The organism is Novosphingobium sp. MD-1 (genome assembly GCF_001014975.1).
Lineage (GTDB): Bacteria > Pseudomonadota > Alphaproteobacteria > Sphingomonadales > Sphingomonadaceae > Novosphingobium.
Genome location: NZ_BBXA01000030.1, coordinates 417,906 through 475,448, shown reverse-complemented (window position 1 = coordinate 475,448; position 57,543 = coordinate 417,906). Strand labels below are relative to the sequence as shown.

Genomic DNA, 57,543 nt, shown 5'->3' with positions numbered 1-57,543 from the left:
CTAATGACAGGACTTCTGGGTGCGATCGCCAAGAGTGAGCCGGAACAAGCAGACGACAACGCTGGTCAGCCACTGTTCGCCCCGGGAGCCGACTATTGCCGCTACCCGGTGTCCAATGCTTACTACGGCGTGTACCGGCGCACGGACCTGGACGGTTCCTACGTCATTGCCCTTGATGATGCCGGAATCACCATACAGGTGGCGCCATCTCTCGCGGCCCTGATGGACAAGCGCAAACCGCAATTCGATCTCCAGGTGTCTACCCTTGAGGACGACTACAGCTTTGTTCCCTTCCTTTCCCTGCCCACCCCCGAGCAGGCGATACAAGCGATCAGAAGCGACCAGCCCATTTCAAGCTCGGACCGTTCCGGCAATCTCACGCTCATGAAGCCGTGACATACCAATCGGCGCGGCAATCACGTTTTCGGCGGCCCGAGCCGTTCCATCGGCACTTCCGCGAACATGCGCTGAACCGCCGGGCGCTGGTTGATCTGCTCGATCCAGCGGACCATGTGCGGCGTGTCGCTGGTGTTGACCAGTTCGGCAAATCCCTTCTGCATGCCGTTGGCGATGGCGAAGTTGCAGATGTCCGCCAGCGTGTACATGCCCCCCGCCAGCCATTCGTTGTCGGCCAGATGATCGTCCAGCCGCCGCACCGAAACAGCGATCTTGCGCATTTCCTCGTCGAGCAGGTCCTGCGGGAAGCCTTCGCGCGCGCGGCGCCATTTGACCTGTTGTTCGGGGACCGGAATCTTCTTCAGATGTTCCTCGAACTCGGCATCGGACAGGCGCTGCGCCATATGGCTGACGCCGCGATGCCAGCCGATCGTGGACACGCACCAGCAGAAGTATTCGTCCACCCACTTGGTCCAGACGCGCATCTCCGCCTTGCCGAAGCTGTCGGCGGGCCGCAGCGCGACCTCGGTCGGATATGCGTCTTCCAGATATTCGCAGATCACCGTGGATTCGGTGACGATCCGGCCCTCGTCCACCAGCGCCGGCACCTGCCCGCGCGGGTTGATCGCCTTGAACCAGTCCGAATGGTGCTCGAACGTAGCCGGGTTCAGACGGTGGCCTTCGAACGGCAGGCCCTTTTCGTAAAGCGTCAGCAGGGGCTTGAGCGAATTGGCGCCAGGGCCGAAACTGTAGAGCTTGAGCATGGGTGCGGTTGTCCTCTCCTTATCGACGCACCCTACAAATTGTATGTAACACTAACAATACCCGGTACACAAAAAGCCGGATGGAGAAATGACCATGAGCTACACCGGACGGTGCGCCTGCGGCGCGGTCACGCTCGAAATCGCCGGAGAACCGGTGGCCACACGCCAGTGCTGGTGCCGCCAGTGCCAGCGGCTTGCCGCCGGCGGCCCCACGCACAACGCCATCTTCAAGGGCGATGACGTGACCGTATCGGGCACGCTCGCCTCGTCCGCCTGGCAGGCGGCCAGCGGCAACACGCTGACCTTCTCGTTCTGCCCGTCCTGCGGCACGCAGGTCTATGGGCAAAGCTCGGCGCGGATGCACCTGAAGACGGTGCGCTTCGGCGCGCTCGACGAGCCGCACGGCCTGCGCCCGGACATGGTGATCTGGACGGACGACGCCCCCGACTGGGCGCAGATCGATCCCGCGCTGGAGCAATGGCCGCAGCAACCGCCGGCTCCGGCCGCCGCCCCCAATCCTCCCACCAAGGCCTGACACCATGTTCTTCAACTTTGTCGACGAACTGCGCGCGGCCGGGATTCCGGCCAGCTTCAAGGAGCACCTCGTGCTGCTGGAAGCGCTGGAAAAGGACGTGATCGAGCAGACGCCCGAAGCGTTCTACTACCTTTCTCGCGCCACGTTCGTGAAGGACGAGGGTCTGCTCGACCGGTTCGACCAGGTCTTCAACAAGGTCTTCAAGGGGCTGCTGACCGATTATGGCCAGCGCCCGGTCGACATTCCCGAAGACTGGCTGAAGGCCGTGGCCGAGAAGTTCCTCTCGCCCGAGGAGATGGAGAAGATCAAATCCCTCGGTTCGTGGGAAGATATCATGGACACGCTGAAGAAGCGGCTGGAGGAACAGGAGAAACGCCACCAGGGCGGCAACAAGTGGATCGGCACCGGCGGCACCAGCCCCTTCGGCAATTCGGGCTACAACCCCGAAGGCGTGCGCATCGGCGGCGAATCCAAGCACAAGCGCGCGCTGAAGGTCTGGGAAAAGCGCGAGTTCCAGAATCTGGACAGCACCCGGGAGCTGGGCACGCGCAACATCAAGGTGGCGTTGCGCCGGCTGCGCCGCTTCGCGCGCGAGGGCAATGCCGACGAACTGGACCTCGAGGGCACGATCGAAGGCACCGCCAAGCAGGGCTGGCTCGACATCCGCATGCGCCCGGAAAAGCGCAATGCGGTGAAGCTGCTGCTGTTCCTGGACGTGGGCGGATCGATGGACCCGTTCATCAAGCTGGTAGAGGAACTGTTCAGCGCGGCCACCGCCGAGTTCAAGAACATGGAGTTCTTCTATTTCCACAACTGCCTGTACGAAGGGGTGTGGAAGGACAACAAGCGCCGGTGGTCGGAACGGACGCAGACCTGGGATATCCTCCACAAGTACGGCCACGACTACAAGGTGATCTTCGTCGGCGACGCGGCGATGAGCCCCTACGAGATCAGCCACCCCGGCGGATCGGTCGAGCACTTCAACGAGGAAGCCGGCGCGGTGTGGATGCACCGCATGGCGCAGACCTATCCGGCAACGGTGTGGCTGAACCCCGTGCCCGAAAAGCAGTGGAACTATTCGCAATCCACCAAGATGCTGCGTGATCTGGTGGGCGGCTCGATGTTTGCGCTGACACTGGCGGGGCTGGACGACGCGATGCGCGAACTGACGCGCAAAAAGCATTGAGGCGGGACCCTAAGCGCGGCGCTTGGGGTCAGTCGCCATCAATACAGGAAATAGTGGCGGCGTTCCTCGATCCACCGGGTTTCGTCGGGCGATGCCAGATCGTCGAGGTCACCCGGGCGCGAGCGGGGATCGTCCACCCATTCGCGCAGCGAAGGCCCGCCGTTGATCACGTCGATCGCCAGCTTGTCATAGACGTACTCGTACGGAAATTCGCGCCAGAGCGGGTATTCCGGCTGTAGCCGGCGGATGGCCTTGAACGCCAACGCCTGCAACCGCCAGGGGCGGAAGCGATAGTGATGATAGAAGCCTCTTTCGGCGTGGATCATCAAGCCATTGCACAACGTCTTTTCATGCTTGTGGAACGTCGGCTCGAACCAGCATTCGCGCAAGGCGCAGCCTTCCAGCCATTCGGGCGCCAGCCGCTCCATTTCCGACAGCACCGCGCGGGCGTTGAGATCGGGCGCGCCGAACAGCACTTCGAGCGGGCGGGTCGTGCCGCGCCCTTCCGACAGCGTGGTGCCTTCGAGCATCACCGTGCCGGCATAGGCGCGCGCCATGTTGAGATTGGGCGCATTCGGGCTGGGGTTCACCCACACGCGGCTGTCCGGCCAGCCAAAGCCGGGCGCGGCCTCGTGCTGCCAGCCTTCCATCTTGATCACGCGGTATTCGACATCCAGCCGGAACTCGTCGATGAACCAGCGCCCCATCTCGCCCAGCGTCAGCCCGTGCCGCATCGGCATGGCCCCGGCGCCGACGAAGCTTTCCCATCCCGGCTGCAGCACCGTTCCTTCAACCGGGCGCCCCACGGGATTGGGCCGGTCCAGCACCCACACTTCCTTGCCCTGCTTCGCCGCCGCGCCCAGCATGTAAAGCAGCGTGGTGACGAAGGTGTAGATGCGGCACCCCAGATCCTGCAGATCGAACAGGAACACGTCGGCGCTGTCCATCATCTCCGGCGTCGGCCGGCGTACTTCGCCATAGAGGCTGAAAACGGGAATGCCGCAATTGGGATCGAGAAAGTCCTCGGTCTCCACCATGTTGTCCTGCTTGTCCCCCTTCAGGCCGTGCTGCGGGCCGAAGGCGGACGTCAGCCGGATGCCGGGGCAGGCCATCAGGGCGTCCAGCGAATGCTCGAGATTCTCGGTCAGGGATGCAGGATGCGCGACAAGGGCGACGCGCTTTCCTTCCAGCGGTGCGCGCAGGTCGGGGTCGGCGAGGAGGCGATCGATACCAAATTTCATGCGGCCCCCGGTGCCGCAACCGACAGCGCGAAGCAAGCGGGATGGTGAAAGTCCGCCTTGCCGGGGGCATGCGCCAGTGCCCAATAGGAGGTCCGCCCCCCGTCCTCGACGATCACGGCGGTAAGCGCGGCCTGCCAGGGGCAAGGTGGCAGGCCCGCCACCGGAATCGCGGCATCGAAGATCATCGTGCGTCCGCCCAAGCGCAGGGTGCAGGAGGGATCGCGCGGCATCGGCCGGGCAACCATGCCGCTGCGATAGCCGGAAAGGTCATAGGCCGCCCACCGTTCGGACGGCGACAGGTTCAGTTCGATATAGGAGTCCTCGCCCGGGGTGCGGAAGAACACCTCGAAGCAGGTAGCCTGCCACAAGCCGTCTGCCCGCCCCTTGCCCGCGAACGGCGGCACGATTACTCGCTCGCTGCCGTCGATCCGCCAGCGCACCTGCAACCAGTTCGCGTCATGCCCGATGATCCGCGCCTCGATCCGGCTGACCGCGACCGGCGGGTGATCGGGGTGCGGCACAAGCTCGAACGTTCCCAAGCGCATTTCTCCGTGCTAGGCGCGCGCTCCTGACAAGAGGCCACCATGACCGCATACAAGTCCACCCTGCTCCGCCTGCTCGACGAGCGTGGCTACATCCACCAGCTTACCGATGCCGCCGCGCTCGATGCGCTGGCGCAGAAGCAGGTCATCCCGGGCTATATCGGCTTCGATCCCACCGCGCCATCGCTGCACGTGGGCAGCATGGTCCAGATCATGTTGCTCCGCCGCTTGCAGCAGGCCGGCCACAAGCCCATCGTGCTGATGGGCGGCGGCACCGGCAAGATCGGCGATCCCAGCTTCAAGGACGAAGCGCGCAAGCTGCTGACGACGGACACGATCGCGGCGAACGTCGCCTCGATCAAGACCGTGTTCGAACGCTTCCTGACCTTCGGCGACGGGCCGAGCGACGCGATCATGGTCGACAACGCGGACTGGCTCGACAAGCTGGAATACATTCCCTTCCTGCGCGAGGTGGGCCAGCATTTCTCGGTCAACCGGATGCTGAGTTTCGATTCGGTGAAGCAGCGGCTGGACCGCGAACAGTCGCTGTCGTTCCTCGAATTCAACTACATGATCCTTCAGGCCTACGATTTCCGCGAACTGTCGCAGCGGCATGCCTGCCGGTTGCAGATGGGCGGATCGGACCAGTGGGGCAACATCGTCAACGGCATCGAACTGACCCGCCGCATGGACGGGGTGGAAGTTTTCGGCGTCACCACGCCACTGCTGACCACGGCCGACGGTTCCAAGATGGGCAAGACGGCGGCGGGGGCCGTGTGGCTGAACGAGGACGCGCTGCCCGCGTGGGACTTCTGGCAATACTGGCGCAACAGCGATGACCGCGATGTCGGCCGGTTCCTGCGCCTGTTCACCGACCTGCCGCTTGACGAGATCGCCCGGCTCGAAGCGCTGGAAGGCAGCGAGATCAACGCCGCCAAGGTGGTCCTCGCCAACGAGATCACCCGGCTGGTCCGTGGCGAGGAAGCGGCCCGCGCCGCCGAAGCCACGGCTGCCGCCACGTTCGCGGGCGGTGGGATCGGCCAGGACCTGCCCACGCTCGCCTGCGCCGATGACGCGATCAGCCTGATCGATGCGCTGGTCGGTATCGGTTTTGCGGTGAGCCGTGGCGAGGCAAAACGCCTTATCGCCGGCGGTGGCGCCCGGATTGACGGCGAATCCGTATCAGACGAAGGCTTCCAGATCGTGCTGGCGGGCCAGGAACGGCGGATTTCCGCGGGAAAGAAGAAGCACGGCATCATCCGCCCGGCCTGATCCCTTTACCGCAAACTTTTGAAGCAGGCGGAAAAAGTCCGAAGCAGGTTTAGGGAATATTTGGCATTTCGCAGCTACAGCATCGGCTCCACTTTCCCACGACGAGGAGGAACGATGCCTGGCGGAGCCCAGCTTTCAGTCACCGACCTGCGCCGTGCCACGCGACAGCCGGTGAATCTGCCGGTCATCGGTGAGCATCGTCGCATGGGCGATGTGATGCTGCACATCGTCAACATCTCGTCCAACGGGTTCATGGCTCAGGGAGTCACGGATCTTGGCCGGGGTGAACGTGTGACCGTGCGTCTGCCGCAGATCGGCCGCATCGAAGCCTTTATCGTGTGGATCAAGGATGATCGCACCGGATTCCAGTTCGAACGCATCATCCGGCCCGAAGATTTCCTGAAAATGATCAAGAGCCTGCAGCCCAACCCGCGTCTGCGCGGCAAAGGCTGATTCCGGGCTGATTCCGGCTCAAGGCGGACAACCGCCCTTGTTGCCACGTTCGTCGATTCAGGGTTGATATATTATATCATTTCATTACGAACGCCCGGAATTCAAACCCCGGGGTGATTCCTTGCAACGTCAATTCCTGTCCTCTTCCGCCCTCGCGCTTCTTCTTGCCGCATCGCCGGCCCTTGCCGCTCCGCTTGCACAGACGCCCCCCGCCCCTCCGGCCGATGGCACGGACGGGCACGTGGACAGCGCCCACCCCACCGGCACGCCCGACGACGCCGGCCACGCGCCGATCGTGGTGACAGGCCGCCTGATCTCCGGTGATCGGGACGTGATCGTTGCGCCGGTCGTGCTGACCGGCGAAGACCTTGCCCGCAATACGCAGCCGCAGATCGGCGCGATGCTCGCCCGGTTGCCCGGCGTTTCCACCAGCGGTTTCGCGCCCGGCGCATCGCGCCCGGTGCTGCGCGGATTCGACGGTCCGCGCGTGCAGGTGCTGACCGATGGCCTGGGCTCGCTCGATGCGTCGTCCGTCTCGGCCGACCACGGCGTCGCGCTGGATACGCTCAACATCGACCGGATCGATGTACTCCACGGGCCGGAAGTGCTGCTCTATGCCGCCGATCCGGCCGGCGGGGCGGTCAACGCGATCGACAAGCGCATTCCGCGCCGCTTGCCCGACAAGCCCGTCGAACTGACCGCGCAGGGGAGCTACGGCACCGCGGCAAACTCGGTCAACGTCGGCGGAGCGATGGACGTTGCCCTGGCGCCGCGCTTCGTCGCGCATCTGGACGCCTCGTACAACCACGCGGATAACCTGCGCATCGGCGGCAACGTGCTTTCGCCGCAGTTGCGCGCCGACACGCTGGCCTCGGCGGCGGAACTGGCAAGCGACGGTGACGCCGAAGGCGCAGCTTCGCTGACCCAGCAGGCGAATGCGCGCGGGCGGCTGGCGAACAGCTTCGCGCGGGGTTCCACGCTGGGCGCCGGCGTTGCGTTCATCGACGCCGGGGGCAGCCTGGGCATCTCCGTCTCGCGCCTGACCAGCGATTATGGCATCCCGCCCCGCCCCGAAGCGGGCAGCGGTGATCCGGTGTCGATCTCGCTGCGCCAGACCCGCTACGACATACGCGGCAGCCTCAATCTGGACGGATTCTTCAACAAGCTCGAATTCCGGGGAGCCTATGGCGATTATACCCATGCCGAGATCGAAGGTGGCGTGGCGGGCACGCGCTTCTTCAACAAGAGCATCGAGACGCGTCTGGAACTGGTGCAGGCGCGGCATGGCGGCTGGCGGGGCGAAACCGGCATCCAGTATGGCAGCCGCGACTTGCGCGTGGTGGGCGACGAACGCCTGATCCCGGACAACCTGACCAACCGCTTTGCCGTGTTCACGCGGCAGCAGCTTTCGGTGGGCACCTTCGACCTCGAGGCCAGCGGCCGCTACGAACACACCTCGGTCAAGGCGCGCCCGAATGGGATCACACGCGATTTCAACCAGCTTGCCGCAGGGCTGGGGCTGGCCTGGCATCCCGTGGAAAGCCTTACCATCAGCCTGTCCGGCAGCCATGGCGAACGCGCGCCAAGCGCCGAGGAACTGTTCATCGACGGCATCCATGATGCCACGCAGTCCTACGAAAGCGGCAATCCGGCCTTTCGCAAGGAACGCAGCAATACCGTGGAGGCGGGCGTGCGCTACCATGCCGATCGCTTTGCGGGCGCGGTCACGGCCTATGCCACCGATTTCAAGGACTTCATCGCCCCTGTTCCCACCGGGGCAGATGTGGAAGGCTTTCCCGTCTATCAGTTCATCCAGGGTGACGCGAAGTTCCGTGGCGTGGAAGCCGAAGGCTCGGTCAAGGCGCTGGACTGGGGCGACCGTTCGGTTTCGCTCGACGGCGGCGTCGACTACGTCCACGCGCAGCTGACCGGCATCGGCCCTGCCCCGCGCATCCCGCCGCTGCGCGTGCGCGGCGGCGCGGAATACAACAGCGACCGGTTCAGCCTGCGTGGCGAGGTGATCCACAACGCCGCGCAAAGCCGCGTGGCCGCCAACGAAAACCCGACATCCGCCTTCACGCTCGTTAACGCCAGCGCCACCTGGCGGCCGATGGGCAAGGATGGCGCGCTTTCGCTGATCCTGTCGGGCGACAACCTGCTCAACGTGGAAGGCCGGCTGGCGACCTCGGAAACGCGCGATTTCGTGCCGATCGCGGGGCGCGACGTACGCGTGACCGTGTCATTGAGAATTTAACCGCTTACGAGATTTGCTTGCTTGGCAAGAGGAAGTCTCGCTGCCATTCCAGCCGCGTGACTTCCTCTCCCGAGACTCCCCGTTCGCCGATCGCCATTCCGGATTACAGGCGCTTCTGGCTGGCGCGCCTGTGTTCGGTCATCGCGACGTCCGGCATGGTCGTGGTGCTGGGCTATCAGCTCTATGACGTGGCGCGCGCGCAATACGGCATGAGCATCGGCCATGCCGCGTTTCAGCTTGGCATTCTCGGCCTCGTCCAGTTCCTGCCGGTGTTTCTGCTGACGCCTGTCGCGGGTGTTCTGGCGGACCGGTTCGATCGGCGCAACGTGGCCGCGCTGGCCAGCCTGATCGACCTGCTGGTCGCTGGTTCGCTCGCACTGACGACGCAATTGGACCTCCTTTCGCTACCCCTGCTGTTCACGCTGGGCGCGCTGCATGGCACCGCGCGCGTGTTCATCGCCCCGGCGATGGCATCGATCGCGCCGAACATCGTTCCGGCCGACCTCATGCCCAAGGCAATCGCGATCAACGCGCTGGCCATGCAGATCGGATCCGTCACCGGCCCCGCGCTGGGCGGCATCCTTTTCTCGCTGGCGCCAACCGCGCCGTACTGGACCTCCGTTGCCCTGCTGCTGATCGGCGCGTTCTCGCTTTTCCGCATCCGCCCGCTGCCCCCGCCGCCAGGCAATCGCGACCGGCACCCGCTGCGCCAGATTCTGGAGGGACTGACCTATGTGTGGAACGAGCGGTTCCTGCTTGGCTGTGTGACGCTTGATCTGTTCGCGGTCCTGCTGGGCGGCGCGACCGCGCTACTTCCAGTGTTCGCCCGCGACATCCTGTTCGTGGACGGCCATCCGGTTGGCGCGGACGGGCTGGGCCTGATGCGCGCCGCGCCGGCCTTCGGCGCCGCCGCCGTCGCGATCCTGCTGTCGAAATACCCGATTCGGCACAACGTGGGCGTGAAGATGCTTTGGGGCGTCGTCGCCTATGGCCTGGCTACCGCCGCGTTCGGCCTGTCGCGCAATTTCTACCTGTCGCTGACCCTGCTTGCCTGCCTTGGCATGGGCGACATGATCTCGGTGTTCATCCGCAACACGCTGGTCCAACTCAACACACCCGATGAAGTGCGCGGCCGCGTTTCGGCGATATCGGGCCTTGCGATCTCCGCGTCCAACGAGCTGGGCGAGATGCAGTCGGGCATTGCCGCCGCGCTGCTCGGGGCCACCGGCGCGGTGGTGTTCGGCGGCGCGGGCGCGATCGCGATCACCGCGCTGTGGGCCGTGCTGTTCCCGGAACTCAAAAACGCGCGGACCTTTGCGCCACAGTATCGTAGATATGAAACTCCCCCTCCGACGGCACAGGCCGAGGCGGACCATGTCAAGGAAGGAACCTGAACCATGAAAGCCGACAGCGTTCTCGCCACCATCGGCAATACGCCGCACATTCGCCTTTCGCGCCTGTTCCCGGACCACGAGGTATGGGTCAAGGCCGAGCGCACCAATCCGGGCGGATCGATCAAGGACCGCATCGCGCTGGCCATGATCGAGGATGCGGAGCAGCGCGGCGAACTGAAGCCGGGCGGCACGATCATCGAGCCGACATCGGGCAACACCGGTATCGGCCTGGCGCTGGTGGCAGCAGTGAAGGGCTACAAGCTCGTGCTCGTCATGCCCGAATCGATGTCGATCGAACGCCGGCGGCTGATGCTCGCCTATGGCGCGACATTCGACCTTACCCCGCGCGAAAAGGGCATGAAGGGCGCGATCGAACGCGCGAACCAGCTGCTTGCCGAAACGCCGGGCGCATGGATTCCGCAGCAGTTCGAAAATCCGGCCAACGTCGCCGTCCACGCCCGCACCACCGCGCAGGAAATCCTGAAGGACTTCGCCGATACGCCGATCGACGTGCTGATCACCGGCGTGGGCACCGGCGGCCACCTGACGGGTTCGGCCGAGGAACTGAAGAAGACCTGGCCCGCGCTGAAGGCCTATGCCGTCGAGCCGGCGCTCTCGCCGGTCATTTCCGGCGGACAGCCGGCGCCTCATCCGATCCAGGGGATCGGCGCGGGCTTCATCCCCGGCAACCTCCACACCCAGTCGATTGACGGCGCGATCCAGGTCGATGCCGGCGACGCCAAGGAATGGGCGCGCCGTTCGGCCAGCGTCGAAGGCCTGCTCGTGGGTATCAGCTCGGGCGCGACGCTTGCCGCCATCGCGCAGAAGCTGCCGGACCTTCCCGCCGGCAGCCGCGTGCTGGGCTTCAACTACGATACCGGCGAACGCTATCTTTCCGTTCCCGATTTCCTGCCGGAGTAAGACGATGGCGCTGGAGGAAGTCCGCTACCATCACGATGATACCGTGCTCACCGGCTGGCTTGCCCGGCCGGCGGGGCCGGCGCGCGGAGCGATCGTGCTCTTTCCCACGATCATGAACGTGAACGCACCGATGGAGCGGCGCGCGCAGATGCTGGCGGATGCCGGCTACGTGGCGCTGATCGCGGACTTCTACGGCCAGCCCGTGGCTGACTTCGCCGCTTCGCACGCCCTGGCGGAAACCTTGCGCGCCGATGTGCGGCATTATCGCGACCGCATCGCCGCGGCGGTGGCCACGCTGCGCGCGCACGAGGCGGCCGCCGATCTGCCGGTCGGCGCGATCGGTTTCTGCATGGGCGGGCAGGCCGCGCTCGAACTGGCGCGCGACGGGGCAGACCTGGACGTCGTCGTCAGTTTCCACGGCGTCCTGGCGACCGGGCGCCCGGCTCAACCTGGTGACACGATCCGCCCCCGCATCCTGATCTGCCACGGCGACAAGGACCCGCTGGTGCCGCGACCGCAGGTTTTGGCGTTCTGGGAGGAAATGGACGGCGCCCATGCCGACTGGCACTTTCATGCCTACGCCCACGCCAAGCACGGCTTCACCGATCCGGACAGTGACGCGCGTGGAATCCCGGCCATCGGCTATGATGCCAGCGCGGACAGGCAGAGCTGGGCGGCAATGCTCTCGCTGCTATCCGAAGTCTGGGGCGAACGGACCGGCTGAACTCCGGCGCGGCCGATCGTGGCATCAGGTCGTAAACTCATAATCAGCAGGATCGAGGCGTCCAAATGGCGAACATATCGGGCCGAAATGCGCGCCGCGAAGGCTGGTTGCCTTTGCAAGCGCCTTTCGGTTCGAGATGGAAGCCATTTGGACGTCCCGCCGGGATTTGACCAAAATGGCCCAGCGCAGCGTCGGAGCGGCTTGAAATATCGACATATTCCTTCACCCCTCCTCCTTGCGCCGGGCCATTTTTCTTCAAACCTCGAGCCTGCTGATTATGAGTTTACGACCTAGCACACAGGCCAGCCCCCGCCCCTTCACCACCTCCGCCACTACGGCCGCCTCATCCGCGGCCGCGATGTGTCGTGGGCGTCGATTCTTTTTAATGCGAATGAGTTGCATTACTTAGTCGAGATTGATAACGCGCCCCTCGATCATCGCGAGCCAAACGGGGGACAAGTACGGTGTCGATCAGGGCCAAGGCAGGTTTCAAAGTTTCCGTTCTCGCTTTGGCAGGAGGGACGCTATCGCTGCCGCAAACGGCGTCCGCGGAAACCGGTGGTGAACCCGACGACACCCAGATCGTTGTTACGGCCGCGCGCACGATCCTTCCGCCCAATGCCCTGCCCCTCACCGTGGAGGTGATCGACAAGGCTTCTCTGGAACAGCAGATAGCCATATCCGGTTCGGTCACCGATGCTGTCGCCACGCTGATCCCGTCGTTCTCGCCCACGCGGCAGAAGCTCTCCGGGGCGGGCGAAACGCTGCGCGGACGTTCGCCGCTCTATGCCATCAACGGCATTCCCCAATCCACGCCGCTGCGCGACGGCAGCCGCGACGGCTTCACCATCGACGGCTTCTTCGTCGACCGGGTGGAAGTAATCTACGGCTCGAACGCGCTGCAGGGCATCGGCGGCACCGGCGGAATCGTCAACCAGGTAACCGTCGGCGCACCCCAGGCCGATGGGCTGGGCGGCCGGGTGCTGGTGCAGGGAACCAGCGGCGACGGCTTCGAAAGCGATGGCTTCGGCGGCAAGGTCGCGGGGTTGCTGCAATACAAGGCGGGACGTTTCGACGCGACAGTGGGCGCCACCTACGACAAGCGCGGCGTGTTCTATGACGGAAAGGGACGCCGCACCGGCATCAACCTGACGCAAGGCGAAACGCAGGATTCGCGCACGCTCTCGCTGTTCGGGCGGTTTGGCTACGCCTTGTCCTCGACCGGGCGGATCGACCTGATCGCCAGCCGCTACGAACTGAAGGGCGATGGCGACTACGTGGCCGTGCAGGGCAACCGCGCCGCCGGCCTGCCGACCAGCGCCACGCCCGGCACACCCCCCGGCAAGCCTGCCGCCAACCGCACGGAAAGCGTGGCGCTGTCGATCACCGACACGGCGTTGTGGGGCGGCAACTTCGTCAGCCAGGTGTTCTTCAACCGCAGCCGCGACACCTTCGGCGGAGAGCCCACGCCGCAGGCTACATTCCAGGACGCGCTGATCGCGCCGGTCGGCACCCTGTTCGACCAGTCGCAGAACCGGTCGCGCAAGATCGGCGGCAAAATCAGCTACGAACGGCCGGTGCCCGGCTTCGAGGCGTTGACCGCGATCGTCGGTTTCGATGCCCTGTGGGACAAGACCGAACAGCGCCTGATCGCCACCAACCGCGTCTGGGTGCCGCCAACCGATTTCCGCAGCTTCGCACCGTTCGGCCAGCTCAACCTGAAGCTGCTGGATGGCAAGCTGCGATTTGCGGGGGGCGTCCGCTACGAGGATGTGCGGATCACCATCGACGATTTCACCACGCTCGCCACCTCCAACCGCACGTTCGTGAAAGGCGGCAGCCCGCGCTTTTCCGATGCCTTGCTCAACGGCGGCGTGATCATCGAACCCTGGCCCGGCATCCGCGCCTATGCGAGTTATGCCGAAGGCTTCACCGTCCCCGATGTCGGCCGGGTTACCCGCGCCATCAACAAGCCGGGGATCGCGATCGACACCTATCTTAACATCAGGCCGATCGTGTCCAACAACCGGGAGATCGGGATCGAGGTAAAGCGCGGCCCGCTGGATGGCAGCGTCACCTACTTCTGGTCGACCAGCAAGGAGGGCCAGCTTCTCGTCCAGCGGCCGGACGGGATCTTCGACGTGCAGCGCCAGCGCGTCGAGATCCAGGGGCTGGAGCTGAATCTCGGCGTGCAGATGCCGATCGACGGACTGAAGCTGTCGCTGGGTTACGCGCACCTGATCGGCCGGTCGGACACCAACAACGACGGCAAGGTCGACAGCGATCTGGATGGCGCCAACATCTCGCCCGACCGCCTGAACCTGGCCGCCAGCTACGTGCGCGGCCCGATCAGCGCGCGGGTGCAGACCCAGGTCTATTTCGCCCGCACCTTCAAGGGCCTTGCGCGCGATCCCCGCAACGATTTCGGCGGCTACACCCTGACCGACGCGAGCCTGCGCTATCAGACCGCGATCGGCGGATGGACGCTGAGCGTGCAGAACCTGTTCGACAAGCAGTATATCGACTACGCCAGCGATACCACGCGCCCGACCGACAACTTCTTTTACTTCGCGGGACGCGGCCGTGCCTTCACGCTGGGCTGGGACTACCGGTTCTGACGCGATGAAGTGGCTCGATCTGCTCCACCGCTGGACCGGTGGCCTGCTCGGCCTGGTGCTGGCCGTGCTGGGCCTGTCGGGCGCGATCCTGGTCCACAAGGAGGACTGGATCGCCCTGCCCCACGCCGGCGATGCGCTGGTGAGCGATCCCGCCCGGATCGCGCTGGCAACCGGACGGCTGCTGCCGGCCCCGCGCGGCGGAGAAGCGCTGATCTACGCCAGCGAACGGTTCGGGCTGATACAGTTGCGCGGTCGCGGCGATGCCGGCGCCTATGCCGATCAATCGGGGCACATTGTTACCCGCTGGGACAGCCAGTGGCAGCGGCCCGAACTCTGGCTGTTCGACCTGCACCACCACTTGTTCTCCGGGGACGCCGGGGAAACCGTAATCGGCATCACGGGGCTGGCCGGCGTTTTCTTCGTCGTCTCGGGCACGATCCTGTGGTGGCGGACACGCCGGACGTTTCGCTGGCGGCTGCTGCCTTCGCGCCTGTCGCGCGCCGCCATCCTGTGGCATCACCGCGATCTGGGCATCGTGATCGCGCCATTGCTGCTGCTGGCAACGCTGACGGGAACGATGATGGTGTTCCGGCCCGTCGCCGGACTGGTGCTCTGGCCCTTCTCCCCGCCCTCCGCGATCGAGGCTTCCCTGAAGCCGCCCAAACTCGCCAGCGGCCCTCTCGCCGCGCGGCCGGACTGGCACGCAATGATCGAACAGGCGCAAGCGCGGTTTCCCGACGCGCGCCTGCGCATCCTTTCCCTGCCCCGCAAGCCCGGCGATCCCATCGCGATCCGCATGAAACGGGCGGACGAATGGCTGCCCAACGGCCGGTCAATGGTATGGTTCGACGCCGCGACGGGCCGTATGCTGGGCTCGCGCGATGCGCTGGACCTGCCCGCCGGCGCACGGATGTTCAACCAGGTGTATCCGCTCCACGCCGCCAAGGTCGGCGGCCTTGCCTACCGGCTGGTCATGACCCTCGTGGGACTCGGCCTGGCGCTGCTGGGCAGCCTGGCGGTGTGGACGTTCTGGTTCCGGAGACGGGTGCGCTAGGCATCCATGCGCAGCGGCACGCCGGTCAGCCCCTGCAAGGCATCGAGCGTGAGCCCGTCGATCATCTCCACGACCGAGGCCCCTTCCGGCCCCACATCGAACACGGCATGGTCGGTATAGATGCGCGATACGCAGGCGAGGCCGGTGAGCGGATAGCTGCACGCCTCGACCAGCTTGCTCTGCCCCTCGCGCGTCAGCAGGTCCATCATCACGAACGTGCGCTTGGCGCCGATGGCGAGATCCATCGCCCCGCCCACCGCCGGAATCGCTCCCGGCGCGCCGGTGTGCCAGTTGGCGAGATCGCCATGCACCGAGACCTGGAACGCGCCCAGCACGCAGATGTCGATATGTCCGCCGCGCATCATCGCGAAGCTGTCGGCATGGTGGAAGAACGCGCCGCCCGCCAGCAGCGTGACCGGCTGCTTGCCCGCGTTGATCAGTTCCGGGTCCTCGTCCCCGGCCGCAGGCGCCGGCCCCATGCCGAGCAACCCGTTCTCGCTCTGGAGCACCACCTCCCGGTCGACCGGCAGGAAATCGGCCACGCGGGTCGGCAGGCCGATGCCAAGATTGACGTAGGCCCCTTCGGGGATGTCGCGGGCCACCCTTGCGGCCATCGCATCGCGGTCGAGACGCTTCATGCTTGCTTCCTTCCGTTCAAGCCGCGCGCGCGACAGAGGCCCCAAGCGCAACGACGCGCTGGACGAAGATCCCCGGCGTCACCACCGTTTCCGGGTCCAGCGATCCCAGCGGCACGATCTCGTCGACCTGGACGATCGCGGTACGCGCCGCCATCGCCATGATCGGGCCGAAGTTGCGCGCGGTCTTGCGATAGACGAGGTTGCCCCAGCGATCGGCGCGGTGCGCCTTGATCAGCGCGAAATCGGCGTGGATCGGATATTCCAGCACATAATCGCGCCCGTCTATCCGGCGCGTTTCCTTGCCTTCGGCCAGCAGCGTGCCATAGCCGGTGGGCGTGAAGATCGCGCCCAGCCCGGCCCCGGCCGCCTGGATCCGCGCGGCAAGGTTGCCTTGCGGCACCAGTTCCAGCTCGATTTCCCCGGCGCGGTAACGCGCGTCGAAATGATGCGAATCCGACTGGCGCGGGAACGAGCAGATGATCTTGCGCACGCGCCCGGCCTTGATCAGCGCGGCCACCCCGGTCTCGCCATTGCCGGCGTTGTTGTTGATGATGGTAAGGTCGCCCACGCCACGATCGATCAGCGCTTCGATCAGTTCGTCCGGCATGCCGGCTGTACCGAAGCCGCCGATCATCACCGACGCGCCATCGCCGATATCGGCCACTGCCGCGCGCACCGAAGCCACCGACTTGTCGATCACCGCCATTCTCCCGCAGCGCGCGTGCACCGGCACGGCATGGGCCGCACTTCGTGCCCAGTGATGGCTTGAGTCAACCGATAAACGGTATATTGTACGATTATCGTTTACAAATCGGGAGCAGCCGCGTGGAAACGCCGCAGGAGAACGATCCGGATTTCATGATGTCGCTGGCGCGTGGACTCGCGGTGCTGCGCTGCTTCGCTGACGAACAGCGACCGATGACCATCGCCCAGGCGAGTCGCCTGACCGGGCTGAGCCGCCCGGCGGTTCGGCGCTGCCTGCACACGCTGGTCCGCCTGGGTTATGCCGCGCGCGACGAAAGCCGCTACACGCTCCGCCCCAAGGCGCTGGCTCTGGGCTATGCCTTTCTATCGTCCAACACGCTGGCCCAGCGCGCGCAGCCCCTGCTCGACCGGTTGCGCGACGACATCCACGAATCCTGTTCGCTGGGCGTGCTGGAGGAAGGCGAAGTCTATTACGTCGCCCGCGCCGAAGCGAGCCGCATCATGTCGATCTCGCTGCGCGTGGGCAGCCGTTTGCCGCTCTATGCCACCTCGATGGGCCGCGTCCTGCTCTCCGCCCTGCCCCGCGCGGAACAGGAGGCCTATCTGCGCACGTCCGCGATCGCCCCATTGACCGGCCGCACCCAAACCGATCCGGCCACGCTGCTGGAGATTTTCCGCAACGTCGCGGAACAGGAATATGCCATCGTCGATCAGGAACTGGAGCCGGGGCTGCGCTCGATCGCGGTTCCGGTGCACAACCGTTCGGGCGTCACCATCGCCGCGCTCAACATCGGCACCCAGGCCGCGCGCGTTTCCATGGCCGATCTGCGCGCACGCCTGCTGCCCGCCCTGCGCCGCGTCGCCCGGGACATTGGCGCGAGCTAGGCGAAGCATCCGAAATACGAACCGGCGGGAACGGAAACTTGGCGGAGAGGGTGGGATTCGAGATTGTTGCCTTTTGCATTGAATTATCATCTTTTTTCTATTTAATAATCCATTTACGCCCCCAGATTTGCCCCCAAATTTTTTGGATGCCAGCGGATGAGTATGAACCGTCTGGCGGTGTGCTAACCTGCAATTCTCGTCGTCCATTCGTGACAAATTCAAGGGCCCATAATTGGTTCACGGCTCGGCTGGAGCGTCGCCCAAATCGCCTCTAGGCTCAGGATCTGTAATTGCAGAGCTTGGCGGTGCCGATCCCTTGAGGGTTTCATGGATCTGTCCGCACTGGCCCGGCCGAAGCCTGGTCGTGCTATATCGGGTCTCACGGAGGCGAACGTTGCATTGACTCGAAGCGGGCTTTGCAGCCCATCTGACTACCTTCGCAGATCGTTCGTCCCTGCGTTCCCTCTCGGGACACCGCCCTCGGATCAGCTTTGACGCTTCACCGCTGGCAAACAGGTTCTACCCTACCTCACGCCTGGAACAAAGTGCCATCGCGCAGCATGGCATGCATGATGACCGCGAGCCGACGGGCGAGTGCGACACGGGCTTTCTTCAAGCCGCGACGCTTGGCGATCTTCATGGCCCAAGTTTTCAGGGCGAAGGTCTCACGGCTCCGAGTGAGGATCGAGTTGGCAGCTTCGTAGAGCAGCTTGCGCACGGTCCCATCCCCTTGCTTGGTGATCCGGCCTGTCCAATCGAGCTCGCCCGACTGATGGCGTCGAGGCACGAGACCAAAATAGGCGCCGGCATCGCGTGATTGTCGGAAGCGTCCTGCTTCATCCACTGCAGCGGCGAAGGCGGCTGAGGTCTGAACGCCGACGCCCGGTATGGTCATCAGGATTTCGCAGGCCTGTGACTGGCTGGTGATGATGCGCAGTCGCCGGTCCATTTCCTTGATCTGCTCGACCAACTCCGCGCGCACCGCCAGCAAGGATGTGATTGCATCGCCAAGGCCCGGGATGTGTGCCGCCTGCATGATCCTCTCGAGGAATGCCTTCCCTTGCCCAGCCCCGGGGCGATAGCCGAACGTGGCGCAAAGACCGCGGATCATGTTGTCGAGCCGGACACGCGCTTCCACCAGATGGCTTCGCGCGGTGATCACGCTGCGCACCCCATGCGCTGCCGGAGATTTGACGTGCACCTCCTTGTAGAAGCCGGTGCGTGCCAACTGTGCGAGCCCGGCGGCATCGTGCGGATCGGTCTTGTTCGCCTTCATTGCCTTGAGGCTCTGGTGCGCCTGGCGAGCATCAATGCACACCACTGCAACGCCCAGTTCGCGCAGGCCCAAGCAGATTGCCGGCGACATTCGCCCCGTCTCAAGCACCGCCCGCTCGATTGGACAGTATCGTTCGAGCATCGCGGCCAAAGCCTCCGGAGTGCTCTCGACCTTCTCCGACACGAGCTTCCGACCATTTTCGCCAACGATACAGACCTGCGTGCTTTCCATCGACAGGTCCAGTCCGGCATAATGCTACATGGCTGCTTCCTTCCTTCAGGATTCGACAACCAGAAGTGTGCGCCTCAACCGAGGTCCGAGGGAAGCAGCCGCAATTACACGATGACTTGCTGATCGTAGCCAGGAGAGTACGGTGGCCGCCAGTGCGAGAGCGGAGAAGTAGACGTTTGGGCAGCGGTCGTAGCGCGTTGCCACGCGGCGCCAGTCCTTCAGGCGGCCGAACATGATCTCGATGCGGTTACGCCGTTTGTTCAGCCTCTTGTCGTATTCGAGGGGCAGAAATCGGGATTTTCGCCCCGGAATGCAAGGTTTGATGGCAGCCCCAGCGCATCTCCGAACCAGTCCGCGTCATAGCCACGGCCGGCGAGCATCCACTTGGCCTTGGGCAAATCGTCGAGCGAGGCCGCTGCACCGGCGTAATCGCTGTGCTGGCCGGCCGTGATGAAGAAGCTGAAAGGGCGGCCCTTGGCATCAGTCACGGGATGCAACTTGGTGTTCAGGCCGCCCTTGGTCCGTCCGATCAGACGCCTGAGATCCCCTTTCTACCCCAAGGCTGGACGCCGTGCGGTGGGCCTTGAGATAGGTCGCGTCGATCATGACGGTCTGCGGCTCGGCCCTCTGGGCGGACAGGCCTTCCATCATCCGAGTGAACACGCCCATTTCGCCCCACCGCTTCCAGCGGTTATACAATGTCTTGTGCGGCCCGTATTCTCTGGGTGCATCCCGCCAGCGCAGTCCGGTCCGGTTGACTATGATGATCCCGCCCAGCACCCGTTGGTCGTCGGACCGTGACTTGCCGTGGCTCTTGAGAAAACACGGCAACAGACGCGCCATTTTCTCGTCCGTCAGCCAATATAGGTCACTCGTGCTCAGTCTCCTCGCGGAGCCTGAATCATATCGTTGCCTGCCGATCGATGGGTCCTGAGCCTAGAGCGTGATCTTTGTCGCCAGCTTTACCCCATTCAGGGAAAAACCTGGAATCGACGTTCCCAGCCCGTCGTCAGTACTTTCGCACATTGTTGAGCGTAATTATCGGTGGCCCCAGAGTCCGTATACTATCTCCACTGCCGAGCTACACCGTCCTATTCAAGCGGGGGGACGATTGGACTTTTCGCCATGTGTAGGACTACGAATGAGTTGACAGCCTCGATAACCGGTGCCTTTCCGGTGAGATTGTCTATGAAATCACGCAACTCATTCATGTCTCGCAAGCAAAGCGAGGCATAGTAATCCATTTTTCCGCTGATTTCAGCTGCTTCGAGCACACGATTATCTTCTCTCAACAGCATCTCGAGGTGCCTAAAATCATCGGTCGAGTGACGTGCCAGACGCATCTCGATCATTACCCGGATGCTTGGCCTGATCAGGGCTAGTGCGATCTCGGTCCGGTATCCTGTAATTACGCCAAGCTTTTCCAGTCGCTTATGCCGTGCCAAGCAGGCAGAGGGCGAAAGCCCAACCAGGCCCGCAAGGCGGCTATTCGTGATTCGGGCATCATTTCTGAGCGCTTCGAGGATGCGTCGGTCGACCGCATCGATTGTCACTGGTTGCATCATCTCGCCAAATATTCTGCGGTCGCGTCCGATCAATCACGCTACACATGCGGCGAATATTCTGCAACATCCGCCGAATGGTATGGGATCTACAAACTTCGAACTGGCATGTAAGACCCGCCAGGCTAGACGACCTCGATGGCCTGCTCATGCTCGCTGAGAGTGCGGACGAAGGCATGACCAACCTGCCTCCGAACCGAAAAGCTCTTGGCGAACGCATAGAGCGTTCCATCGACGCATTCGATCGCGACATCGCACAACCAGAAAATGAACTGTATCTGCTGGTATTGGATGATGGCACAGGCAGCATTGCAGGCACCGCCTGCCTATTCAGCAAGGTGGGCCAGACTTGGCCCTTCTACACCTATCGCCTCACGCAGATCGTCCACCACAGCAGGGAGCTCGGGCAGCGCTATTGCGAGGACATGCTGCATTTGAGCAATGACTTCGGGGGAGCCACCGAAGTGGGCGGCCTGTTCCTGCACTCCGCCTGCAGGGCAAATGGCACCGGCCGTCTGCTTGCCCGCAGCCGCTACATGCTGATAGGCCAGTTCCCTAACCGGTTCAGCTGTCGCATCATGGCTGAGCTGCGCGGCTGGGTCGCACCGAACGGCTCAACTCCCTTCTGGGATAGCGTGGGGCGCAACTTCTTCCACATGCCCCTCGCCGAGGCTGACCGATATGGCGGCATTAACGGCAACCAATTCATTGCTGACCTCATGCCGAAGTACCCCATCTACGTCTCGATGCTTCCGCAACCCGTGCGCCCGCTCATCGGCAAGGTCCATGAATCGAGCGCACCCGCCCTTAAGCTGCTGATGAACGAAGGCTTCAGGCTGACAGAACACGTCGACATCTTCGATGCAGGTCCGGTTGTGGAATGCCGCGCGTCGGACTTGAAGGCGATAGCGGATCGGGAATGCGGGGTCGTCGCGTCTCTCGGCAATCAGCCGAAAGGACGGCCAGCCCTAATGTCAAAGGGTAGCGGAAGGGACTTTCGTTGCTGGGTTGATCACACGAGCAGCGATCCTGCTGGTCTTACACGCCAGGGGGAGCGGTTTGCCGAGGTTGGGGAAGAGGTAGCCCATGTCGAATTCTGAACTTCTATCGTTCGATCCTTGTACCGGCGAGCTTGTCTGGCAAGGTCCGATCGGACGGACAGATGCGACCGTAAGAATGGCGCGAGATGCGTTGCGCGGCTGGGCTCAGACCACTTTCGCTGAGCGTGTACGCGTAGCCGAGGCTTTCCGTGAGGTCGTGCTGCGAAATGGGGCCAAACTAGCGACAGTCATCTCGCGGGAGACCGGAAAACCATACTGGGAAGCAGAATCGGAGGTCGCAAGCGTCGCAGCCAAGGTCGAGATTTCGGTCGAAGCATACATCACGCGAACGGGAGATCGTGAGGGGCAGGTTCAAGGTGTCCAGCAGGCGGTGCGCCACAAACCACATGGGGTCCTCGCCGTACTCGGGCCGTATAACTTTCCTGCCCACTTGCCTAACGGCCACATCGTCCCCGCCCTGTTGGCTGGAAACACCATCGTCTTCAAGCCCTCCGAGTTTACCCCGGCGACGGGTGAATTGCTGGCCGACTTCTGGTGCGAGGCAGGCCTGCCCGATAAAGTGCTGCAGGTCGTCCAGGGAAATTCGGAAACGGGTCGGGACCTCGCCTCTCACCCAGACATTGACGGACTCCTGTTCACTGGTTCGGCGACCACCGGTGCGGCGCTCGCCAGGCAGTTTGCCGAAACACCGCACAAAATTCTGGCCTTGGAAATGGGCGGTAATAACCCTCTGATAGTCTGGGACGCGGACGATCTGTCTGCAGCGGCCAGCATTGTCATTCAGTCGGCGTTCTTGTCAGCGGGACAACGATGCACCTGCGCTCGGCGGCTGATCGTAAGACAGGCGCAGGCAGATGCTTTGGTAGACCGCCTGGTCGAACTCACTCGGCAAATGAGGATTGGGGCGCCGTTCGATGATCCGGAGCCTTTCATGGGGCCGGTGATTGACAACGCTGCTGCTGACCGCCTGCTGGCGGCTGCGCGCGGCCTTTCCGCGCGATCGTCAAAAACCATCGTGCCTCTTCAACGGCTGGTCGAGGATAAGCCTTTCCTCACACCTGCGATTGTTGATGTGACCGGAACAAAAGTCGTGGACGAGGAGTATTTCGGCCCCCTGTTGCAGATCCTGCGTGTGACGGATTTCGACGCTGCGATGGCGGTAGCCAATGATACTAGGTTCGGCCTCGCTGCGAGCCTCGTCGGCGGCGATGAAGCGCTCTATCGGCGATTCTGGCAGAATAGCAGGGCAGGCGTGGTAAACTGGAACCGCCCGACCAACGGAGCTGCCTCCAGCGCACCGTTCGGCGGAATCGGCGCCTCGGGGAATCACCGTCCCAGTGCCTTCTATGCAGCGGACTATGTCGCCTGGCCGGTCGCCAGCCTCGAGACGTCGGACCTTGTTCCGATCGAAATGAAGGGACTCAATCGCCCATGAGGGGGTTTTTCGAGATCAACTTCGATGGGCTGATTGGTCCATCCCACAACTACGGCGGCCTCAGCTTCGGCAATCTTGCCAGCCACCAAAACTCAGGGTTGGTTTCCTTTCCTCGTCAGGCCGCCTTGCAAGGCCTAAACAAGATGCGCAGGCTCATGGATCTTGGCTTGCATCAGGGGTTTCTGCCTCCTCAGAGGCGTCCCGACACCTGGTTCCTCCGTCGGCTAGGCTTCAAGGGAACTGACGAAAAAGTTTGCGCAGCGGCGTGGGCAGAGGATCCAGCCTTGCTGGCCAATGCCATGTCCGCTTCCGCCATGTGGACGGCCAATGCCGCGACTGTCTCGCCCGCACCGGACACCTCCGATGGCCGTTGCCACCTGACCGTGGCGAATCTCGCGACGATGCCGCACCGTTCGATGGAGTGGCGAGAAACCTTGGACACGCTGCGCCACATCTTTGTCGATCAGCGCCATTTCGCAGTTCACGAGCCCATCCCAGCCTGCTTCGGCGACGAAGGGGCAGCCAATCACATGCGGATGGCGCCGCAGCACGGGGCCCCAGGGATTGAGATCCTCGTCTTTGGTGAACGCAAGGCTCATGGCTTTCCGGCAAGGCAGGACCGCCGTGCATCTCAGGCAATCGCGCGCCTTCACGGGCTCGATAGCCGGCGGACTTTGCTGGCCCGCCAGAGTGCATTGGCAATCGAGGCTGGGGCCTTCCACAATGACGTAGTGGCTGTAGCAAATGAACATGTGCTTCTCGCACATGAACAGGCCTTCGAGGACAAGGAGAGCGTCTACGCGTTCATCCAGGAGAACATTCCTGGCTGCGTAATCATAGAGGTGCCAGCTGATCAGGTGTCGCTGGGGGACGCTGTCGGTTCCTATCTGTTTAACTCGCAATTGGTCACTTTGCCCGCAGGGGGAATGGCGCTCATTGTCCCGACCGAAACCCAGGAATGCGATTCGGTGCGACGATGGCTCCGTCGCTTTGTGTCTGGCGGAGGACCGGTCGAAAAACTGGAAGTGATCGATGTACGCGAGTCGATGCGAAACGGCGGAGGGCCTGCTTGTTTGCGGCTGCGCGTGCAAACGGAGGCAGTGGGATTGGCGGCGATCGACTCTCGATTCCTGCTTGATGATGGTAGATGGGAAAGCTTGCATCGCCTGATTGAGGACCGGTGGCCCGAACGCATCGAGGCAGCTGACCTCGGCAGGGTAGAAACTTGGCAAGCAATTTGGACTGCGGATGCCATTCTTCGAGAGCACTTGCAGTTGCCTCGCTGACGCTCCCTCCAGCCAGTAGGGCTTCAACACCTCTGCGCAACAGCATGATTGCCACCACACGCGACAGGATCTTGGGCGCGGGATGTTTGGTAACGTTTTCAGTTCTTAAGAACCGTCTGCCTGAACAGCCCCTAGTTTTTTAGACGCTTTTCGCTTTAAAAATTTGCTGTCGTTCGAACTCAACGGGTAACATCAAGCCACAGCTACGCTGGTGCGGAGGTCGTCCACGACATCACGTCACCGCCCACTCAGCAATCAACTAAACATTCAACCTGCAGCGTCACCGGGTCTCCAGACAAGCCATGCGAACCTTCTGACCCGCTGCCATGGCGGAATGGAATGTTGCGACCTCCGCTGCAGCATCAAATCGCGACCTGAGGGCTCGGCGTGCTTTCGTGAAGCTACCCTCACAGTACCAAAGCGAATTATCGCCTCGCCCTACCTTTCAAACCCTAGCCGTCAACGCGGTGCGTATGCATTGACATTACCGTGCTGCGACTTGACCTTGCCGCCTGAACGCTTAGTCGGGATAGGAGCACACTTGATAAGCAGGAAGAGCCCGCCAATGGCCAGAACCCAGGCCGCTGATTTCGAAGACCGCAAGGAAGCGATCCTCGATCACGCTTCCGCCCTGTTCGCGCAAAAGGGATTCCTGGGCACGTCGGTGATGGACATCGCCCGCGCCTGCGGCGCATCGAAGTCTCTGCTCTATCATTATTACCCGTCGAAGGAAGACGTGCTATTCGCGGTAATGTCCTCGCACGTCGACCTGCTACTGGAAGACGTCGCGGCGGTAACCGCCACTGGCTTGCCGCCGCGTGAAAGCCTGCGCGCATTGTTACACCGCTTCTTGATGCATTACGTCGGCGCGGCCGACCGACAGAAGGTGTTGCTAAACGAACTCGACAACCTGCCCGCCGAGCGCCGCCGTGACATCGTGGAGACGCAGCGAAAAATCGTCGACGCGGTGCAATCGTTGCTTACCGCCGCCCTGCCCGGCAGGTTCGACGATCCGGTCGAGGCGCGAGCGCAGACCATGCTGCTGTTCGGCACAATCAACTGGACAAGCAACTGGTTCCGCGCCGACGGGGCGCTGACCTATGCCCAGATTGCGGATATGGCCTTTGACATGGTCATTCCGCCGGCCAACTGACTTTCATTCAGGCGTCGAAGTCGATCTCGACATCGTCGGACAACGGGATGGCCTGGCAAGTAAGGACATAGCCACGCTCCAACTCGTCGGCAGTAAGGCCGAAGTTGCGGATCATCTCAACCTGGCCCTCCACCACCCGCGCGCGGCATGTGGCGCAGACTCCAGCCTTGCACGAGAACGGCGCAGCAAGGCCAGCCGCCCGGGTGTTTTCCAGAATGGATTCGAGCGTCGGATCATAAGTCAGCGCGCGGCGCTTGCCGTTGATCGTGACCTTGATCGACTTGCCCGCGGCTTGCCGTTCAAGTCGTTCCACTTGCTCGCGCCGCGCTGCGCTCAATTCGTCCGCACTGAAGCGTTCGCTCCTGATCTGGCCAGCATCCAAGCCAGACTCAACCAGTGCCCCCTCGACCGCGTCCATCATCGCTCCGGGACCGCAGATGAAGGCGGCGTCAATGGCCGAGGCCGGCAACACGTGGGCGAGGATTTCGGCCATTTTCGCCCGGTCGATGCGCCCGTTCAGCAGCTCCAGCTCGTCGTCCTCGCGCGAGAGGAAGTGATGGATCTCGAACCGGTCAAGGTAGCGGTTCTTGAGCTGTGCCAGCTCTTCGAGGAAAAGAATCCCCGCCGTATCGCGGTTGCCGTAGAACAGCGCGAAATGGCTCGCGGGTTCGGCGGCAAGACCGGCTTTCAGCAGCGAAAGGATCGGGGTGATCCCCGATCCGCTGGCGAACATGGCATATTGCACTCGCCGCTGGCTATTGAAAGTCCAGCCGAAGGCACCAGCCGGGGGCATGACTTCCAGCATTGCACCGGCCTTAAGGGCATCGGCCGCCCAGTTCGAAAACCGGCCGCCCGCAACGCGCTTGATCGCAATTTGCAGCTCCTTGTCGCCAGGGGTGGAGCAGAGCGAATAGCTACGGCGAAGATCCTCGCCTGCCACCTCCGCGCGCAGCGTCAGGTGCTGGCCGGGTATAAACCGGAAGCTGCCCGCCAGCGCGTCCGGCACGGCAAACCGTACAGTGATCGCATCGGCGGTTTCCTGGCGAACTTCGCTGATCGAAAGGCAGTGGAACGTGGTCGACATCGGCTATCCTAGTGACACTTGAAACGATCGAAAGGCTCAAGGCAGGCATCGCACTGCCACAGCGCCTTGCACGGGGTTGAGCCGAAGCGTGAGATTTCGTGGGTACTCAGCGAGCCGCAACGCGGGCAGGCGCAGGGGCCGCTCTCACCCGTCGCACTTGGCGGGGCGATGCCATAGCGGCGCAGCTTATCGTGACCCTGGGGCGTGATCATCGCAGTTGACCAGGCGGGTGAAAGCACGATGCGGATCGAGACCCCTTCCAGCCCCGCCGCATCGAGCGCATCCCGAGCCGCACGTCCGATCGCACTGGTTGCCGGGCAGCCGCTATAGGTCGGAGTCAGCGCGACCCATGCCGCGCCATCATCACCACCGACCTCGCGTACGATGCCCAGGTCGATAATCGACACAGCCGGTATCTCGGGATCAGGCACATCGGCGAGTATCGCGGCAATCCGCCCGGCAAGGTCGCTTGGCAGGGGCACGCGATCTACCAGACCGCTTCGGGATGAGCGCGGGGCAGGACCTGCATCGTCGCCAAGAGCACCGAAAGGTGCTCGCTATGCTGCCCGCTGCGTCCGCCAACGATAGGCCAGACCTTGCGCGGCAGCGCCAGTCCAGCCCGTTCAAGAATAGCCGAGACATCGCGTTCGAAGCCATAGCGCAAGGATTGACGCAGCGGCACCAGGCCGCGCGCAGCACAGGCCGCCCAATCCCGATCATCGTGGAACAGGTCATTGACGAAGCGCCAGTGCCAATCGAGCGCTTCTGCCATGCGCGCGCGGCTTTCCTCGGTGCCATCGCCCAATCGCTCCGCCCAGTCGGCGGCGAAATCAGCGTGATAGCGCAGTTCCTTTACCGCCTTTGCTGCGATTTCGGCGAGGCGCGCATCGGGGGATGCCGTCAGCGCCTCGTATAGCGCGCTGGCATAGGTGGCGAAAAGCAGGTGGCGCACCACCGTGCGGGCGAAATCGCCATTGGGCTGCTCGGCCAGCAGGCAGTTAGCAAACTGCTCGGCGTTGCGGTGGAAGGCCAAGGCATCGGCATCGCGGCCGCCACCTTCCAATTCACCGGCATAGTCCAACAACATGGTCGCCTGCCCGATTAGGTCTAGCGCAAGGTTGGACAGGCCAAGGTCCACCTCAATCGTGGGACCGTGGCCGCACCACTCACAGAGGCGCTGGCCCAAGATCAGGCTGTCATCGCCAAGCTGCGTCAATGCGCGGAATAAGGAATACTCCATCGCAGGGCCTCACATATGGTCCACGGCTTCAGGAAGCACGTAGAATGTCGGGTGGCGGTAGATCTTGCTGGCGGCAGGCTCGAACATCGAATAGTCCTGCGCCGGATCAGAGGCGACGATATCGCTGGAGCGCACGACCCAAATGCTAACCCCTTCGAGCCTGCGGGTATAGGTGTCGCGTGCATGGCGCAGCGCCATGTGCGCATCAGGCGCGTGTACTGATCCCGCGTGGCGATGGTCAAGCCCACCGCGGGCACGAATGAAAACTTCCCAGAGCGGCCAATCGTACATTCTATCCTCCCGATAATCAGGCGGCGACACGCGCGGCCCGCTTTGCCTCGAATGCGGCAGCAGCCTCACGCACCCAGGCGCCATTGGCCCAAGCGTCGCGGCGCGCAGTGATGCGTTCCTTGGCGGTCGGCCCTTCGCCGCGCACGACGGCGTAGAACTCGTCCCATTCGATCGCGCCAAAGTCGTAGTGGCCGCGCTGCTCGTTCCAGTTGAGATCAGGATCAGGGATAGTGAGGCCGAGCAATTCGGCCTGCGGGACCGTCGCATCGACAAACTTCTGGCGCAGTTGGTCGTTGGTCTCACGCTTGATTCGCCAGCGGATCGACTGGGCGCTGTTGGGCGAGTCTTCATCCGGCGGGCCAAACATCATCAAGGCTGGCCACCACCAGCGATTGAGCGCATCCTGTGACATCGCCTTTTGCGCCGCCGTGCCTTTCGCCAGTGCCAGCAACAGGTCATAGCCCTGACGCTGGTGGAAGCTTTCCTCCTTGCATATCCGCACCATCGCGCGGGCATAAGGGCCATAGGAGGTGCGCTGCAGCGGCACCTGATTCATGATCGCCGCGCCATCGACCAGCCAGCCGATCGCGCCAATATCCGCCCAGTTAAGTGTCGGATAGTTGAAGATGGTTGAATACTTGGCGCGCCCCGAATGCAGTGCGTCGATCATTTCCTCGCGGCTGGTGCCAAGCGTTTCGGCCGCGCAGTAGAGGTACAAGCCGTGGCCGCCTTCGTCCTGAATCTTTGCCAGCAGGATCGCCTTGCGCTGCAGGCTCGGCGCACGGGTCAGCCAGTTGCCTTCGGGGAGCATTCCCACAATCTCGCTATGTGCGTGCTGCGAGATCTGGCGCACCAGGGTGCGGCGATAGGCCTGGGGCATCCAGTCTTTCGGCTCAACGAATTCATCGGCGGCAACGCGCGTCTCGAACGCAGCGAGGCGCTCAGGATCTTCCTGCGCGCCGTCCTGAAGCGGCGAAACCTTGCCAAGTTCAGTCGTGTACATCTGCTGATTCCCTCTGATCACGTTGGCTAACTTTCATTGACCGACTGGTCAATGAACATATTCCAGCCCCGCAATTACCTCCCTGCCGCCCGTGCGCGAAGGGCCTTAGACTGCGCGATAACGTGCTGGTGGTCTTTCGCGCGCACCGTCACGCGGTAGATCCCGCTGCGCCCGCTAGTCGCGTCTTCCTGCGCCTAGGCCAGCAGAACCTCGACGGCGCTTGCCGGAACGAGGAAAATGATCCACGCCGATTGCGCGATGCTGGCCGCGTTACGGCTGTTGCAGGCATAGGCAAGGGCGTTGTCGCCGATCTGGGAATAGCCGGACCGGGCGGCGCCACGACCCGCAAACCCCACGCCGGTCCGGTGCCTTCACGCGAGAACAGGGCCTGCGCTACATTCAGTGCGAGCGCGGCATTGCCCCCATCACTCGCTTGGGCGTCCGCCTCCATCTCTTACTCCCAGTTCCAATCTCGATTCATCGCCACAGCTATCGGCAAAAAAGCCGCTTGCCAATAATTAACCGTCTGGGCAGTTAATTTAACTCAAGCGATTCGAGAGTGGGAGAGACGGATGGAATTCGAGACCATCGCGCTGGCGATCGAAGGAGGCGTGGCACGCATCACGCTGAACCGTCCGGACCGGCTCAACAGCTTTACGGTCCAGATGCATGAGGAACTGAGCGCAGCGCTCGACTGGATCGATGGCGACAAATCAGTGCGCTGCCTGCTGCTCAACGGAGCCGGGCGGGGGTTTTGCGCAGGCCAGGACTTGTCAGATCCGGCAGTGGCGCCGGGCGGCGAGGCGGTCGATCTCGGTATCGCGGTAGAACGCCATTACTCCCCACTGGTGCGCCGTCTTGCGACGATGGAATTGCCGGTGATCTGCGCGGTCAACGGCGTGGCAGCCGGTGCCGGCGCGAATATCGCCTTCGCCTGCGACATCGTGATTGCTGCGCGCAGTGCGAAGTTCATCCAGTCGTTCGCCAATATCGGTCTGATCCCGGATTCAGGCGGCACTTGGGTGCTGCCCCGCCTTGCCGGACAGGCGCGGGCCCTAGGCTTGGCCCTCACCGGCGATCCCCTCCCCGCCGAGCGCGCAGAGGCTTGGGGCATGATCTGGAAATGCGTCGATGATGAAGCGCTGATGGACGAGGCGGGCACGCTGGCCGCGCGCTTTGCCCAAGGGGCGACCCGCGGCCTCGCTGCCACAAAGCAGGCGCTGCGCAGTTCGTTTGGGCGTTCGCTCGGCGAGGCGCTCGATCTCGAGCGCGACCTGATGCGCGAGCTTGGCCAAAGCGTCGACTATCAGGAAGGCGTCGCCGCCTTCACCGAAAAGCGCCGCCCGGTTTTCGCCGGCCGCTGACCGTCACAAATTCCAGCTTTCGGAGCTACCATGACCACACGACTGCAGAACTACTTCGCTGACCGGTGGGTCGATGGCACCGGCGCCGGTCAGCCCGTGCGCTCAGCGCTCGACGGGCAAGCAGTAGCCCTTGCGGGCAGCGAGGGGATCGATTTTGCAGCCATGCTCGATCACGCCCGCAGTATCGGTAGCCCGGCGCTGCGCGCCATGAACTTTCACCAGCGCGCCGGGATCATTAAGGCGTTGGGGCAGGCAATCATCGAGCGCAAGGAAGAACTTTACGCTCTGTCCGCGCAGACTGGTGCCACCCGCGCCGATAGTTGGATCGACATCGAAGGCGGCGCGGGCACCCTCTTCACCACGGCCTCCAAGGGGCGGCGCGAGCTGCCGGATGATGTCATCATCGTCGATGGCGATTTGGAAGCGATCGGCAAGACCGGAAGCTTTGCCGGGCAGCACATCTACACCTCGCTGCAGGGTGCGGCGCTACACATCAATGCTTTCAACTTCCCCGTTTGGGGAATGCTCGAAAAGCTGGGACCGGCGCTGATGGCAGGCATGGCGGTGATCGTGAAGCCCGCCACGGCCACCGCGCCGCTGGCAGAGCACGCGGTGCGGATCATGATCGAGGCAGGTGTGCTGCCTGCGGGCGCATTGCAGCTGGTTGTCGGCGCTATCGGTGACATTTTCGATCACTTGACATGTCAAGACGTGGTCTCGTTCACCGGTTCTGCGGAGACGGCGATCAAGCTGCAGAGTCACCCCGTTATGGCGCGCAATGCGGTGCGGTTTGTGGCGGAGCGGGATTCGCTCAACGCCTCGATCCTTGCTCCGGACGCTGCCGTGGGTAGCCCGGAATTCGACCTCTTCGTCAAGGAAGTGGTCAAGGAAATGACCGTCAAGGCCGGGCAGAAATGCACCGCGATTCGGCGCGCCTTCGTGCCGCGCGCGCTGCTGGATGCCGCGCAGGCTGCACTGACCGAACGCCTTTCCGGCGTGATCGTGGGTGATCCGGCGCGCGAAGGCGTGCACATGGGTGCACTCGTCAGCCTGGCCCAGCGCGAGGACGTGCGCGCAAAGGCCCGCGCCCTGGCGCAGGAATGCGATCTGGTGTTCGGCGCAATCGACGACGTCGAGGCGCTCGGCGACGCACAAAATGGCGCGTTCCAGTCTCCCTTGCTGTTCCGGCATGACCGGCCGTGGGAGGCGCAGGCCGTCCACGATGTCGAGGCCTTCGGCCCGGTCTGTACGCTGATGCCCTATGATACCGAGCAAGACGCGATCGCGCTCGCTAATCGCGGGCTTGGCTCGCTGGCGCTATCGGTATTCACCCACGATGCCGAAATGGTGCGCCGCTTCGTGCTTGGTGCTGGTGCCTTCCACGGCCGTATGGTGTTCGTGGACCGCGACAGCGCGCGGGAATCGACCGGTCACGGCTCGCCCCTGCCGATGCTGATCCACGGCGGCCCCGGCCGGGCTGGCGGCGGCGAGGAACTGGGCGGGGTGCGTAACGTGAAGCACTATATGCAGCGCAGCGCCGTGCAGGGCCATCCGCGCGTGCTTTCCGCACTGATCCGGCAATGGCTGCCCGGCGCACCGCAGCCGGTCGGCGCTGATCACCCCTTCCGCAAGCGACTGGGCGAACTGGAACTGGGCTACACCCTGCACACCGCCTCGCGCACGATCACGCTGGAGGATATCGAGCATTTCGCCGCCTATACCGGCGACAACTTCTACGCCCACATGGACGAGGTGGCCGCCGCCGCCAGCCCGATCTTCGGCGGGCGCGTAGCCCATGGCTACCTGATCCTGTCGTTCGCGGCCGGGCTGTTCGTCGATCCCGCGCCAGGTCCGGTGCTCGCCAATTTCGGACTGGAGCACCTGCGCTTCATCAAGCCGGTGAAACCGGGCACCAGCATCAAGGTGGCCCTTACCGCCAAGGCCAAGTCGCTGCGCACGCCAACCATGGGCGAAATGCGCTGGGCGGTGGCAGTCACCAACGGCGATGACGAACTGGTCGCAACCTACGACCTTCTGACCATGAACGCCGTTTGAGGAGAACCCAGCATGACAATGACCCTGATGGCGCTTTACGCCCAGCCCGCCGATCCCGAAGCCTTCGACCGTCACTACACCGAAGTGCACACGCCGTTGGTGGAGAAAATCCCCGGGCTTGAGGCCCTGCGCGTCAACAAGGTGCGCCGCAAACTGATGGGCGATACCGAACTCTACCAGATCGCTGAAATGGACTTTGCCGACAAGGCGGCCTTTGGCGGGGCCATGAGCTCGGCCGAAAACCAGGCTGCAGGCGCCGACCTTGCGGGCTTTGCCAAGGGCATCGTCACGCTGCTGGTAGTTGAACGCTAGGTCCGGCCGCGTCCGGGGCGCGGCGCGCCCGCCAGCGCCCCGGGCTTTCTCCGCAGTAGCGCACGAAGGCCCGGTTGAAGGCTGCTTCGGAACCATAGCCGACCGGCACAGCAATGATCTTGACCGTGTAATCCTCGCGCTCGCGTATTTCCGCCGCCATATCTATTCGCAGCGCGGTCAGGCATAGCAGCGGCGGCACGCCGACCAGATCGGCATGCGTTTGCCGCACGGCGGATTGATCAAGGTGTTCTGACGCGTCAGCCACTTCCAGCACGAGCAAGTCTCCCCGACGCGCAATCCACCGCGACGTTGCATCAGACTCGTCATGCGCAACTTGGGCGACCGCCCAGAACGATTAAGGCAGGACGTTGGCCAAAAGCGGCACCCAGCCGACCAGGAATTACAGCTAATCGGGCATCTCCCGAACCTACATGTCCAGCGCAAGAAGAGTGCGAGTTCCGCCGGGAGTTCGCGATATCTCCTCGAAGGCGAAGGCCTTGCGGCCGTCGATTCCGATGCAGCTGCCAGTTGTCACCAGGGCCGGCGGCCAGTCCGCGATCCGCACTCACATCGGCCCTTACGAACCAGAAAGAACCACCTGAGCACAAAATGCTTGAAGTGCGCGCGCTCCCAACTACGCGACAACAACCTGGTCGAGAACTCGAATCTTCCTGTGCGACGAGGCAAGCGGGAAATTCAGCGCTTCAAGTCCCAGGGACAAGCCCAGCGTTTCATTTCCATCCACTCAGCAAACAACTACAAATTCAACATGCTGTGTTACCTGAGCTCCAGACAGGCCATCCGGACCTTCCAATGCGCTTCCATGGCGGAATGGAATGTTGCGACCTCCGCTGCAGCGTGAAATCGAGACCTGCTGGCTCGGCGCGCATTCGCGAAGTTACCCTCACAGTAACACCGACAGATCTTCTGACTAGTTTTACTGCTGCGCGAATGGGGTGGCTCTCAATCCCTAGCTCAGCGATGCCCAAGTTTAGTTCAGGTTATCAGGCCAGTTCACCGAGTTCCGATAACCGCCCCATCGAGTGTCCATCAATCGACATCAACGGTTTGGATGCCGCCAAGCACGAAATCACGTACAAGATCGGCAAGTTGCTCTAACTTAAGCTTCCCGTCTGGATTGTACCAAGTGTAGGTCCAGTTGATTGTACCGTAGATGAGCAATGTTATAGGTGTCCGAAAATCTGCAGCCTCGGCAATGTCCGGTCTGATCTTGACGACGATTGCCGTCAGAAGTTTAACCGGCACGTCTTCAATCGCGCGCAACTCTTTTTGCTGATCGCCGGTCAAAACTGTCATTTCATTGAACAAAATCGGGTAGTTTATGCGATAGTCATCATAGATACGCAAGCATTCGAGAATAAATTTGTACAGCGAGACCTCAGGAGCGAGCCCCTCGATATCGATCGCTCCAAGGCGAGCTCGAACCTCCACCAGAAAGTCCCGCAGCAGTGTGAAGAGAATGTCTTCTTTGGTCGGGAAATAATGATAGATCCAAGCCTTGGAGGCGCCACAGGCTGAAGAAAGCTCAGAGATCGAGGTTTTCGCAAAGCCCTGCCTTGCGAAGAGGCCCGAAGCAGTATCAAGGATCAAGCGCTTCTTATCTTCATGATCCTTAGCGCGCACTCCGACCATAGCCTGTCATCTCCGCCGCTGCATCGCATCGACCTTAAGCCGGGTAGATCGGATATCAAGCGGGGATCCCAGCCTTATCCCCGGTACCGGGGATGATATCCGCGCCCGTGGCAATCAGAAACGACCAGCAAGCCGCAGACCCCATGTACGCCCCAGTTGCCTGGCAACTAGCGTGTTCAGCCCGACACCCAGCGGAGCCGGAAAGCCCCCATCGGAGATCAGGATGACGTCCTGTTTGTCCGCGAGGTTGTTGACAAAGCCAACCAGGTCGAAATGCTTTCCGTAGATGCCAGCCGAGAGGTTGATCGAAGCATATGACGGCGTTGTACGAGCCGCCGAGTTCTCGCGATCGCCGAATGTTCTCGAGCGATAGAGATATTCTCCTCTCGTCCCCAGCGACCAGTCATCACTAACCGGAACCCGCAAGGTCGCCGAGAGGTTGCCAGTCCACTTTGGCGCTCCGGGCAGCCGGTTTCCGGAAAAGTTGAGGGCCCCGTCGGTGTACCTGCTATATCTAGCGTCGGTGTAGCCAAGGACCCCGTTCACCGTCAGAATGCTAGTCGGCCGCACGGTCAGTTCGGCTTCCACCCCCTGCAACCGGGCCGATGCGGCGTTGGTTACGATAGCTACGACTGCCCCGCCACCGCCGAGGACCTGGGTAAGCTGCGGTGTCTGAATGTCAGAATAATCCTGACGGAAGACGTCAGCGTTAAACGTGATGCGGTTATCGAGGAACTGCGCCTTTATACCCAGTTCATAATTCCAGAGGCTCTCGTCACCAAACCGCAAGGCTTTAAAAGTCGTAATGCGCGGCGAGGTAATATTGTCGACGTTCCAGCCGCCCGACTTGAAGCCTTTCGACGCCGTGCCGTATACCATGATGGCACGTGAGGGCTGGTAGCGCAGGGTAAACGTGGGCGAGACATCCGTCGCGCTGATCCTGTCGAACTCCTGTGGGAGGTTCGGGGCGCCAATTATCGGGAAGCCATTCTGCTGGTAATTGAGACGCTTGGCTTCGTCGGTGTAGCGAATGCCGACAGTCGCGGTCAGCTTATCGACAAGCTCCCAATCGATACTTGCGAAAGCAGCCACTGCTTCGGTGTCTGCCTCGCCAAAGGTATCGCCGACCTTCCCCCTGAGCGGCGCAAATCTACTGTCGGGACCAAATGTGCTTTGTGCGAAGTTATCGGTATCCTGGCGGAATAGGTACGCGCCGATCAAATAGTTGATTCTATCTCCCAGCTTGCCGGACAAGCGCAACTCTTGCGAAAACTGCGTCTGTTTGGACGCAGACTCGCTTACGACGATCGAGAGTGGCCCGACGTCGGAGTCGTTTGTTCTCTGGTTTTCGGCCCATCGATAAGCTGTTATCGACGTCAGGGTCGCGCCAAAGCCTGTCTCGATGTCAGCTGTTAGCGAAATCCCCTTGGATTTGCGCAGAGCGAGCGTCGGAGTGTTTACATTGCTTTCGTAGCGTCCCGTCGGCCCACCGTAACCGGCCAAAATCTCTTCGACGTAGCCGTAATTGTTCTCGTTCAGGTAGTCGGCCGAGAACACCAGCTTGACCACGTCCGAGGGTTTCCAGAGAACCTTTGCACGACCGCCGTAGCTATCGTCGTTTCCAAAGCGGCGATTGTCGAGCAGATTATGAACGTAGCCATCCCGCTTGACCCGAAATCCACCGACACTTACCGCAAGCGTATTGGAAAGCGGCGCCGAAACAAAACCCTGTGCTTCAAAACGGTTGAAGCTGCCGATTCCAAGTTCGAATTGACCGGTCGGCGTAAAGCTCGGGTTGCGCGTGACGATACTGATCGCGCCGCCGATAGCGTTCTTGCCGAAGAGCGTACCTTGCGGTCCGCGAAGGAATTCGACCCGCTCGACGTCAAAGAGTGGGGAGTCAAAAGTATAGCTTTTCCCCTGCACCACTCCGTCGATGTAGATCCCAATCCCGCTGTCGAAGCCCGGATTGTATCGTGACTGGCTAGAGACGCCCCGCACCGTAACAGTGGCCAGCGGACCACCACTAAATGTCACATTCGGAACAGCAGCAGCCAATTCGGAGACCCGAACATTGTCGCGTTCCGCAATCTTGTCGGCCGAGACTGCTGAGATCGAGATCGGAACGTCCTGGAGGCGCTCAGTGATCTTCCGGGCCGTGACCACGATCTCACCAGGCGCCTTGTCGGCTTGCGCTTCATCCACTGCTGTTGGTGCATTCTGCGCGAACGCAGCAGGCGCACTTGAGGCCATCAAAGTGACCAATGTCGCACAAACAATCGATCGACGAATCATTTCGTTCCTCCCCGAAGTTAGTCCGGTGAAATTGGCATTAACCGGCCAGCCGGTCAATATATGATTGTAACCTGACTTTAGACGGATATAAGAGAGGGGTCGTGTCCCTTGCGGTGGAGAATCAGGAATGGGGATTGATTTAGGCGGGTCTCTGGGATCCCTGATCGCGAGAGCCTGTCAACGCTGGCATCCTCGTATTGCACTCGAGTGGCCAGAAGGTGCACTCACTTACGCGGAGCTGGGGGATCGCATTTCTCAGTTCGTCGCGGCCTTTGGCTCACTCGGGCTTGCCCGTGGCGGGGCTCTGGCAATCATGGCGCCAAACCTCCCCGAGACCGCTATTGCCAATGCTGCAGCAATGGTTGCTGCCATCCGTGTAACGCCGGTTTCGCTGTTCATGTCCGACGAGGATCTGGCTTATATTCTAAGCGATGCCGAAATTGATGTCGTACTGGTGGCGCAAGAGCAAGCCGAACGAGTGGAATTGCTGGTGACCAACCTGGGCCGCAGTATCCAGGTCGCGACTCTCGGTGCAGCCGAACGAGGTATCGATCTTGTGGCGCGGGCTGATTCATTCGCCCCGTCGCCGTTGGAGCCAGTTGCTCAATGTGGTGATATCGCGGTGATTGGTTACACTGGAGGGACCACTGGCCGGCCCAAAGGCGTCGTCCATACTCACAATTCGGCGTTGGCAACGGTTTTGATGGCTGCGAGTGAATGGGAATGGCCGAGCCCCACGAACGTCGTCGCTGTCACACCGGTGTCGCATGCAGCGGGAATACTATGTTACCCCGCGTGGCTGAAAGGCGGAACCTTTCACCTGCTACCATCATTCGATCCAGCGGGCTTGGCGGACTATGCGTGCAAGCACAACGTTACCGCTACGTTCCTCGTCCCCACGATGATCTACCGGCTAATCGACCTAGCAAAGGAAACTGCGCTCGATCTTGGACCGCTCGAAACGATCATATACGGCGGCGCACCAATTGCCATTCCGCGTCTTGTCGAAGCCATAGAGCTTTTTGGGCCGTTGTTCATGCAGCTCTACGGTCAGACTGAGGCGCCAACCTGCATCGCTTACCTGGCACGAGGCCAGCATGTGCTGGATCGGCCAGATCGACTGGGATCGTGTGGAGTGCCACTGGCCAGCGTGGATATCCAACTCATTGATGCCAATGGCGCGCCTGTCGCCACCGGGGAATGCGGGGAAATCTGTGTTCGTGGGGCCTTTGTGATGCAGGGCTATTGGCGTCGTGAATCAGACACCGCAGAAGCTATACGTGATGGCTGGCTTCGCACCGGCGACGTGGGACGCTTTGATGACGACGGCTACCTGAGCATCGTCGATCGCACAAAGGACATGATCATCACGGGCGGCTTCAATGTCTACCCAAATGAAATTGAGCAGGTGATCGCAGATGTTCCCGGGGTTCTCGCCTGCGGCGTGGTAGGCAGCGACGATCCGTATTGGGGTGAGGCCGTGACGGCATTCGTTGTCTCCACTGACCCGGCCAATCCACCTGATCGAGCCCAGATCACGCGCGTTGTCAGAGAGCGCCGCGGTGTAGCCGCCGTTCCCAAGCGCATTGAATTCATCGACGCCTTGCCGATGACCCCGATCGGCAAGATCGACAAGAAAGTGCTGCGGCTATGGCGGCCAGAAGCCGTGGAGTCGCATTCGTGACGACCTCGACCGAAGCCGGAGCGACTGTCTCCGCCCGAGCTGGCTGGTGGGCCGCTGTGCTGTTCACCGTCGCAGCCATGGTTTCCTACACTGACCGCTTCATATTATCGCTGCTCGTTGATCCGATCGAGCGCGAACTCGGCATGAGCGACGCTCAGTTCAGCATTATCGTGGGAGCAGCATTTGCGATCTTCTACACTGCCATGGGTGTTGCCGCAGGTTGGCTGGCAGACCGCCATAATCGCAAACGCATGATCATCATCGGAATACTCATCTGGAGCGCCGCAACGATTGCAACTGGCTTCGCTCGAGATTTCGGCACGATGGCCATCTTGCGCGTTGCCGTTGGCACAGGCGAGGCAATGCTCATGCCTGCAGCGGTATCGATGCTCGCCAATATGTTTCCGCCCGAGCGGCGGAGCATGCCGTTGGCGCTGCTGATGTTGGGCATGATCGCCGGCAATGGTTTTGCCTTCCTCTTAGGCGGAGCACTGGTTGAGCTGGTCAGTCACCAGGCCTTCATCGGGCTGCCTGTGCTGGGCGACCTTTCTGGGTGGCGCGTCGTCATGGTGATTGCTGGCACGCCCGGAATCTTCCTTGCCGCAGCGATGGCCTCCTCCATCCGCGAACCAGTGCGCGCTGTCAGCCGACCGCCCAACTCGCTGGCAGAGCCGCTGGCGTGGCTTTGGCGGCACCGAAGACAACTCGGCCCCATCTATCTCGGATGTGCAGCTCTCTCGCTCGGCGATTTCGCGCTGGTCAGCTGGGCGCCTTCGCTGATGATCCGCAGCTATGGTGTCTCGACCTCTTCGACCGGGTTCATCTTTGGTCTCCTTGCCATCCTTGCCGGATCGCTAAGCGCGCTAGCCGGGGGGGCTGTCGCCGGTCGACTGAGAGCCACAGGCAAGGGAGACCGCCGACCTGCCGCGATTATCGCCGCAACGATCGTGGGACTGGCCGGTACCGGATTGCTGCTAGTTCCAAGCGCTTACGGAGTCATTGGCGCGATCTCGGTCTGGGGTTTCTCGAGCGCCTTTGCACAAACAGTTTCGCTGCCCCTATTCCAAGAGCGTCTCATCGACGAGGTGCGCGGAATTGGCTCATCGTTGGGCGGCGTATTCAATATCATGCTCGGGCTCAGCATTGGTCCAATCTTGGTTCCCGTTTTCAAGGAAACGGGAATGGCTCAGGCCGAAGCGTTACTCGTGGCAATGGCAATTGCGGGCGCGGCTGCAGCGGCACTGTTTGCGATGCTGTTGGTCCGTCTTCCGGTCTCAACCGCCAAGCCCGGCTCTTAATGGATCTGCTCATGTCAGAACAAAATACGATCCGACTTCTGGATCCGGTAATTCGCCAATTGGAACGATTCAACGCCCATGATGCGGACGGCTTTGCGGCCTGTTTCACAATCGATGCGCGTTTCGAACAATTGACGGGCCCGCCGGTGGCCGTGGGCCGCGCGGAGATCGTACAGGTCTATAAGCAGTTGTTTGCCAGGGTCCCCAGCCTTCGGATGGAGCTCATCGGGCGGATGATCCGCGACAACTACGTCGTTGATCATGAACTTGGCGAAGGTGACCCGACGCGCGGCCCGGATGGTCGCTTCGAGACCATAGTCGCCTATCGTGTCGCTGGCGATTACATCGATAGGGTCTGGTTTATCCGCTAGGCTGAAAAGTCGACAGGCTCGAATGGCCACATCGGTCGGGAGCGCTTGTGATAGTGACGGTTGGACGACTGCTGGCTTGAAGCGACGTAGATCACACTGCGCCCCATGTCCCCGAAACCGATTCTCCATTGCTCGGACGACTTTACGGCAACATAGCGCTTGTTCGCAGGTTCAACACCGAGCGCCCGGAACATATCGGGGCCGTAGCACTGGTCGCGAATTTCGCTGACGATGATGTCGAGACCACCTGTACTGATGCAGACGACGCGCCCCAGAGGCGGCCGAGAGCCCTGAAGGTTTTGGGTGACATTCTCGGCAAGCCCTGTGATTTTGCCGCGAACGTCGAGAGGTAGCCCGGATGCCTCGCCGACCTTGCCGCCAACGCGCAGGGAAAAATCGGCACCAAGGCCGGCTTCAAAGCCCAATTGTACTGCCAGGGGATCCCATATCGGCCCAATGCACGACGGGACGAGGTCATTGTCCAGCATCGCTCGGGCCAATGCCATATTGTCACCCGAAGCCCCACCGCCGGGGTTGTCCGAACTATCGACCAGGATTACCGGGTATGCGGTGGCCGCCTTGGCTAGCTCGATGTCGGCCGCAAAGCTTCGCTCGGGGCCGTTGCCTTTCATGATCGAAGCCATGGCTTGGTAGCGCCGACCGAAGTCTTGTGCGATAGAGGCAGCAGCTGGCTGATCGTTGTTGGTATAGATCAGCACTTTCGACCCCATCCGCGCTACATCGCCCGCACGAAAGCCTTGGATCAGTGAGCCGGAGAGGACTTCCCCTCGCCGCTCGAGCTCAAACAGGTCTGCGACCAATTCCTTCATCGGTGACGACTGCGTCGCCAGTCCGGCAACCATCTGGCAATTGAACAGGCTCGACGTCGGCATGATCTCACCCGCACGGATTCTCTCGAGTAGATCGAGAAGGTCACGCGCACGCTCGACGTAGTCGATATGCGGATAGTACTTGAATGCCACGAGTACGTCAGCAGCTCTGACCAATCGCTGCGACAAGTGAGCGTGAAGATCAAGTTCGGCCCCTAGCGCAACATCCGGCCCGACAATCGCCCGGGCACGCTCCAGAAGGTCCGCCTCGCACTCGTCCTCGCCAAAGGCAAGCATTGCGCCGTGTAAACCGAAAGCCACGATATCCACCGGCATTGCCCGTCGCAGTTGATCGAGGATCTCGTCGCGCAGTAGTTGGTAGGCTTGCGCGCTGACTGGACCACCCGGCATGGCGAAGGCACAGGTTCCCTCGATGACCTCGTAGCGTCCCTCGCGGGCACGCTCTCGAGCGGCCCACAGCGGTCCGGTCGCCTCGGTTGCGAAATCCGGGTGCTCTCCGGGGCGCCAGAGCATCGTCGCCCGGAACGCATCCAGTCCGGTTGGCAGAGGTGAGAATGAATTCGTCTCAGTACCCAAGGTCGCCACAAACACGCGCAACCGTCGCCCCGGCAGCGCTGCACCTGTCGCCTTCGATCCAGCCATCGACAAAATGCCTCCCATCAATGTTCGACGATCAAGCATAACACGAGTCTTCGGTTTGCTGTTGTTTGCACCAGCTGCTGCATCTTCACCCCATAAATCAACCGAACGGACAGTCAATTCTTGTTGACCATCCTGGGCCTATCTGAAATGTTCTGCTGACAGAACGGGAGAATTGAACCATGCGGGAGTTTGTCCGACAGCGGCCTTTGCTGTGCTTCTATGTGTTGGCGATACTGATCGCTCTCGCGGCCCATGCGCTACGCGCGATGAGCCCGACGCCGCTCGACCCGATGTTCAAGATGCTGCAGGAGACGCACGCTCACCTCAACATTATTACCGCTGTCAGGTCTACGTTCGAGTATCCGGGAGCCTATACGCTCTTACTGTTTCCGGCCGCCCCAATGTTCGCGGCCCTGATCGCAACCGGGATCGGCTATGGGCAAGCAGGATTTCGTGAACTGCTCAGCCGCTGCGCCCCGTGGCGGTCGCCTGTTTCCTGGCGTCAGGGCGTTACTGTCATAGCCGTGTGTTTCCTTGCATTCTTCGCGCTCACAGGAATCATGTGGGTTCAGACATACCTCTACGCTCCGCCTGGTACGCTTGATCGTACCTTCCTGCGCTATGGGTCAGATCCGGTCGCCATTTATGTGATGCTGGCAGCATCGCTGCTACTCAGCCCTGGCCCGCTGCTGGAAGAACTGGGCTGGCGCGGCTTTGCGCTGCCGCAGCTCCTCAAGAAGTTTGACCCCCTTACCGCAGCGGTGATCCTCGGCATCATGTGGTGGGCCTGGCATTTGCCACGCGACCTGCCAACACTGTTCTCCGGCGCCCCTGGCGCGGCCTGGAGCGTTATTGTCAAACAACTCGTCATCGCTCCTGGGTTCATTGCGAGCACCATCATCGCTGTCTTCGTATGCAACAAGCTCGGTGGATCAATGTGGGGGGGCGTGCTCACTCACGCCATCCATAACGAGCTGGGAGTAAACGTCACTGCCGAATGGGCCCCAACGGTCGCAGGCATCGGGTGGCGCCCATGGGATCTCATCGAATTTGCCGTGGCCATTGGACTCGTCCTGATTTGTGGGAGGAGCCTTGGTGCCGCATCTCCTGACAATGCGCGTTTGGCCTGGGGCAACGTGCCGCCAAAGCTTCCGGGCGGAGTGGGTGACAAGTCCGGCTCGAACGCGTGAGCGTCATGTCCCGGTGGCTTCCGAAAACGTTTCGGGATCACCCAGCGGTATTGCTGCTGGCTGCGACGGAAATGTGGGAGGCCTTCTCCTATGTCGGGCTCAGAACCGTACTGGTCTACTACCTTACGCAAGACCTGGGCTATTCGACCGAGGACGCCTCACTTATCTATGGGACGTTCCTCGGCGTAGCCTATGTAACGCCAATCCTGGGAGGGTGGATCGCCGATAGGTTTATTGGCCGATCTGCGGCAATTGTCGGTGGCGCATTGCTGAAGATGGCCGGTTACATCGGCCTTGTGATTGGCGCGAACGTCACGGGTTGCCTCGCCGCAATTGTCATTGGCAATGGCCTGTTTCTTCCCACTCTGCCCGCTACTCTGGGTGCACTTTTTTCGCCGAACGCCCCCGATCGCCAGCGCAGTTTCAGCTTCTACTATCTCGCAGTGAGCGCTGGTGCGCTGCTGGCACCGCTGATCTGCGGCACGCTTGGAGAGAATTTCGGCTGGCGCTACAGCTTCCTCGCTTCCGCTAGCGGGCTTGCGGCTGCCATTGTTATCTTTCTCGCCGGACGCCATCTGCTGCCGCCAGACCGACCTGCAGCAGCGTCCCATCCGGTCGACGAAGCGCCGGTCGCGGCTACGAGCCTGTCCGTCATCCCGCTTCTGGCAGGTGTCCTCGCAGCAGTCATCGTCTTGCGGGTCGCTTACGAGCAGCTCGGCAACACTGTCGCGCTTTTCGCCGCCAGCCAGGTCGATCGTTCGTTGGGGGCAGATATCACCATCCCCTATACCTGGTTTCAGTCGCTCAATCCCCTGGGAGTCATTCTGTTCACCCCTCTGCTCGTCTGGGGCTGGCGTAAGGCCGCCGCGAGAGGTGGCGCGCAGAACGACTACTTCAGAATGGCCATTGGTAGCTGCATCATGGCCGCGGCCTTTGTTGGGCTCGCACTGATCATCAAGCTAGGGCAACCTGGTGAGATTTCCTGGCCTGTTCTTGCAGCATTCTTCTTGATGGTAACCTTTGGCGAGTTGTGGGTGCTTCCGGTTGGACTCAGTCTGTTTGCGCGCCTGGCGCCCGCAGGACGAGGTGCAATCACCATCGCGTTCTGGTACAGTGCGCGTGCGGCTGGCAATTTTCTTGCTGGATTGATGGGCCGCGCCGAACCTGCGCTCGGATATGGTAACTTCTTCCTGCTTTGCGCAGTATTTCCTCTGCTAGCAGCAACGATCTTCGTCGCGATAGGCAGGCGCTCCCGTCGAATTATCGAAGCCGCCTGAACACTATCCCGTTCAGATTGACGGTGTGAAATGTAAAGATTTCAGGACCAACAGCATGTAATGAAAATGCGGCGTTCGGGCCCACAAGGTCATCTGCCATCGCAGCAGCTAACGGCACCGCACCTGCCGGAGTATCGAGCAACCATCCCTTCTGATCCCGTGACAGGGTTACGGTAATACCAAGCTCATCGCTGCGATATTGTCCGGGCCAAAACAATTTGGTTTCAGGTGCGCCAGTTCCAACATATTGGTACGGTATTGGTCCACTCTCAGTCCACTGAACGACGCGCTTGATTCCACTCTGTATGACTGCATAGCTCAGCAGAACACCTCGGCGCGCGCGGTAGATGCCGTCCTGGCGGCGCGTCACTTTCTCAGCTCGCATATTGTAGCTGACAATCGGCTCACCGTCACGGTGAGCGACGATGAGATACTGTCCATACAAGGGATCGCGATAATAGCCATCAGGCGCGGAGCGCAGGTCGCCAACTTTTCCCAGGCGTTTCATTTCGGCAGGATCAATTGCGCGGTCAAAAGCTGGATCGGGCGCCCCGGGCTTCACGAGCAAAGCAATTTTGCGCGCACGCTCAGCTGGCGAGATATCGTCGCGATTACACATCACGCTGATACCAATCCCGCTCTCCGGATAAAGTACGTCCATGGCGCGATTGCCCACAACCAAGCCCGAATGCGACACAACACGCTCGCTTTGCCGATCATCCACGAACAACCCACCGGCATAATCGACAGGTCTGCCAGAATGCAGTTTCCCGTTCGCGAGGCGCGCCACTTCGAGCGCCTGACCGCCGGTTGTCGCCGCGAGCGATGCACCATGCCAAAGAGCAAGATCGCCAACAGTAGTCCGCACGCCGCGGTCGCCATAGCCTTGCCAGGCCCAGGCTGCGGAGACAAAGCTACCGTTCTTGTCGATTTGATAGCCGCGCGCGTCACCTGCAATGAGACTGGTCGTATCAAGCGTTGCGCGAGTTTCCGTCATGCCCGCCGGCTTGAAGAGCCGTTCCCGCGCAGCATCCGGAAATGACTTTCCGGTTAGGCGTTCCACGATTTCTGCGAGCAGGAAGTAATTGGTGTTAACGTAGGAAAAACGACGGCCAGGTGGGCCGTCGAGTCCGCGTTGCGCCTTGACGAAGGCCAGCACTTCCTCGCGGGAATGGGGTTTGCTCTCATCGTCTCCGCGTGCCCTGAATGCATCGAAATACTCGCGAATGCCACTGGTGTGGTGCAACAAGTCCGCGACCGTAACCGGATCGTAGACCTTAGGGAGGTCAGGCAGATAGGTGCGGATAGATGCCGCCAATTTAAGTTGGCGTTCCTGTGCCAAGATCAGGATAAGAGCGGCCGTGAACTGCTTCGATGTTGACGCCAGTTCGAAGCGTGTTGCGGGTGTGATCGGCTCGCGGGTGGCTAGATCAGCAAGTCCAAAGCCGCCCTGATAGAGAACCTTGCCGCGCAGATCCACAGCATAGGCGCAGCCCGGTTGATCCGGCCGGATATCAGCAAATACCGCATCGAGCTCCTTCGGATCGACATGGGAAGTCGCCATTGGGATTGCGGCTGTCAGCGCCAGGAAAAGCTTTGTTGCAGTCATAAGATCTTGCCTCGCTCATTCAGCCAATCGAACCGCTGGATTTCCAGCGCATTTGATGGCAAAGCGATGTTTCATATTCCGCCCGGTCGGTCAATCAAAGAGAGGGATTTCCTGATGCGAAAGCGTGCAATCATCCTAGGCGCAGCTGCGCTGGTGGCATCCTCTGTCGTATTTGCTCGCAATGGAGCCCCGATGCCGTCGGCACACCGCGACGCAATCGTGCTCGATACTCATATCGACACACCTGCATTGCTGCACGTTGTCGGCTGGTCGATTATGGATCGCCACTCGCTTTCGGTAGACGGAACACAGGTTGACCTCCCGCGCATGCGAGATGGCGGGCTTGATGGTGGCTTCTTCGTCGTCTTCACCGAGCAAGGCCCGAGAACCCCGACAGGTTACACCGTGGCGCGCGATGAAGCATTGATGCGCACCATTGAAATTCGGGACATGGTCGCGCGACACCATGAGGCCTTTCAACTTGCAACACGGGCAGACGACGCCGAGAAGATCGTCAAATCGGGCAAGCGGGCCGTCTTCATGAGTATGGAGAACAGTTATCCAATCGGCCAGGATTTGTCGTTGATGCGCACCTTCCGTGCGCTCGGTGTAACGATGATGGGCCCGGTCCACGTCGGCAACAATGATCTGGCGGACAGCTCAAATCCCGACAATGGGCCAGAATGGCATGGCCTTTCTCCGCTTGGGCGCCAGTGGGTAGCAGAGGCCAATCGACTCGGCATCCTGATTGACGCTTCGCATGCATCGCCGGAAGCATTGGACGATATTCTTGCCCTGTCTAACGCACCGATCATCTTGTCCCACAGCAGTCTCAAGAGCCTTGCTGACAATCCTCGAAACATCGACGACACGAGGCTTCGTGCGCTTGCTGCGAAGCGCGGTGTCATTCAAATCAATGCCGTGTCGAGCCATCTCGGCGTGCCCAACAGTCCGGGACGCGCACCGGCCCGCACTTTGCTCGGGCAACCGGCCGCAACCATCGCCGAGCTTCGCGCGCAGCGCGCCACTGTGCTCAAGATCGAACGTGAAAATCCGGCACCGCGCGCCGATCTGGACCACCTGGTCGCTCAGATTCGGCACGCTGTCGCGCTAGTCGGTATCGATCATGTCGGATTATCGGGTGATTTCGATGGCGGCGGCGGCATCGATGGCTTCGATGAAGCAAGCGACTATCCAAAGATCAGCCAGCGCTTGCTGGCGGCCGGCTTCACGGCAGAAGACCTCCGAAAGTTCTGGGGAGGAAACGTACTGCGCGTTCTGCGCGAGGCCCAGGCCCGGGCCGAGCCTTCTGCTGTCGCTGGAATGTGATGATGCGTTCACCACAGTGCAACTTGCTGTTCCGCGGCGGGCTTGTAATCGACGGCACCGGAACGCCTGGCGTGATCCAGGATGTGGCTGTCGAAGACGGGACTATTGTCGCAACCGGAGATCTTTCTCGATGGCGTTCACGCGAGACGATCGACATAACAGGCCAAGCGCTTTGTCCTGGCTTCATCGACGTACATACCCATGACGATCACTTCGTGTTCGCCGACCCTTCGGCGCTGCCCCGGGTCAGTCAGGGGGTAACCACGGTTGTCGTTGGAAATTGCGGCGTGAGCCTCGCCCCCTTCGTCGCCTCCGGAGACCTCCCTGCCCCTTTCGCAGAAGTCGCCGCCAAGGCCGACTTCCGCTTTGCCCGTTTTCGCGACTACATCGACACGCTGGAAGCTGCACCGCCCGCGGTCAACGTCGCTGCGCTTGTCGGTCATACTACCCTTCGCGCCGCGGCGATGGACAGGCTTGATCGTCCAGCAACCGCAAGTGAGCGCATGGCGATGCGCTCGTTGGCCGCTGAGGCTATGGCCGCCGGAGCGATTGGTATGTCCTCAGGGCTCTTCTATCCTCCCGCAAGAGCTGCGCCCATGGACGAGGTAATGGCAATTGCCGAGGTCGTCGCCGAGTACGGCGGGATCTTCGCGACCCACTTGCGCGATGAGGCTGATGCCATCGATGCTGCAATCGATGAGGCACTGCTGATCGCCGAACGGGCGGGCATGCCGTTGATCATTTCGCATCACAAGCTCATGGGCGAGGCCAATTTCGGCCGCGCGCCTGAAACGCTGCGCAGGATTGTCGAGGCTTCCACTCGGCAGGAGGTCGGGTTCGATGTATACCCTTACGTTGCTGCTGCCAGCTCATTCAACCTGGACCTCTATCGCCTGTCGAAGCGCGTTGTGATCACCTGGAGCGCAGTCAAGCCTGACACTGCGGGCCGAGAACTTGATGAGGTCGCTGCCGAGTTAGGTTTGAGCGGCGAGGCGGCACTTACTGCGCTAGCACCCGGCGGCGCGGTCTACTACTGCATGGACGAAAATGATCTACGCCACATCCTTGCTTCTCCTGACGCGATGATTGGCTCGGACGGGACGACTACCAGCATTCGTCCTCACCCCCGTCTGTGGGGCACGTTCACTCGCGTTCTGGGACGTTACGTGCGTGATCAAGGTCTGTTCCCCTTCGAGGAAGCGATCCGCCGGATGACAAGTTTGCCAGCGCGGCGGTTCCGTTTGGCTGGTCGCGGCGTGATTGCAGCTGGCGCGGTGGCTGATCTGGTTGTGCTTGATCCAGCTACAGTTGCCGACGCAGCCGACTTCGAAAACCCGGTCCAACCAAGCAGAGGGGTTGAGAGCGTCTATGTCAGCGGATTGCCCGTCTATCACGACGGGGCGGCTACAGGTCTGCGCCCAGGTTGCGTTCTAAAAGGGCAACAGAAGAGCCTCAAGTAAGTCCCGCCCTTAGTGCTCTTCGATCGTGCGCGGTGAACTCAGCCGATCAGTTTTGGCAAGCCGGGCATCTCTCCCGTTGGAACGTCATGGTTGGTCTCTGCCAATCCATGCCCACCCCTGAACGCCTCGCCTGCGAGCAAGGCGGATGACAGATCATCCATTGACCGACCGTTCGATTAATGGGATAGTCCGACTCAGGGCGAAGGATATCGCTTCAGCGCTTTAGTGCAGTGAGGACAACTAGGTGGAGTTCGATTTTTCCGAAGATTACCGGCTCCTTGCTGACCAGTTGCGGCGCGCTCTCGAAGAAGCTGCACCGCTGGAGGCAGCACGGAAGACTGTCGATACTGGTCAGATCAATGTGACGGCCTGGGAACTGCTCGGTGAGATGGGGATCCTGGCCAGCGGCATATCTACTGATTTCGGTGGTAATGGCCTCGGGCCTCTCCCGGTTTGCCTGGCTGCAGAAGCAATTGGATGGTCGGTGGCCGCAATACCTACCGCATCATTGTATCATGCCACCCCGTTGATCCAATCGTGCGGGTCGCCTGAGCAACAGGATCGCTGGCTGCCAGCATTGGCCAGCGGTTCAGCGACAGCCTGTGTTGCGACAGATAGTGCCCTTGCTGTCGAGGACGATCACATTACGGGCGTTATTTCACCTGTTTCGGGCGGAACTGGTGCATCAGTAGCCATTGTCCGAGCCAACAATCAGCTGTGGCTTGTCGACATGGCTGAAAATGCTGTCGAACAGGAGGCGCTAGAAAGCCGGGACCCGGGTCGTCAGCTCTGCCGTATTACATTCCGCAATACTCCAGCCACCCGAATGACTGGCGACGATGCGGATCTCGCGCTCAATCATGCAGTTGTCTGTGTTGCCTTCGAACAGATTGGCGGAGCTTCTAGGGCTCTCAATGGCGCAATTGATTATTCGCGCGAACGCCGCGCATTTGGGCAAACCATTGGTTCGTATCAGGCCATCAAGCACAAGTTGGCCGACATCTGGACCAAGATTGAAATCGCACGTGCGCATGCGATGTATGCTGCGTGGTCGCTCGGCACCGGAGCAGTCGATTTACCGCTTGCCGCTGCCGCGGCTCGTGCCTCTGCCACCGAAGCCTATCTATTTGCCGCACAGGAAACGCTGCAGGTTCATGGCGGCTACGGCTTCACTTTCGAGTCAGACTCGCACCTATTCTACCGTCGAGCCCGAGCGCTGGCGGCCTGCTACGGACCAGCCGTCGAGTGGCGTTCGCGTTTGGCCGCCAGGCTGATCGCCGGCGAGACCACGAAGCATTGAAAGGCCAGCAGATGGACTTCGCCGATTCTCCCATCGATGCCCAGTTCCGCGCTCAAGCGCGGGAGTGGCTTGCCGCGCATGCACCGGTAACGCGCGGTCGAGGACGAGTTGCCTGGCCTGATGACGCGACACTCGTGGCGGCAGCCCGCGAATGGCAAAGCAAGAAGGCCGCCGCAGGTTACGCAGCTATCGCGCTTCCGCGCGAGTATGGTGGAGGCGGCGGGACAACCACCCAGCAGATAATCTTCCGCCAGGAAGAAGAACGATACGACGTTCCATTTGGCGTCTACGAAATTGGACTGGGAATGTGCGTGCCCACCTTGCTCGCACTTGGCAGCGATAAGGTCAAAGAGCGGTTCGTCGCCCGCGCGATCAGCGGTGCTGAGATCTGGTGTCAGCTATTCTCAGAACCCGCTGCAGGCTCTGACCTAGCAGCCTTGCGCACGAAGGCGGTGAAAACCGGAGAAAACTGGCTTGTAGACGGCCAAAAGGTCTGGACCACCGGAGCGCAGTTCTCAGACTATGGGCTCTTGCTGGCGAGGACTGATTCCAGTGCAACCAAGCACGCCGGGCTGACGCTCTTCATTATCGACATGCGTGCGCCCGGAGTCGAGGTGCGACCGATCCGGCAGCTCGATGGTGGTGTCGAATTCAACGAAGTTTTCCTATCCGGAGTTATGATCCCTGACGAGTTTCGCTTGACCGTGCCGGGCGGCGGTTGGGCAGGAGCGATGACGACGCTCATGTTCGAGCGGCTCAATGTCGGTGCAAACATCGGTCTGATTGATTCATCGACGTTGATCGATATCAGTAGACGCCTCGAGACATCAACCGGGCGTGCAAGCGATGATCCCCACGTTCGCGATATCATTGCCCAGGCGTACTTGAATGATCGCGGGCTCAAGCTGCTGACCTACCGGACTTTGACGAACCTAGGCCGAGGCCAGCTACCCGGACCTGAGCAGTCGATCACCAAGCTCGTGATAGCCAGCCAGGCGCAGTTGATTGCCAATTTGCTGCTTGACCTGCGCGGACAGGAAGGAGCGCTGGTCGGGAGTGCGCTGGGCGATGGCTGGGAAGCCGTTGAGAGATCGTGGAGTTTCGGCGCCGCGATGCGCATTGCTGGCGGTACAGACGAGATCCTTCGTAACGTGATTGCAGAGCGCGTGCTGGGTCTGCCGGCTGCTAAGCGTGACGATACCACCCGCCCGTTCAATGAGGACGCGGCGTGATTACGCTCAGAGGAGAGACCCTTGCTCACCTGACCGATTGCTGTGGCACATCGGGAGCCAGCCAATCAGGACCCTTGCATGGTTTCCATCCCAAGGCTCTCTTTGTTGCCGGTCGCAGCCATCTCCTGCAGCAGCCCGGTGCTTCAAGCCTGATGCGGGCTGGCCTCGCTTCGATGGCGTTGCCCGCCGCATATGGCTCCCGACCTTACGCGGCAGAAGCCCGGTGTTGCAAGATTGCTAATCATTTACGCGGGCCGGCAGGCGGTCGCACCGTTCGTTGCAGGGAACCAAACGGGGCACATGATCGGACTTTGAATATCGCTACGGTGCTTAGAAATTTTTGATCCGAAGGGAAGACTGATGACTGATACACTTCGCTACGATGGACGGGTTGCCATTGTCACTGGTGCTGGCGGAGGCCTAGGCCGGGCACATGCTCTAATGCTCGCTAGCAGGGGCGCACGTGTGCTTGTCAACGACCTTGGATCGTCGGCGGCCGGCGCGGGGACTGACGCTGGCCCAGCGGCAAAGGTTGTCGAGGAGATTCGCGCGGCCGGAGGCGAAGCGGTCGTCAATACGGACTCGGTCATCGATGGTGCAAGGCTCGTTGAAGCGGCGCTCGATCATTTCGGGCAGATTGACATCATCATCAACAATGCCGGGTTCCTGCGTGATGTTGGGTTTCACAGGATGACCGAGCAGGACTGGAGCGATCTCTATGACGTCCATTTGCTGGGAGCATTCCGGATCGTCCATGCCGCCTGGCCGCGACTGCGCGACCAGAGCTACGGCAGGATCATCAATACTTCTTCGGCCGCTGGGATATATGGCAACTTCGGCCAGGTAAACTATGGTACTTTCAAGCTTGCGCTCCACGGTTTCACCCAGGCCCTCGCGGTTGAAGGACGCGCACGCAACATTCATGTCAACTCTATTGCACCGGCGGCGGATTCGCGCCTGACCCGAACAGTCATGACTCCTGAACAGCTCGCACCGATGCGCGCAGAACTTGTCAGCCCGCTTGTCGGTTGGCTGGCGCACGAAACCTGCAGCGAGACTGGCAGCTTGTTCGAAGTAGGCGGCGGGTGGGTCAGCAAGCTGCGCTGGCAACGTACCCGAGGCGAACGGATCGGAGGCGGTGAAGATTTCTCGCCGGAACAGGTTCGCGACGCATGGTCGACGATTGTCAATTTTGCTGGCGCAGAGGCACCAAGTGACTTTGCAGCAGGGATGGCACCCTTCCAGAAGATTATGGAAGGCGCATGAGCAAAGGGTATGCGATCGCGCTCGAGGTCGAACGCGACGGACCGATCGCGATCGCACGCCTTGCATCGCCGGAGCGGGGCAATTCGCTGGGGCCGGTTGACCTAGGTCGCATCGCCGACCTGATCAACGATCTGGCCGCAACCAACGATGTAGGGGTCATTGTCCTGACGGGGAAGGATGGAATCTTTTCGGCTGGAGCTGCGCTTGATGCTCTTGCTGACAGCTCTGCCGATGACATGGCCGCGATCGTCGCGGACCAGACTGGACGGCTAGCGGCAGCGATTTCGGGATCTCCGGTCGCCATCGTCGCTGCTGTTGACGGTGCAGCCGCAGGTTCGGGCGCGGGCATCGCATTGCTCGCGGATATCCTGGTCATGTCTTCAAACGCACGGCTGCTCTTCCCGTTTGCTCGGCTAGGTCTAGTTCCTGACACAGGTATCAACCGCAGCCTGATCGCGGCAGTGGGCATGGCGCGCGCGCGCGCCCTGCTAATGACTGGGGGCTCACTGTCTGCTGAGGAATGCCTTAGCTTGGGCCTTGCTGAAACTGTCGTGCCCGCGGATGGACTTCACGATTCCGTGCAGAAGCTGTCGATCAAGCTGGCTGGCGTTCCGCGCGGAACACATGGCGCTATCAGAGCTCTGCTGGCATCCGAGGAGGCTGAAGCGGGATTACTGGCAGAGGCCCGGGCTCAGGCTGAACGAATGCGGGACCCAGTAACCCAAGCTGCTCTGACTTCTGCAGTCGCCCTGCTCCAAGGCTCATAAGGTTGGTGCCGAAATCTACCGAGCAGCCGCTGCGGCGACGAATGCGTCAAACAGGCAACCGTCAGCTTCCGAAATATGGAACTCCGGGTGCCACTGCGTCGCGATCCAGAAGCGGCGGTCCCGTCGCTCAATCGCTTCAACAATACCATCCGGCGCAACTGCTGCTGTGCTCGCGTCGACTCCAGGCTCGATGACACCCTGCGAATGCAGACTGTTGACCGGGAAGCTGTCGCAACCAACAATTTCACTAAGAAGGCTCCCCGGCATGGTGACGACCTCGTGTGCAGCTTCCTCATAGGGTGCCGCGTCACGATGCATGTGCCATTCGGGACGCAGTGACTTGAGTGAAGGAACGATTGTGCCGCCCGCTGCGACATTCATGACTTGGAAGCCACCACAGATACCGAGAAGAGGGAGATCCCGCTCCGTCGCGCGCTGCACTAAAGCCAATTCAAACCGTGTCCGCGCGACTTTCTCCACTGGTTCCTGATCAACAGTTGCGGGATCGATAAGAAGGGGGTGAGGAAATTGATACCCGCCGCCGGAAATGAGCACACCGTCCAGCACGCCGAGATAGTCATCGATGAACTCGGCCTCGTGCGGGAGCATCACAGGCAACGCGCCCGCACTGGACAAGGCTCTCATCATGGCCTTGTTGGCGAAATAATGAAGTTGCCGGGCATCACTTCGTAATTCGACATCAGCCGTAACACCGATCAGTGGTCTGCGCATCAGGCCGTACCCGCAATTGCTTGGTCGATCGCCAACGCGAGCTTGTCAACGATTTCGCCCACCTGCGCTTCGGTGATGATGAACGGGGGAGCAAGCAAGATGTGGTCACCTCGCGTGCCATCCACTGTCCCGAACCCCGGATAGCACAGCAGACCGCTGTCCATCGCCGCGCTCTGGATAGCGTTCCAAACCATTCGCTCAGGAGCGAATGGTTCCTTGCTCTCCCGATCGGCGACAAGTTCAATTCCGAGCAGCAGCCCACGCCCGCGCACATCGCCAATATGGGGATGCTGGTTGAACTTATCAGTCAAGGATTGCCGCAAGAGTTTCCCTTGGCGGCGCACATTGGCAAGGAGGTCCTGTTCTTCGATTTCCTGCAGTACAGCGCAGCCCGCCGCAGCGGCGGTCGCGTGACAGTTATAGGTATGGCCATGGAAAAAGAATCCTCGCCCCCCAGCCAAGGTTGCCACGATCCGATCGCTGACGAGGATTGCGCTAAGCGGCTGATAACCGGCGCCAAGGCCTTTCGCCACCACGGCGATGTCAGGAACCACCCCATCCTGTTCGCATGCAAGGTAGGTTCCGCAGCGTCCGGCGCCTGCCAGGATTTCGTCGAGGATAAGAAGGACACCATACTTTTGACAGACCGCCTGGATCGCCTGGAAATAACCAGGAACTGGCGGAATACATCCCGCAGTGGCGCCAACGACAGTTTCCGCAACGAATCCGGCGACGTTCTCCGGACCAAGTTGAATGATGGCGTGTTCCAGCTCGTCTGCGAGCCGGCGGACATATTCAGCTTCAGTTTCGCTACTGCTCTGCTCGCGGTAGGCATAGCAAGGCGAGACAAAATGATGCGGGGGTAGAAAACCCTCGAAGAGCGATCTGCGGATCAGGTTCCCGCTAACGCCGAGTGCTCCGATAGTACATCCATGATAGCTTTGGCGCCGGGAGATAAAGCGGGTCCGACCGGGTTCACCGTTCTCATTATGAAACTGAAGCGCGAGCTTGAGTGCGCCATCCATCGATTCCGACCCGCCTGAACCGGGATAGACCCAGTCGAGCCCGGCCGGCGTCGCGGCAACCAGCGCTTCTGCGAAACGTTCGACTGCATCCGTCGTGAAGTAGGCGTTGTAGAGATAGGGCATGATATGCGCCTGGGCGGATACAGCATCCGCAACCCGGGTGGCGCTGTGCCCGAGGCACGAGACCCCAGCCCCCGACGCGGCATCGAGATATCGCCGGCCCGAACCATCGATGACATAGGGGCCATCGCCCCCAACGGCGACAGGATAATCACGGCCGAGCAGCCGGCGCATTACATTGGTCATAGCGAGACCTCCCCACCCACCAGACGATCCGGCAAGACCTGATCCGGTGTCAAACCTAGGGAGGCTAAGCCTTCCGGCCACGGCCCGCCCGTTACGAGCGCAGAGACAATTGCTGCCATTGCAGGCGCTGTCTGCAATCCGTATCCACCTTGCCCAGCCAGCCAGAAGAACCCATCGGCGTCGGGCGCGAAACCGGCCGTTGGCACGCGGTCGGATACGAAGGATCGCAGCCCTGCCCAACGATGTTGAATCCTCGGCACCGTCATCGTCGTATATTCCTCGACTTTCCACGCGGCCAACGCGAGATCATATTCCTCAGGCTGGGCGTCGGTGGGAGGACTATCGACTTCGTCCACTGGCGACGCCAGAATCCGTCCGGATTCCGGGATCATGTAGAAATCGTCCACCGCGGCCTTGACGAACGGCCATTCGCTGGCCCCGATTCCATGGGGAGGGTCAAACATGATGACCGTTCGCCGCTTGGGCTCAAGGCCAAGTTGCCGCACGCCTGCCAGTCGTCCCACATGATCAGCCCAAGCTCCGGCCGCATTGATCAGCACGGGCGCAGCATATTGCTGTCCGCGTTCGGTTGTCACCTGCCACAAGCCTGCCTTGTACTCGATGCACACGACGCGGGCTCCGGTAACGGTTTCACCCTTGCCATGCTTGACCCTTCGGGCATAAGCTTGCAGCAATCGGTCGGCATCGAGCCGGCGACCGCCGTAATCGACCACTCCTTCGACTATGCCCTCTCCGCCAGTCTTCAGTACTGGCACCATTGCCAGCATACCTTTTTCGTCGATCCGCTCGATCGTGTTGGTGAACAGCCGCATCTCGGTTTCGAGCCCAGCCAGCGCCTCCACCATTGTCGGGCGAGCTACGAACAACGCTGGTGTCGGCCTGCAAAATGGTTGGTCCGAGAAGTCGCCTGGCGGTTGCTCGAAAAACTCCCGGCTATAGGCGGTCATGGCGCGCACTGCACGGTTGCCAATGCCGAAATGGTAGTATGTCGCGCTACGCCCGGAAGAATGATAACCCAGCGCTAGTTCAGCTTCAAGCACCACCACGCGGGCGTTTCTTGACAGCCCCGCGGCAGCTGACATGCCGGCGATCCCGCCTCCGATTACTAGTACATCGGCGCAATTCATGACGTGCTCTCGGGCCCGCGGCCATAGCGTTGCATAACTTCGACGAGCTTGTCAGTCGGCAGAGCGTGCACAGTTGTCCCATCCACTCCAGTCATTGAATCCGACATGGTCATGGAATTGACGATCGCCTCTTCGACCGCTTCAGAGGCTGCGCGAAAGAGCGGATTCATGGCCTCATTGGGCAGCATGCGAAGACCCTCTGCAATAGCGACATCATTAAAGGGTACGCGATTACCGGTCGAAAAGGCGACTATGAAATCGCCCGATCTATTTGAACCGAAACCACCGACGCGGCCCAGGCCGATGCCGCCGCGCCGCGCCAGTCTTGCGCATTGCGGCGGCAACAGCGGCGCATCTGTTGCGAGCACAATCACGATCGAGCCCTGGTCGCGTCGTTGGGGGCTATCCACGACTTCATAACCGATATGCCGACCGACCGGAACACCATCGACGGTAAGCTCGGACCGGTTGCCAAAATTGGACTGGACCAGAGCGCCGACGGTAAAGCTACCGCATGGGGTGGCCGCTACTCTCGAAGAAGTCCCGATTCCGCTCTTGAATTCGAACGTCATCATGCCGGTTCCGCCACCAATCGATCCTTCGGCAACCCGGCCGCCACTGGCCCCATCGAGCGCAGCGGTGACGTCTGCCCGGGTAATCGGCCCTTCCCAGCCGTCATTGAGTACGCCATCGAAGGTTTCTCCGGCCATTGGCTGATGCCAGCGGTCATCAATCCCATTCTGCTTGGGATGGGCCAGCAGCGTATCACGCAGCACCCCGATCGAAAAAGCCGAGCTCATACAGATTGGCGAGGTGAGCACACCAGTTTCAGCAATCCAATGACTACCGGTAACTTCACCGAATCCGTTGAAGGAATGGAAGCCGGCAAAGACGGATTCCTGCCAATAGGGCACGTTCAGCGGCTGGATGGCAGTGACTCCGGTCCGCAAGACGTGCGGTGCGTCGGCAATCCGCGTTACGTGCCCAACGCGGACCCCGGCCACATCGGTAATCGCATTCAAGGGCCCCGTCGGCAGCGTGCCGATCGTTAACCCAAGGTCGCGAAATCTGCATTTCGTCTTTTGGCTTGTCATTTGGCCCCTAGAAAATCGAGTGATCAGAGCGTGGGTTCATGCTTTAACCGTCCGGACGGATAATGCAACCGGAATTGCG

At 61.4% G+C, this 57,543-nt stretch carries 52 protein-coding genes and 1 pseudogene (1 of these 53 cut by a window edge); 30 read left to right on the top strand and 23 right to left on the bottom strand.

Features of this window, described 5'->3' with window-relative positions; translation table 11 throughout:
* Positions 1–396, top strand: partial view of a hypothetical protein gene (locus NMD1_RS15260; RefSeq protein WP_124807605.1) — the 3' portion only. Its footprint begins 678 nt before the window's first position; 396 of the gene's 1,074 nt are visible here — the last part of the coding sequence; its start codon lies beyond the left edge, outside the window; it ends in the stop codon at positions 394–396.
* 20 nt (positions 397–416) lie between these two features.
* Here NMD1_RS15260 and NMD1_RS15255 read toward each other — a convergent pair whose 3' ends face one another.
* Positions 417–1,160, bottom strand: coding sequence for a glutathione S-transferase family protein (locus NMD1_RS15255; protein WP_125955373.1), 744 nt, complete (start codon positions 1,158–1,160; stop codon positions 417–419).
* 88 nt (positions 1,161–1,248) lie between these two features.
* On the opposite strand from NMD1_RS15255, the gene NMD1_RS15250 reads away from it, so the two are divergent.
* Both NMD1_RS15250 and NMD1_RS15245 read left to right on the top strand, forming a co-directional pair.
* Positions 1,249–1,695 carry a GFA family protein gene (locus tag NMD1_RS15250; RefSeq protein WP_233497688.1) on the top strand — a complete coding sequence of 149 codons (447 nt, stop codon included), beginning with the start codon at positions 1,249–1,251 and terminating at the stop codon, positions 1,693–1,695.
* Positions 1,696–1,699: 4 nt separating this feature from the next.
* Complete coding sequence (locus NMD1_RS15245) at positions 1,700–2,881, top strand: VWA domain-containing protein (protein ID WP_125955372.1); 1,182 nt, start codon at positions 1,700–1,702, stop codon at positions 2,879–2,881.
* Positions 2,882–2,919: 38 nt separating this feature from the next.
* On the opposite strand, the gene NMD1_RS15240 is transcribed toward NMD1_RS15245, so the two are convergent.
* On the bottom strand, positions 2,920–4,122 hold the full coding sequence (locus NMD1_RS15240; protein WP_124807610.1) for an exo-beta-N-acetylmuramidase NamZ domain-containing protein: 1,203 nt from the start codon (positions 4,120–4,122) through the stop codon (positions 2,920–2,922).
* A complete protein-coding gene (locus NMD1_RS15235) occupies positions 4,119–4,667 on the bottom strand; it encodes a DOMON-like domain-containing protein (protein WP_125955371.1) in 549 nt (182 codons plus the stop codon). Before NMD1_RS15235 ends, NMD1_RS15240 begins: the two co-directional genes overlap by 4 nt.
* 39 nt (positions 4,668–4,706) lie before the next feature.
* Between NMD1_RS15235 and tyrS the strand changes: the two genes are divergently transcribed.
* From tyrS to NMD1_RS15195, 8 genes are all read left to right on the top strand, one after another.
* Positions 4,707–5,936 carry a tyrosine--tRNA ligase gene (gene tyrS / locus NMD1_RS15230; protein WP_124807612.1) on the top strand — a complete coding sequence of 410 codons (1,230 nt, stop codon included), beginning with the start codon at positions 4,707–4,709 and terminating at the stop codon, positions 5,934–5,936.
* Between the two features lie 114 nt (positions 5,937–6,050).
* Positions 6,051–6,389 (top strand): PilZ domain-containing protein, encoded by a 339-nt coding sequence (locus NMD1_RS15225; RefSeq protein ID WP_124807613.1) that lies wholly within the window; start codon positions 6,051–6,053, stop codon positions 6,387–6,389.
* Between the two features lie 241 nt (positions 6,390–6,630).
* Positions 6,631–8,643 carry a TonB-dependent receptor gene (locus tag NMD1_RS15220; RefSeq protein WP_233497686.1) on the top strand — a complete coding sequence of 671 codons (2,013 nt, stop codon included), beginning with the start codon at positions 6,631–6,633 and terminating at the stop codon, positions 8,641–8,643.
* A gap of 56 nt (positions 8,644–8,699) precedes the next feature.
* Complete coding sequence (locus NMD1_RS15215; RefSeq protein ID WP_125955370.1) at positions 8,700–10,037, top strand: MFS transporter; 1,338 nt, start codon at positions 8,700–8,702, stop codon at positions 10,035–10,037.
* Between the two features lie 3 nt (positions 10,038–10,040).
* On the top strand, positions 10,041–10,958 hold the full coding sequence (gene cysK, locus NMD1_RS15210) for a cysteine synthase A (protein WP_124807615.1): 918 nt from the start codon (positions 10,041–10,043) through the stop codon (positions 10,956–10,958).
* A 4-nt stretch (positions 10,959–10,962) separates the two neighbouring features.
* Positions 10,963–11,682 carry a dienelactone hydrolase family protein gene (locus NMD1_RS15205; RefSeq protein ID WP_125955369.1) on the top strand — a complete coding sequence of 240 codons (720 nt, stop codon included), beginning with the start codon at positions 10,963–10,965 and terminating at the stop codon, positions 11,680–11,682.
* 464 nt (positions 11,683–12,146) lie between these two features.
* The gene (locus NMD1_RS15200) at positions 12,147–14,300 is read left to right on the top strand and encodes a TonB-dependent receptor (RefSeq protein ID WP_375600804.1); all 2,154 of its coding nucleotides are present in this window, start codon (positions 12,147–12,149) and stop codon (positions 14,298–14,300) included.
* A gap of 4 nt (positions 14,301–14,304) precedes the next feature.
* Positions 14,305–15,354, top strand: coding sequence for a PepSY domain-containing protein (locus NMD1_RS15195; protein ID WP_125955473.1), 1,050 nt, complete (start codon positions 14,305–14,307; stop codon positions 15,352–15,354).
* Here NMD1_RS15195 and NMD1_RS15190 read toward each other — a convergent pair.
* Together NMD1_RS15190 and NMD1_RS15185 are read right to left on the bottom strand one after the other, a co-directional pair.
* Positions 15,351–15,992, bottom strand: a complete 642-nt coding sequence (locus tag NMD1_RS15190; RefSeq protein ID WP_125955368.1) for a 3-oxoacid CoA-transferase subunit B — start codon at positions 15,990–15,992, stop codon at positions 15,351–15,353. The genes NMD1_RS15195 and NMD1_RS15190 overlap by 4 nt on opposite strands.
* 16 nt (positions 15,993–16,008) lie before the next feature.
* Positions 16,009–16,692 (bottom strand): 3-oxoacid CoA-transferase subunit A, encoded by a 684-nt coding sequence (locus tag NMD1_RS15185; RefSeq protein ID WP_125955367.1) that lies wholly within the window; start codon positions 16,690–16,692, stop codon positions 16,009–16,011.
* Between the two features lie 125 nt (positions 16,693–16,817).
* On the opposite strand from NMD1_RS15185, the gene NMD1_RS15180 reads away from it, so the two are divergent.
* Entirely contained in the window at positions 16,818–17,582 is a 765-nt protein-coding gene (locus tag NMD1_RS15180; protein ID WP_233497682.1) for an IclR family transcriptional regulator C-terminal domain-containing protein, read from the top strand.
* Between the two features lie 529 nt (positions 17,583–18,111).
* On the opposite strand, the gene NMD1_RS15175 is transcribed toward NMD1_RS15180, so the two are convergent.
* The 3 genes and pseudogenes from NMD1_RS15175 to NMD1_RS15165 form a co-directional block, all read right to left on the bottom strand.
* Positions 18,112–19,101, bottom strand: coding sequence for an IS110 family transposase (locus NMD1_RS15175; protein WP_255352111.1), 990 nt, complete (start codon positions 19,099–19,101; stop codon positions 18,112–18,114).
* A 114-nt stretch (positions 19,102–19,215) separates the two neighbouring features.
* Positions 19,216–19,971: pseudogene (locus NMD1_RS15170) on the bottom strand (IS5 family transposase); the annotation flags it as partial.
* Positions 19,972–20,180: 209 nt separating this feature from the next.
* Complete coding sequence (locus tag NMD1_RS15165) at positions 20,181–20,654, bottom strand: Lrp/AsnC family transcriptional regulator (protein ID WP_233497679.1); 474 nt, start codon at positions 20,652–20,654, stop codon at positions 20,181–20,183.
* A 44-nt stretch (positions 20,655–20,698) separates the two neighbouring features.
* Here NMD1_RS15165 and NMD1_RS15160 point away from each other — a divergent pair, with 44 nt between their 5' ends.
* From NMD1_RS15160 to NMD1_RS15145, 4 genes are all read left to right on the top strand, one after another.
* Positions 20,699–21,751 (top strand): arginine N-succinyltransferase, encoded by a 1,053-nt coding sequence (locus tag NMD1_RS15160; protein WP_125955365.1) that lies wholly within the window; start codon positions 20,699–20,701, stop codon positions 21,749–21,751.
* On the top strand, positions 21,738–23,147 hold the full coding sequence (gene astD / locus NMD1_RS15155) for a succinylglutamate-semialdehyde dehydrogenase (protein ID WP_125955364.1): 1,410 nt from the start codon (positions 21,738–21,740) through the stop codon (positions 23,145–23,147). Before NMD1_RS15160 ends, astD begins: the two co-directional genes overlap by 14 nt.
* A complete protein-coding gene (locus NMD1_RS15150) occupies positions 23,144–24,433 on the top strand; it encodes an N-succinylarginine dihydrolase (protein WP_125955363.1) in 1,290 nt (429 codons plus the stop codon). The genes astD and NMD1_RS15150 overlap by 4 nt, the downstream gene beginning before the upstream one ends.
* Positions 24,434–24,998: 565 nt before the next feature.
* Positions 24,999–25,586 (top strand): TetR/AcrR family transcriptional regulator, encoded by a 588-nt coding sequence (locus tag NMD1_RS15145; RefSeq protein WP_118074274.1) that lies wholly within the window; start codon positions 24,999–25,001, stop codon positions 25,584–25,586.
* A 7-nt stretch (positions 25,587–25,593) separates the two neighbouring features.
* Here NMD1_RS15145 and NMD1_RS15140 read toward each other — a convergent pair whose 3' ends face one another.
* The 6 genes from NMD1_RS15140 to NMD1_RS21260 form a co-directional block, all read right to left on the bottom strand.
* Positions 25,594–26,670: a 2Fe-2S iron-sulfur cluster-binding protein gene (locus NMD1_RS15140; protein WP_125955362.1), complete on the bottom strand. Its 1,077-nt coding sequence runs from the start codon at positions 26,668–26,670 to the stop codon at positions 25,594–25,596.
* Positions 26,671–26,678: 8 nt separating this feature from the next.
* Complete coding sequence (gene paaD, locus NMD1_RS15135) at positions 26,679–27,152, bottom strand: 1,2-phenylacetyl-CoA epoxidase subunit PaaD (protein WP_233497675.1); 474 nt, start codon at positions 27,150–27,152, stop codon at positions 26,679–26,681.
* Between the two features lie 5 nt (positions 27,153–27,157).
* On the bottom strand, positions 27,158–27,910 hold the full coding sequence (gene paaC, locus NMD1_RS15130) for a 1,2-phenylacetyl-CoA epoxidase subunit PaaC (protein WP_125955361.1): 753 nt from the start codon (positions 27,908–27,910) through the stop codon (positions 27,158–27,160).
* A gap of 9 nt (positions 27,911–27,919) precedes the next feature.
* The gene (paaB, locus tag NMD1_RS15125; protein WP_125955360.1) at positions 27,920–28,201 is read right to left on the bottom strand and encodes a 1,2-phenylacetyl-CoA epoxidase subunit PaaB; all 282 of its coding nucleotides are present in this window, start codon (positions 28,199–28,201) and stop codon (positions 27,920–27,922) included.
* Positions 28,202–28,217: 16 nt separating this feature from the next.
* Positions 28,218–29,204: a 1,2-phenylacetyl-CoA epoxidase subunit PaaA gene (gene paaA, locus NMD1_RS15120; RefSeq protein WP_125955359.1), complete on the bottom strand. Its 987-nt coding sequence runs from the start codon at positions 29,202–29,204 to the stop codon at positions 28,218–28,220.
* A gap of 194 nt (positions 29,205–29,398) precedes the next feature.
* Complete coding sequence (locus NMD1_RS21260; protein ID WP_158453980.1) at positions 29,399–29,560, bottom strand: hypothetical protein; 162 nt, start codon at positions 29,558–29,560, stop codon at positions 29,399–29,401.
* 216 nt (positions 29,561–29,776) lie between these two features.
* Here NMD1_RS21260 and paaG point away from each other — a divergent pair, with 216 nt between their 5' ends.
* The 3 genes from paaG to NMD1_RS15105 are packed head-to-tail and all read left to right on the top strand — an operon-like array spanning position 29,777 to position 32,935.
* Complete coding sequence (paaG, locus tag NMD1_RS15115; protein ID WP_118074277.1) at positions 29,777–30,568, top strand: 2-(1,2-epoxy-1,2-dihydrophenyl)acetyl-CoA isomerase PaaG; 792 nt, start codon at positions 29,777–29,779, stop codon at positions 30,566–30,568.
* Between the two features lie 30 nt (positions 30,569–30,598).
* Entirely contained in the window at positions 30,599–32,623 is a 2,025-nt protein-coding gene (paaZ, locus tag NMD1_RS15110) for a phenylacetic acid degradation bifunctional protein PaaZ (protein ID WP_118074278.1), read from the top strand.
* Positions 32,624–32,635: 12 nt separating this feature from the next.
* Positions 32,636–32,935, top strand: a complete 300-nt coding sequence (locus tag NMD1_RS15105; RefSeq protein WP_199558140.1) for an EthD family reductase — start codon at positions 32,636–32,638, stop codon at positions 32,933–32,935.
* Here NMD1_RS15105 and NMD1_RS15100 read toward each other — a convergent pair.
* From NMD1_RS15100 to NMD1_RS15090, 3 genes are all read right to left on the bottom strand, one after another.
* Positions 32,910–33,209 (bottom strand): helix-turn-helix domain-containing protein, encoded by a 300-nt coding sequence (locus NMD1_RS15100; protein ID WP_158453979.1) that lies wholly within the window; start codon positions 33,207–33,209, stop codon positions 32,910–32,912. The two genes, NMD1_RS15105 and NMD1_RS15100, sit on opposite strands and share 26 nt — an antisense overlap.
* 776 nt (positions 33,210–33,985) lie before the next feature.
* Complete coding sequence (locus tag NMD1_RS15095) at positions 33,986–34,588, bottom strand: TetR/AcrR family transcriptional regulator (protein ID WP_118074280.1); 603 nt, start codon at positions 34,586–34,588, stop codon at positions 33,986–33,988.
* A 114-nt stretch (positions 34,589–34,702) separates the two neighbouring features.
* Positions 34,703–36,883, bottom strand: a complete 2,181-nt coding sequence (locus NMD1_RS15090; protein WP_118074281.1) for a TonB-dependent receptor — start codon at positions 36,881–36,883, stop codon at positions 34,703–34,705.
* Positions 36,884–37,010: 127 nt separating this feature from the next.
* On the opposite strand from NMD1_RS15090, the gene NMD1_RS15085 reads away from it, so the two are divergent.
* Genes NMD1_RS15085 through NMD1_RS15075 form a run of 3 tightly spaced genes read left to right on the top strand, consistent with a single transcriptional unit; the run spans position 37,011 to position 40,236 of the window.
* On the top strand, positions 37,011–38,567 hold the full coding sequence (locus NMD1_RS15085; RefSeq protein WP_125955358.1) for an AMP-binding protein: 1,557 nt from the start codon (positions 37,011–37,013) through the stop codon (positions 38,565–38,567).
* Positions 38,564–39,865, top strand: coding sequence for an MFS transporter (locus NMD1_RS15080; RefSeq protein ID WP_158453978.1), 1,302 nt, complete (start codon positions 38,564–38,566; stop codon positions 39,863–39,865). The genes NMD1_RS15085 and NMD1_RS15080 overlap by 4 nt, the downstream gene beginning before the upstream one ends.
* A gap of 11 nt (positions 39,866–39,876) precedes the next feature.
* Complete coding sequence (locus tag NMD1_RS15075; protein WP_158453977.1) at positions 39,877–40,236, top strand: nuclear transport factor 2 family protein; 360 nt, start codon at positions 39,877–39,879, stop codon at positions 40,234–40,236.
* On the opposite strand, the gene mlrC is transcribed toward NMD1_RS15075, so the two are convergent.
* Positions 40,233–41,768, bottom strand: a complete 1,536-nt coding sequence (gene mlrC, locus NMD1_RS15070) for a microcystinase MlrC (protein ID WP_304413634.1) — start codon at positions 41,766–41,768, stop codon at positions 40,233–40,235. The genes NMD1_RS15075 and mlrC overlap by 4 nt on opposite strands.
* Positions 41,769–41,908: 140 nt before the next feature.
* On the opposite strand from mlrC, the gene NMD1_RS15065 reads away from it, so the two are divergent.
* Together NMD1_RS15065 and NMD1_RS15060 are read left to right on the top strand one after the other, a co-directional pair.
* Positions 41,909–42,919 carry a CPBP family intramembrane glutamic endopeptidase gene (locus NMD1_RS15065; RefSeq protein ID WP_125955355.1) on the top strand — a complete coding sequence of 337 codons (1,011 nt, stop codon included), beginning with the start codon at positions 41,909–41,911 and terminating at the stop codon, positions 42,917–42,919.
* A gap of 5 nt (positions 42,920–42,924) precedes the next feature.
* Positions 42,925–44,196, top strand: a complete 1,272-nt coding sequence (locus tag NMD1_RS15060; RefSeq protein ID WP_147457753.1) for a peptide MFS transporter — start codon at positions 42,925–42,927, stop codon at positions 44,194–44,196.
* Here the strand turns inward: NMD1_RS15060 and NMD1_RS15055 are convergent.
* On the bottom strand, positions 44,180–45,805 hold the full coding sequence (locus tag NMD1_RS15055; RefSeq protein ID WP_125955354.1) for a serine hydrolase: 1,626 nt from the start codon (positions 45,803–45,805) through the stop codon (positions 44,180–44,182). The genes NMD1_RS15060 and NMD1_RS15055 overlap by 17 nt on opposite strands.
* 66 nt (positions 45,806–45,871) lie before the next feature.
* Here NMD1_RS15055 and NMD1_RS15050 point away from each other — a divergent pair, with 66 nt between their 5' ends.
* The 6 genes from NMD1_RS15050 (at position 45,872) to NMD1_RS15025 (ending at position 53,159) form a co-directional block, all read left to right on the top strand.
* Positions 45,872–47,134, top strand: coding sequence for a dipeptidase (locus tag NMD1_RS15050; RefSeq protein ID WP_233497671.1), 1,263 nt, complete (start codon positions 45,872–45,874; stop codon positions 47,132–47,134).
* Positions 47,134–48,594 carry an amidohydrolase family protein gene (locus NMD1_RS15045; protein WP_199558139.1) on the top strand — a complete coding sequence of 487 codons (1,461 nt, stop codon included), beginning with the start codon at positions 47,134–47,136 and terminating at the stop codon, positions 48,592–48,594. The genes NMD1_RS15050 and NMD1_RS15045 overlap by 1 nt, the downstream gene beginning before the upstream one ends.
* A gap of 244 nt (positions 48,595–48,838) precedes the next feature.
* Positions 48,839–49,894 carry an acyl-CoA dehydrogenase family protein gene (locus NMD1_RS15040; RefSeq protein WP_118074291.1) on the top strand — a complete coding sequence of 352 codons (1,056 nt, stop codon included), beginning with the start codon at positions 48,839–48,841 and terminating at the stop codon, positions 49,892–49,894.
* Positions 49,840–51,126 carry an acyl-CoA dehydrogenase family protein gene (locus NMD1_RS15035; protein ID WP_233497669.1) on the top strand — a complete coding sequence of 429 codons (1,287 nt, stop codon included), beginning with the start codon at positions 49,840–49,842 and terminating at the stop codon, positions 51,124–51,126. The genes NMD1_RS15040 and NMD1_RS15035 overlap by 55 nt, the downstream gene beginning before the upstream one ends.
* A gap of 360 nt (positions 51,127–51,486) precedes the next feature.
* Complete coding sequence (locus NMD1_RS15030) at positions 51,487–52,392, top strand: SDR family oxidoreductase (protein ID WP_125955353.1); 906 nt, start codon at positions 51,487–51,489, stop codon at positions 52,390–52,392.
* Entirely contained in the window at positions 52,389–53,159 is a 771-nt protein-coding gene (locus NMD1_RS15025; protein WP_125955352.1) for an enoyl-CoA hydratase/isomerase family protein, read from the top strand. Before NMD1_RS15030 ends, NMD1_RS15025 begins: the two co-directional genes overlap by 4 nt.
* A 15-nt stretch (positions 53,160–53,174) precedes the next feature.
* On the opposite strand, the gene NMD1_RS15020 is transcribed toward NMD1_RS15025, so the two are convergent.
* The 4 genes from NMD1_RS15020 to NMD1_RS15005 are packed head-to-tail and all read right to left on the bottom strand — an operon-like array spanning position 53,175 to position 57,464.
* Entirely contained in the window at positions 53,175–53,891 is a 717-nt protein-coding gene (locus NMD1_RS15020) for a gamma-glutamyl-gamma-aminobutyrate hydrolase family protein (RefSeq protein ID WP_118074295.1), read from the bottom strand.
* The gene (locus NMD1_RS15015; protein WP_125955351.1) at positions 53,891–55,222 is read right to left on the bottom strand and encodes an aspartate aminotransferase family protein; all 1,332 of its coding nucleotides are present in this window, start codon (positions 55,220–55,222) and stop codon (positions 53,891–53,893) included. Before NMD1_RS15015 ends, NMD1_RS15020 begins: the two co-directional genes overlap by 1 nt.
* Positions 55,219–56,370, bottom strand: coding sequence for an FAD-binding oxidoreductase (locus NMD1_RS15010; RefSeq protein WP_118074296.1), 1,152 nt, complete (start codon positions 56,368–56,370; stop codon positions 55,219–55,221). Before NMD1_RS15010 ends, NMD1_RS15015 begins: the two co-directional genes overlap by 4 nt.
* Entirely contained in the window at positions 56,367–57,464 is a 1,098-nt protein-coding gene (locus tag NMD1_RS15005) for a P1 family peptidase (RefSeq protein ID WP_125955350.1), read from the bottom strand. The genes NMD1_RS15010 and NMD1_RS15005 overlap by 4 nt, the downstream gene beginning before the upstream one ends.
* Positions 57,465–57,543 lie beyond the last annotated feature (79 nt).

Coding starts and splice junctions, on each gene's coding strand:
- NMD1_RS15255 (WP_125955373.1), bottom strand. CDS start 1,160: ATGCTCAAGCTCTACAGTTTCGGCCCTGGCGCCAATTCGCTCAAGCCC.
- NMD1_RS15250 (WP_233497688.1), top strand. CDS start 1,249: ATGACCATGAGCTACACCGGACGGTGCGCCTGCGGCGCGGTCACGCTC.
- NMD1_RS15245 (WP_125955372.1), top strand. CDS start 1,700: ATGTTCTTCAACTTTGTCGACGAACTGCGCGCGGCCGGGATTCCGGCC.
- NMD1_RS15240 (WP_124807610.1), bottom strand. CDS start 4,122: ATGAAATTTGGTATCGATCGCCTCCTCGCCGACCCCGACCTGCGCGCA.
- NMD1_RS15235 (WP_125955371.1), bottom strand. CDS start 4,667: ATGCGCTTGGGAACGTTCGAGCTTGTGCCGCACCCCGATCACCCGCCG.
- tyrS (WP_124807612.1), top strand. CDS start 4,707: ATGACCGCATACAAGTCCACCCTGCTCCGCCTGCTCGACGAGCGTGGC.
- NMD1_RS15225 (WP_124807613.1), top strand. CDS start 6,051: ATGCCTGGCGGAGCCCAGCTTTCAGTCACCGACCTGCGCCGTGCCACG.
- cysK (WP_124807615.1), top strand. CDS start 10,041: ATGAAAGCCGACAGCGTTCTCGCCACCATCGGCAATACGCCGCACATT.
- NMD1_RS15205 (WP_125955369.1), top strand. CDS start 10,963: ATGGCGCTGGAGGAAGTCCGCTACCATCACGATGATACCGTGCTCACC.
- NMD1_RS15195 (WP_125955473.1), top strand. CDS start 14,305: ATGAAGTGGCTCGATCTGCTCCACCGCTGGACCGGTGGCCTGCTCGGC.
- NMD1_RS15190 (WP_125955368.1), bottom strand. CDS start 15,992: ATGAAGCGTCTCGACCGCGATGCGATGGCCGCAAGGGTGGCCCGCGAC.
- NMD1_RS15165 (WP_233497679.1), bottom strand. CDS start 20,654: ATGATGCAACCAGTGACAATCGATGCGGTCGACCGACGCATCCTCGAA.
- NMD1_RS15160 (WP_125955365.1), top strand. CDS start 20,699: ATGCGGCGAATATTCTGCAACATCCGCCGAATGGTATGGGATCTACAA.
- astD (WP_125955364.1), top strand. CDS start 21,738: ATGTCGAATTCTGAACTTCTATCGTTCGATCCTTGTACCGGCGAGCTT.
- NMD1_RS15150 (WP_125955363.1), top strand. CDS start 23,144: ATGAGGGGGTTTTTCGAGATCAACTTCGATGGGCTGATTGGTCCATCC.
- NMD1_RS15145 (WP_118074274.1), top strand. CDS start 24,999: ATGGCCAGAACCCAGGCCGCTGATTTCGAAGACCGCAAGGAAGCGATC.
- NMD1_RS15140 (WP_125955362.1), bottom strand. CDS start 26,670: ATGTCGACCACGTTCCACTGCCTTTCGATCAGCGAAGTTCGCCAGGAA.
- paaC (WP_125955361.1), bottom strand. CDS start 27,910: ATGGAGTATTCCTTATTCCGCGCATTGACGCAGCTTGGCGATGACAGC.
- paaB (WP_125955360.1), bottom strand. CDS start 28,201: ATGTACGATTGGCCGCTCTGGGAAGTTTTCATTCGTGCCCGCGGTGGG.
- paaA (WP_125955359.1), bottom strand. CDS start 29,204: ATGTACACGACTGAACTTGGCAAGGTTTCGCCGCTTCAGGACGGCGCG.
- paaG (WP_118074277.1), top strand. CDS start 29,777: ATGGAATTCGAGACCATCGCGCTGGCGATCGAAGGAGGCGTGGCACGC.
- paaZ (WP_118074278.1), top strand. CDS start 30,599: ATGACCACACGACTGCAGAACTACTTCGCTGACCGGTGGGTCGATGGC.
- NMD1_RS15105 (WP_199558140.1), top strand. CDS start 32,636: ATGACAATGACCCTGATGGCGCTTTACGCCCAGCCCGCCGATCCCGAA.
- NMD1_RS15095 (WP_118074280.1), bottom strand. CDS start 34,588: ATGGTCGGAGTGCGCGCTAAGGATCATGAAGATAAGAAGCGCTTGATC.
- NMD1_RS15090 (WP_118074281.1), bottom strand. CDS start 36,883: ATGATTCGTCGATCGATTGTTTGTGCGACATTGGTCACTTTGATGGCC.
- NMD1_RS15085 (WP_125955358.1), top strand. CDS start 37,011: ATGGGGATTGATTTAGGCGGGTCTCTGGGATCCCTGATCGCGAGAGCC.
- NMD1_RS15075 (WP_158453977.1), top strand. CDS start 39,877: ATGTCAGAACAAAATACGATCCGACTTCTGGATCCGGTAATTCGCCAA.
- mlrC (WP_304413634.1), bottom strand. CDS start 41,768: ATGCTTGATCGTCGAACATTGATGGGAGGCATTTTGTCGATGGCTGGA.
- NMD1_RS15065 (WP_125955355.1), top strand. CDS start 41,909: ATGCGGGAGTTTGTCCGACAGCGGCCTTTGCTGTGCTTCTATGTGTTG.
- NMD1_RS15060 (WP_147457753.1), top strand. CDS start 42,925: ATGTCCCGGTGGCTTCCGAAAACGTTTCGGGATCACCCAGCGGTATTG.
- NMD1_RS15055 (WP_125955354.1), bottom strand. CDS start 45,805: ATGACTGCAACAAAGCTTTTCCTGGCGCTGACAGCCGCAATCCCAATG.
- NMD1_RS15050 (WP_233497671.1), top strand. CDS start 45,872: ATGTTTCATATTCCGCCCGGTCGGTCAATCAAAGAGAGGGATTTCCTG.
- NMD1_RS15045 (WP_199558139.1), top strand. CDS start 47,134: ATGATGCGTTCACCACAGTGCAACTTGCTGTTCCGCGGCGGGCTTGTA.
- NMD1_RS15030 (WP_125955353.1), top strand. CDS start 51,487: ATGACTGATACACTTCGCTACGATGGACGGGTTGCCATTGTCACTGGT.
- NMD1_RS15025 (WP_125955352.1), top strand. CDS start 52,389: ATGAGCAAAGGGTATGCGATCGCGCTCGAGGTCGAACGCGACGGACCG.
- NMD1_RS15020 (WP_118074295.1), bottom strand. CDS start 53,891: ATGCGCAGACCACTGATCGGTGTTACGGCTGATGTCGAATTACGAAGT.
- NMD1_RS15015 (WP_125955351.1), bottom strand. CDS start 55,222: ATGACCAATGTAATGCGCCGGCTGCTCGGCCGTGATTATCCTGTCGCC.
- NMD1_RS15010 (WP_118074296.1), bottom strand. CDS start 56,370: ATGAATTGCGCCGATGTACTAGTAATCGGAGGCGGGATCGCCGGCATG.
- NMD1_RS15005 (WP_125955350.1), bottom strand. CDS start 57,464: ATGACAAGCCAAAAGACGAAATGCAGATTTCGCGACCTTGGGTTAACG.